Source organism: Arthrobacter sp. Y3224198, from assembly GCF_059090025.1.
Genome location: NZ_JBNHFG010000010.1, coordinates 1 through 56,197, shown reverse-complemented (window position 1 = coordinate 56,197; position 56,197 = coordinate 1). Strand labels below are relative to the sequence as shown.

Sequence of the window (56,197 nt, the reverse complement as noted above, 5' to 3'; positions counted from 1 at the left end):
GCGTTGCTCCGCCACCGTTCCCACCAGATAGATCACCGCCAGCGCGGAAGCGACCGTGCAGGCCGTGAAGAAGCGCGGTAATCCGGGACGGTCAAAGGCCAGCTGCACCACGGCCAGGCCCAGCAGGCCGGCGAAGGCAACGTGCAGGCACACCCGGAGGACCCGCAGCACCGTGTCACCCGCGGCCGTGCCGGTGCCCTCGAAACCCACCTGGTCTGCATCCGGCGCACTCATCTTTCCAGCCTAGGTCGGTCCTGCCGCTGCAGCATCCACCAAACGGTTGACCGCCGCACCAACCGCACGGCCCGTCGGGACCATCCGGGCATCCGATGGATTCCCTGCGGCACTGCCGGAGGGTTGAAGGGTAAGCAGATCCGACCCGCTGCGGCGGTCCGACCGAAAGGAAGCTGTCCGTGTATCTGGCACTTCGTGACATCCGTTTCGCCAAAGGACGGTTTGCCCTGATGGGCACTGTTGTCGCCCTTATTACCCTGCTGCTGGTCCTTTTGTCCGGCCTGACTGCGGGACTGGGAAACCAGAACACCGCGGCCATCAAGGGGTTTTCCGAGGCCGGCATCACCACGATTGCCTTTGGCGCTCCTCCCGGCACCGATGCAAAGGTTTCCTACACCGAATCCACCGTGACGCAGGAGCAGCTCTCCAACTGGCGGGAGACACCCGGGGTCGATAAGGCCGAAGCCGTCGGGATCACTCAAACCCGGATCATGGGCAGCGCGAGTGCGAATGCTGCCGTGTTCGGCGTCGAACCGGGCAGCGCCCTGCCACCGCAACCGGTGCCCGACGGCCAGATCCTTATCGGCACCGAAACGGCAGAGTCGCTGGGGGTTTCCGCCGGCGATACTGCCTCTCTGGCCGGCCGGTCCCTGAAGGTCGCGGCCGTGGTCGAGGAGACCTTCTACAGCCACACCCCCGTGGTCTGGACCTCCCTGGCAACCTGGCAGCAGGCCGCCCACACCGCTGACGCCGGTCCCGGCCAGGTACCCGTCGCCACCGTGATCGCCGCCTCCGTATCCGATGACGCCGCAGGCCGTGCCGATGACGCTGCCGGCACCGTGTCGGCCGGCGTCCGCAGCTCCTTCAGCGGGCTGGGCGCATACACCTCGGAAAACGGCTCCCTGCTCCTGATGCAGGCATTCCTCTACGGGATCTCTGCCCTGGTCATCGTGGCTTTCCTGGCGGTGTGGACCATTCAGCGCACCCGCGACATTGCCGTCCTGAAGGCATTGGGATCCAGTTCCGGCTACCTGTTGCGTGACGCCCTTGCGCAGGCGGGCATCATCGTGGCGGCCGGGGCCGCCGTCGGCGGCGTACTTGCCGTGCTGGCCGGCTGGGCGGCGGGCCAGGCAGCCCCGTTCGTCCTGTCGGCTGCCACGGCTGTATTTCCGGTCCTGGGCATCATCCTGCTGGGCCTGGCCGGCGCTGCCGCCGCAGTCCGCCGGGTCATCAAGGTCGATCCCCTGGCCGCCCTCGGCGGCAACTAGGCCATTCTCCGAACACCGGATCCACGGAAGGAACACCATATGCACAACCTGACCGACACCACCCCGTCCGGCAATCGCCCCGCTGCGGGCTGCGCGCTGGAGCTGGACGGCGTCACGCTGGAGTACCCGGACGGCGCCGGCACCTTGAAAGCGCTCGACAATGTCAGTGTGGCTATCCCGCGCGGGCGCATTGTCTCCCTGACCGGCCCCTCGGGTTCCGGGAAGTCCTCCCTGCTGGCTGTCGCGGCCACGCTGATCCGTCCGGGGTCGGGAACCGTGAGGGTAGCCGGGATACGGACCAATGACCTGGACGACGCCGGCTGCACCGCCCTCCGGCGCACCAACCTGGGGATCGTCTTCCAGCAGCCGAATCTGCTCCCGTCGCTCACAGCCGTGGAACAACTGGTGATTACGGACCGGATGCGGGGCAGGACCAAGCAATCCGAAGTCCGTGCACGCGGACTCCTGGAACTCGTGGGACTGCAGGACGCCGCCGGCAAACGCCCGCACCAGCTCTCCGGCGGGCAGCGCCAGCGCGTCAACATTGCCCGCGCCCTGATGGGCGATCCCTCGCTGCTGCTGGTGGATGAGCCGACTGCGGCCCTGGACCACGGGCGTTCCGGGCAAATTGTCCGCCTGCTTGTGGACGTGACCCGGGAATTCAACCTCGGCACGCTGATGGTCACCCACGATACGGACTTCGTGCCGCTGACCGACGCCGTGGCCACCATGCAGGACGGCCGGCTCAAGGCTCCGGTGTCCTAGTCCTTCCGCCGGGCACGGCTGGGCTGGACGCGGGGCGGTTCCCCCGGCATCTTGGGGTAGTCCGGGGGGAAAGGCAGCTCCCCCAGGCCGTTGGAGAGGTCCCGCTCCCACCAGCCCAGCAGGACGTCGATGCTGCCGGGATTCCGGTACATGTCCGCCCACGGATCGCCCACGGTGCGCAGCCGCTCGGGGACGGTGGCAATCGTGAAGTCGGCCGGCTGCACCTTGTCCAGTTCCTCCCAGGTGACCGGGGTGGAAACGGGTGCATCCGGCAGTGCCCGGGGGCTGTAGGCCCCCGCCATGGTCCGGTCCCGGTTGGCCTGGTTGAAGTCGACGAAAACGCGGGAGCCGCGCTCTTCCTTCCACCACGCGGTGGTCACCTGTTCCGGCATCCGGCGCTCCACCTCACGTGCGGCGGCTATGACGGCATGGCGCACGTCCAGGAACTCATGTTCGGGGCGGATGGGAGCGAACAGGTGGATGCCGCGGTTGCCTGAAGTCTTGATGAACGCCTCCAGTCCGGCCTCCGCGAGGATGGAGCGCAGTTCGCGGGCCGGCCGCACGGCGTCGGCAAACCCGGTTCCCGGCTGCGGATCCAGGTCGATGCGCAACTGGTCAGGGTTGTCCGTGTTGTCCGCCCGCGAGGGCCAGGGATGGAATACCAGGGTGTTCATCTGTACGGCCCAGACGGCGGCGGCCGGTTCATCCAGCACCACTTGCGGGTGGGAGCGGGCACTGGGGTACTTCACCGTGACGCCGCGCATCCAGTCCGGCATGCCGCGCGGCGGGTTTTTCGAGAAGAAGACCTCTCCGTCGATGCCCTCGGGAAACCGTTCCAATGAGACCGGACGGCCGCCGTTGGCGTGGATGAAGGCCTGGCCCACCTCTGAGAGGTAGCGGGCCAGATCCAGTTTCGTGATGCCCGGTTTTGGCCAGAGCACCCTTCCGGGGCTCGAGATGCGGACCTGGCGGTCCCCATGCGGGCCGGGAACGGTCAGGGTGGTTTCCTCACGTGCCATGGTGCTTCCCCTCTTTAGTGGAGACCTGTGATCCACGAGGTTACCTGCTGCCCGGGAGGGATTGGAGCAACCCGCCCCCGGCTCAGGCGGCCGGAACGCCCAGCTTCGGATCCACGGGGGTGCCGGGCCGGATCTGCTTGCGTCCGTGGACAAAGTAGTACAGCACGGTGGATGCCAGCAGCACGGCGGCCAACACCCAGTACATGCCGTGGAATCCGGCTGCCGGCAGGAGCATGCCGAGCAGCAGCGGGCCCAGGCCCACGCCCGCGTCCATCAGGATGAAGAAGGTGGAGGTTGCCAGGCCGATCCGGTGGGGCGGTGCCATGGTCACGGCAATGGCCTGCGCACAGGGCATCAGGGCGCCGAACCCGAAGCCCACGAACACCCCGGCCAGGGCCAGCACCGTGTCATTGGGGGCGTAGGCCAGCAGGGCAAGGCCCGCCGCGAAGGACACCAGAGTCGGGTAGACCACGGCGTTGTCTCCGTGCCGGTCCTGAATGCGGCCCACAAAGAGCCGGGAGACCAGGACGACCACGGCGTAGACCATAAAGAAGAAGCTGGCTCCGAGCACGAGGTCTTCGGACTGGGCGTAGGAATTCAGGAAGGACAGGATGCCGGCATAGGCGGCTCCGGCAATGAACATCACCGAGGCAATCGGCAGCGCACTCGGGTCAATGATGTCCGTCAGGTGCATCCGCCATTTGTTCTGCTGCTCTTCGGGTGTCGGTGTCCGCTCGGGCAGGCGCAGCACGAGGGACAGGAGGAGCGCGACGGCGGCGCAGCCGGCGGTGACCAGGAACAGGGCGCGGTAGCTCACCGAGTCCACCAGCAGCACGGCAAGGAACGGGCCGGCGGCCGTGGCGAGGGTGGTCGAGATACCGAAATAGCCGGTGCCTTCGCCGCGCCGGTTAACCGGGATCAGCCCCATAACGGAGGCGGAAAGGCTGGTGCTGGCCGCGCCGAAAGCAGCTCCGTGGACTATCCGCACGGTCAGCAGGAGGGCCAGGTTTCCGGCCGGGATGTACAGCACGGCGGCCACCACAAACACTGCAAGGCTGATGATCAGCAGCCGCCGCCGGCCTACGAAATCCAGGAACTTCCCGGCAAAGACGCGGGCCACCAGGGCACCGATCACAAAGGAACCGGAGGCAAACCCGCCGGCACTGTCCGACGCGTTGAACCGCTCGACGGCATAAAGCGCCATTGTGGTCATCAACAGGTAGAACACCATTGAAAGGAAAAGATTAGTGACTATCGCCAGCACAAATCCCTTGGTCCATAATTTCTGACCGCTGCCAGCCATTCTTTCTCCTGTCTCCGTATTGACCCCCGAGGAATCCGCCGCCAGATTGAAAGGCAGCCTAACTACCTTACGCCCGGACAAAGCGGACATCGGACAGTGCGGGGGAAGTGGGACGAAGGCCACATTTGCGCAGCGCAGTCAGTCGAGACAGTCCAGCACCAGCAGTCACGGCAGTATCACAGGCTCGCGCAGGCGGCGGCGCGGCAAGGAGCAAATGCCGGGCCAGGACGGGTTAAAGGTGGGACTGATGGGCATCAAGGGGGCTGGAATCAACCGATGTTGTTAGCACATTGCGGCGCCACTCACACGCCGAAGAGAACCCGATCACAGAATGGTTATCCAACCGTAACCATCTTGTAGCGTAGTGGGCATGCCGCTTTCCTTGATGCGGCGCCCCGGGCTTGTTACCTAGCTCTGCCGCTGGTCCGGGGTCCACAGAACGCAACACCACGGCAGGGGCGGGGGAACCAATTACGGGTTCCACGAATCCTTGGGGTTAAGCCATCCGGATTCAGTCCGGTGGCCGGGTGACTCCCATCCGCATCCGACAGCTCACCTCGCAGGTATCGGGAGAGGTTATATACACATGTCATTCAACAAGACCCGTGCACGTCACCGCGCCGAGACCACCGGCGTTTGGTCCACCATCTCACAGACCGCCGCAGGCCGCGGCCGCACCATCGGCAGCACCGCCGCCGTTGTAGCTGCCGGTTCCGGCCTGATGCTCGGCATGGCCGGCCCGGCCTCCGCCGGTGTAGTTGCCAACGACAACTACACCCCCGCCCAGACCGCTGCTCCGGCTCCTGCCCCTGCTGCCGCCCCGGCGGCTGTGGCTCCCGTTGCTGCACCCGCAGCTGCTGCGTCCACCCACACAGTCCAGTCCGGCGACACCCTGGGCCAGATTGCCGCTGCCTACGGCGTCGGCCTGGACAGCGTCCTGGCGCTGAACGGACTGTCCCTGGCCTCGGTCATCTACCCCGGTGACGTCATCACCGTCTCCGGCGAAGCTGCTCCGGCCGCCATCGACTACACCGCTGTTTCCTACGCCACCGAAAGCTACGCCGCTCCGGCTGCCGCAGCCAACACCGGCGTCATCAGCACCCAGGCCACCTCGGTGACCCCGGCTCCCGCTGCCGCCGTGGGCGGCACCAATGCCATCATGCTGGCCTCGGCTTACGCCCAGCTGGGCGCAGCCCAGGACTGCACCGTCCTGGTGGAGCAGGCACTGCGCGCCGCCGGCCACTCTGTCGGCGATCTCGCTCCGGCCCAGCTGGCTGCCTACGGCACCCAGGTCTCCACTCCGGAGCCCGGCGACATGGTCTACTACGCCGACGGCGGCATGGGCCTGGCCCACATTGCCATCTACGTCGGCAACGGCGAAGCCATCCACAGCGGTTGGAACGGCAACCAGACCGTTGTCCAGTCCGTGAACGTCGGCTCCGGCCCCGTGTTCTACCGCGCATAAGGCTCCCGGGCCCAACGCACGGCCGGCACCGCCGGCTGACCCGCAATGCATCCGTTCCTCAAAGAGGGCGGATGCATTGCGGTTTAAGCATCAGGGCACAAACCGGTAGCCCATCCCGTGTTCGGTCAGCAGATGGGCAGGACTGGCCGGATCGGTTTCCAGCTTGCGGCGCAGCTGCCCGATGTACAGGCGAAGATAGCCGGCGTCCGTGGTACCCGGCCCCCAGACATTGTTCAGCAGCGTCTGCTGCGTGACGAGCATTCCGGGATGGGCCAGCAGCTCGGAGAGGAAACGCCATTCGGTGGGTGTCAGCCGGATGTCCGTTCCGTCATCGGTCCGGGCGATGCGGCGTGCAGCCAGGTCCACGCGGACGGCACCGAAGCTGATCTCACTGGGTCCGGCGGCCGCCGGCGACCGCCGGGACAGGGCACGGATCCGTGCCAGCAACTCCTCGGTGGAGAAGGGCTTGGTGACGTAGTCGTCCGCCCCCAGGTCCAAGGCCCGCACCTTGTCCGCCGGGTCCGCCCGGCCTGAAACCACCAGGATGGGCACGCTGCTCCAGCCCCGCACCGCTTCGATGACATCCATGCCGCTCAGTCCCGGCATGCCCAGGTCCAGGACCAGGAGATCGGGGTGGGTGTCCACTGCCTTGCGGATGGCCGTGCTGCCGCTTTCGGCGGTGACCACGTCATAGCCGTAGGCGCCCAGGGTGATGCGCAGGGCACGGAGGATCTGGACGTCGTCGTCCGCAATCAGGATCCTCATCCCGCCACCGCCGCCGTATCCGGCACCGAGCTTCGGGCCGCTGCCGGCAGCGAGAGGACCATGGTCAGTCCGCCGCCGGGTGTGTCTTCGGTTTCCAGTGTTCCGCCCATGCCTTCCGTAAATCCCTTGGCCAGCGCCAGGCCAAGGCCCAGCCCGGTTGCATTATCCGTATCCCCCAGCCGCTGGAACGGGACGAAGATCTCGCCCCGCCGTTGTTCGGGCACTCCGGGGCCTGAGTCTATGACCCGGACCTCCACCCGGCCGGCAAATTCGCTCACCGCCAGCACCGCCCGGCTGCCGGCGGGGCTGAACCGCACCGCGTTGGCCAGCAGATTGACCAGGACCCGCTGCAGCAGCACCGGGTCAGCCATCACGGTGCGCTGGACGGAGGGAATCTCCAACTCCACTTCGGCCGGCCCCAGCTCCAGCTCCTCCAGTGCGGGGAGCACTGCATCGGCCACATCCAGCGGCTCCAACGCGACCCCCACTACTCCCGCCTGGAGCCGGCTGACATCCAGCAGGCTCGTTACCAGGGACGAGAGCGAGGCCAGGGATTCCTCCGCGGTGGCCAGCAGTTCGCTGCGGTCCTGTTCGGACCATTGCACATCGGTGGCCCGCAGCCCCGTGACGGCCGCGGTGGCGGCCGTCAGCGGACGGCGCAGGTCATGCCCCACGGCGGCCAGCAACGCGGTACGCACCTTGTCCGCTTCGGCCAGGGACCCGAGACCCCGTGCCGTTTCCGTCAGCTCGCGGTGTTCAAGGGCGGCTTCCAGCTGGGCGGTGATCACCGCCAGCAACCGCCGGTCCGAGGCCGCCAGCTCGCGGCCCCACAACTCCAGGAAGCCGCGCTCCCCCAGCTGCAGACGGGTGAATGCCGGCGACTCGCCTACCGCCCCGGCCGGCCAGTCGCCGTCGCTGTACAGGGTGCCGCCGTCGGCCCGCAGCCGCGCTGCGCCGAGGTTGAACGCCTCGCGGGTCCGGCCGACGAGGGCGGCCAGGGCATCCTCGCCGCGCAGCACGCTGCCGGCGACGGAAGCCAGCAGCTCCGACTCGGATGCCGAGCGGCGGGCAGTACGGGCACGCCGTGCTGCCGCATCCACCACGTAGCTGACCAGCAGGGCGTTGACCACGTACAGTGCCAGCGCCAGGATGTGCGACGGCGTGGCCACCGTGACGGTGTACAGCGGTGAGATGAAAAAGTAGTCCAGGGTCAGTCCCGAGAGCAGCGCCGCAAACAGGGCCGGCCAGATGCCGCCGACCAGCGCCACCAGGATCACCAGCAGCTGGTAGCTCAGCACATCCCCGGTGATGGTTTCGCTGCTTCGGGCCGCCACGAGGGCCGCCGTCAGCAGCGGACCGCCCACCAGGGCAAAGGCGAACCCCAGCGCGCGCCGCCGCACCGAGAGGGCACTGCCGAACTGCGGCAGCACCAGGGTCCGGGCCGCGGCCGAGTGCGACACAATGTGCACGTCAATGTCCCCGGACTCACGGATCACGGTGGCGCCGATTCCGGGCCCGGACAGCAGGGCCGCCAGCCGGGGCCGGCGGCTGACACCGATCACCAGCTGGGTGGCATTGACGCCGCGGGCGAAGTCCACCAAGGCCTGCGGAATGTCGTTGCCCACCACTTGGTGGAAGCTGCCGCCCAGTTTCTCGACCAGGGCCCGCTGGGCGGCCAGCTCCCCCGGATTCGGTCCGCGCAGTCCGTCGTTTCCGGACACATGCACTGCCAGCAGCTTCCCGCCGGCGGACCGGGCGGCAATCCGGGCACCGCGGCGCAGCAGGGTGTGCCCCTCGGGCCCGCCGGTCAGGGCAACCACCACCCGTTCCCTGGCCTCCCATTTGCGGCTGATGCCCTGCTCGGCGCGGTACCGGTTCAGGGCGGAATCCACCTCGTCGGCCAGCCACAGCAGGGCCAGTTCGCGCAGTGCCGTGAGGTTGCCAAGCCGGAAGTAGTTGGACAGCGCGGCATCCACCCGCTCGGACGGGTAAATGCACCCTTCCGCCAGCCGCCCGCGCAGGGACTGCGGCGCCAGGTCCACCAGCTCCACCTGGTCCGCGCCGCGCAGCACCTCATCCGGCACGGTTTCCGCCTGCAGGGTCCCGGTGATCTGTTCAATGACGTCATTAAGGGAATCGATGTGCTGGATGTTCACCGTGGACAGGACGTTGATCCCGGCCTCGAGCAGTGCCCGAACGTCCTGCCAGCGCTTCTGGTGCCGCAGCCCCGGGGCGTTGGTGTGCGCCAGTTCATCCACCAGCGCGTACTCCGGCCGGCGCTCCAACAGGGCGCCGAGGTCCATTTCCTGCAGCATCAGGCCGCGGTGCGGCATGCTGATCCGCGGTACGGTTTCCAGCCCCTCGGCCATCGCCGCGGTGCCGGCCCGCCCGTGGGTTTCCACCAGTCCGACCACCACGTCGCGGCCCTCCCCGCGGAGGCGGCGCCCCTCCTCGAGCATCGCGTAGGTCTTGCCCACGCCGGGCGCCGCCCCCAGAAATACCCTCAGTTGTCCCCGCGTCATGGACTAAGTGTCCAGCTCCGCCAGTGAAATGTTCAAAAGCAACACGTTCACTGCGGGCCGGAACCCTGTGGACTCGGTGGCCCGGCCGACCAGGTCCCGCACCTCCTCCTCCGCCAGCCCCCGCGCCTGCGCCACCCGCGGCACCTGCAGCTGCGCGTATTCGGGGCTGATATGCGGATCCAGTCCGGACCCGGAGGCGGTAACGGCATCCGCGGGAACATCCCCGGGAGCCGCCCCTTCCAGCGCGGCCACCGCGGCACGGCGTTCGGCGACGGCGTCGGCCAGGTCCTCGCTCAGCGGGCCCAGGTTGGAGCCGCCGGAGGAACCGCCGTCGTACCCGTCCCCCGCCGCAGACGGTCGGGACTGGAACCATTCGGGCAGGGCCGCGCCGTCGGCGTCCGTGAAGGACTGCCCAATGAGGCGGGACCCGGCAACCTCGCCGCCGGCCTCCACCGGCGAGCCGTTGCTGCGGCCGGGAAGGGCCACGGCACCTGCGGCCGCCAGGGCGAACGGGTAGGCCAGGCCCAGGACAAGGGTGAGCACGGCCAGGGCACGCACGGCGGTGCCGAGCTGGCGCATGCTGCTGCGGACGGGATTCATTCAGAACTCCTCAAACAGTGATGGATGGTGATCATGGGACCGGGGCCGCTCAGAAACCGGGCAGCAGGCTGACCAGCAGGTCAATGAGCTTGATGCCGATAAACGGCGCCACCACCCCGCCCACGCCGTAGATCAGCAGGTTGCGGGTCAGGACGGCGGAGGATCCGGCGGCCCGGTACTTCACGCCGCGCAGCGCCAGCGGAATCAGCGCCACAATCACCAGGGCGTTGAAGATTACCGCGGACAGGATGGCCGAGGCCGGCGAATGCAGCTGCATCACGTTCAGCGCGGCCAGTCCGGGGAACACTCCCACAAACATGGCCGGGATGATCGCGAAATACTTGGCAATGTCGTTGGCAATCGAGAATGTGGTCAGCGCCCCGCGGGTAATGAGCAGCTGCTTGCCGATGCCCACAATGTCGATCAGCTTGGTGGGATCGGAGTCCAGGTCCACCATGTTCCCGGCTTCCTTGGCCGCCGAGGTTCCGGTGTTCATGGCCACCCCGACGTCGGCCTGGGCCAGCGCGGGAGCGTCATTGGTGCCGTCGCCCGTCATCGCCACCAGGTGCCCGCCCTCCTGTTCCCGGCGGATCAGGGCCATCTTGTCCTCCGGCGTGGCTTCGGCCAGGAAGTCATCCACACCCGCTTCCGCCGCTATGGCCTTAGCCGTGTGCGGGTTGTCGCCGGTGATCATCACGGTGCGGATGCCCATCGCGCGCAGTTGGGCGAAGCGCTCCTTCAACCCGTCCTTGACCACGTCCTTGAGGTGGACGACGCCGAGGACCCGGGTGCCGCCGTCGGCGTCCCGGACCGCCACCAGCAGCGGGGTGCCGCCGCCGGTGGAAATCCGCTTCACCTGGTCCTCCACGGCGATCAGCACGTCGACGTCGATCCCGCCGGATGTGGCGGTCCAGTCCAGGATGGCGGACGCCGCCCCCTTGCGGATCTGCGCGCCGTCGGGGAAGTCCATGCCGCTCATCCGCGTCTGGGCGGTGAAGGGCACACTGATGGAGCCGGCCGGCGGCTCGGGCCGGCAGCCTTCCCGGGCGGCCAGCTCCACAATCGACTTGCCCTCCGGCGTTGGATCACCGAAGGAGGACAGCACGGCGGCGTCAATCAGGTCGGAGGCCTGGGCTCCGTTGATGGGGATGAATCCGGCCGCCTGCCGGTTGCCGTAGGTGATGGTGCCGGTCTTATCCAGCAGCAGGGTGGTCACGTCGCCGGCAGCCTCCACGGCGCGGCCGGACATGGCCAGCACGTTGCGCTGTACCAGCCGGTCCATGCCGGCAATGCCAATGGCCGAAAGCAGGGCGCCGATGGTGGTGGGGATCAGGCACACCAGCAGGGCTACCAGGACCGGGATGCTCACTGCGGCGTTGGAATAGGCCGCCAGCGGGTTCAGCGTCAGCACCACCACGATGAACACCAGGGACAGGGTGGCCAGCAGGATGTCCAGTGCTATTTCATTGGGCGTTTTCTGCCGGGCGGCACCTTCCACCAGGCGGATCATCCGGTCCACGAAGGTCTCTCCGGGCCGGCTGGTAATCCGGACCACAATACGGTCCGAGAGCACACGGGTACCGCCGGTGACCGCTGACCGGTCCCCGCCGGATTCGCGGATGACCGGCGCCGATTCGCCCGTGATGGCGGATTCATCCACCGAGGCGATCCCGTCGATCACATCGCCGTCGCCGGGGATGACATTGCCGGCTTCCACCACCACCACGTCGCCGAGGGCAAGGTCTGCCGATGCCACTTCCTCAACCTGCGCGGACAGCGCCGCCCGGTCCCGTTCGGCGTCGTAGCCGGTGACCCGGAAAGCTGCAGTGGTGGCCCGGCTGGCCCGCAGCGTGGCGGCCTGGGCCTTGCCGCGGCCTTCGGCTACGGATTCGGCCAGGTTGGCAAACAGCACGGTGGCCCACAGCCACGCCGCAATCAGCCAGGCGAAGGCGGCCGGCACCGGGGTTCCGCCGGAGTTGAGCGGACCGCCCGTGAAGGGCTCGGCGACGGCGATCAGTGTAATCAGCGCCGCGCCGACCTCCACGATGAACATCACGGGGGTCCGGACCATCACCCGGGGATCGAGTTTCCGGAAGGCTCCGGGCAGGGCGGCGGCCAGCGAACCGGCCGTGATGCCGCGCCCCGGAGCTGCCGGTTCGGAGAGGTCGGGTGTCGAAGGTTTGGTAAGTGTGGACATGGTCAGAGCAGTCCTTCCGCCAGGGGTCCCAGCGCGAGTACGGGAAAGAAGGTCAGTGCGGTAACGATCACCGTGACGCCGCACAGGAGCGTGACGGATTGGAGCCGGTGCGTCGGCAGGGTTCCGGCCGAGACGGGCACCTTGCCCTGCTGTGCGAACGAACCGGCCAGGGCGAGCACAAACACCATGGGCAGGAACCTTCCCACGAGCATGGCCACGCCCAGGGCCGTGTTCAGCCACGGGGTGTTGGCGGTGAGGCCGGCAAACGCGGAGCCGTTGTTGTTGGCCGCGGAGGTGAAGGCATACAGCACTTCGCTGAAGCCGTGCAGCCCCGTGTTGAGGATGGAGGTTCCCTCAATGTCGGCGCGGACGGCCGGGATGGCGAAGCTCAGCGCCGTCCCCGCCAGGACCAGGGTTGGCATGGTCAGGATGTACAGGCTGGCCAGCTTGATTTCCCGCGGACCGATTTTCTTGCCTAGGTATTCCGGGGTGCGTCCGACGAGCAGGCCGGCCACAAAGCAGGTGATGACGGCCAGGACCAGCATGCCGTACAGGCCGGAGCCGACGCCGCCGGGAGCCACCTCGCCCAGCATCATGTTCAGCATGGCCATCATGCCGCCGAAGGCACTGTAGCTGTCGTGCATGGAGTTCACGGCACCGGTGGACGTCAGGGTGCTGGTGGATCCGAAGAGCGTGGACCCGGCAATGCCGAACCTTTGCTCCTTTCCTTCCATGGACCCTGCGACCGACCCGGCAGCGTTGAACTCGAACGCGGTCATGGCGGTCAGCGAGACGGCGAAGATGGCGGCCATGGCGGCAAGGATGGCGTATCCCTGCCGGCGGTCGCCCACCATGGTCCCGAACGTGCGGGGCAGGCTGAACGGGATGGCAAGCATCAGGAAGACTTCCACCAGGTTGGTCCACCCGGTGGGGTTCTCGAAGGGATGCGCGGAGTTGGCATTGAAGAACCCGCCTCCGTTGGTGCCCAGCAGCTTGATGGCTTCCTGCGAAGCCACCGGCCCGCCGGGAATCACCTGCTCGCCGCCAACCAGGGTGGTGACCGTGGAGAACCCGTTGAAGTTCTGGATCACTCCCCCGATCATCAGCACCAGTGCGGCCAGGACAGCCCCCGGCAGCAGCAGGCGCAGCAGCCCGCGGGTGAGGTCCACCCAGAAATTGCCGATGGTATCCAGGTGCCGGCCCGCCAGTCCGCGCACCAGGGCAACCGCCACGGCCAGCCCGACGGCGGCGGAGAGGAAGTTCTGCACGGCCAGGCCAAGCATCTGCACGGCGTAGCCCATGGTCACTTCCGGCGAATATGACTGCCAGTTGGTGTTGGCCAGGAAGGACGCAGCGGTGTTGAACGCCAGTGCCTCCGGCACGGCGGGCAGCCCAAGCGAGCCGGGCAGTATCGGTTGGATGCGCTGGAGCACGTACAGCAGCGCCATGCCGGCAGCTGAGAACACCAGCACCCCGCGCAGATAGTTCTGCCAGGACTGGCCCGCCCCGGCATCCACCCCGACGAGCCGGTAAAAACCGCGTTCCACCCGCAGGTGCTTTTCGGAGGTGTACAGGCGGGCCATGAAGTCACCCAGCGGCCGGTAGGCCAGGACCAGAAGCACCACCAGCGTGAGGACCTGCACGGCCTCAAACCAAGCGCCCATCAGAACCGCTCCGGTCTGACAAGGGCTGCCAGCAGATAAACGGCAGCCGCAGCGCCGAGGCAGAGGGCCAGGATGTCGAAGAACGTCACAGCTTCTCCACCGCCCCTGCCATCAGGACAAACGCAGCAAACAGGGCCGCGAAGCCGGTAATAAAAAGAACATCGAGCACGGAAGTTGCCCCCAGGCTGGATCGGCGTGCCGCCGGTCGGCGGCACGGGCACGTTGTGTGCCGCCTTCGATTAGATGCCCGCCGCGGAGCCCGGATGACCATCCTTATGTTTTCCTCACGGCTCCCGGACAAACCCTTACGGAATGCCTATGCCCGCACGCCTCGGAGCGACGTCCCGCCGGGGCCCAACCGCTGGGTATACACTGTAAACATCCACTCACCGCCCGGCCCTGCCGGCCTGGTCCCAAGGAACCGTCTAATGCCCCATCAGCCGCTGAGACCCGGCCCGATTGCCGCAGCAGCCGTGCACATTGCCGACGCCGAAGGGCTCGACGCCGTTTCCATGCGGCGGGTGGCCCGCGAGCTGGATGTATCAGCCATGGCCCTGTACCGCCATGTGGCCGACCGGCAGGCACTGCTGCTGCTGATGGCCGAAACTGTGTCCGGGGACTACGCCCTGCTGCCGCCGGGAAAACACACCTGGCAGCAGATGCTCATGCATATGGCCGACGCCCAGTGGAACGTCTTTACCGCCCACCCCTGGCTGTTGAGCATCGTCCTCACGCCGCGCCGGCTGGTGAATGCAGCCAGCCCCGACGAGGTCGAACTCCTGCTGGCCACGCTGGAAGCGGCCGGATTCAGCCGGGAGCAGTGCTTTGACTGCCTGCTGGGAGTCTCGGCGGCCGTGATCGGCACAGCCACCATCACCATCGCCGCCCACACCGGACCGGAGCTTTCCGAGCCGGAGGCACCCCCACGCTGGGATGCCGAAACGGTGGCCCGCAATCCCCGTGCCGCCGGCTTCCAGGACCAGGGGATCAGCTACCCGGCCTCGCGCCGCTCGCTGGATTTCTTCGTCGCCAACTTCATCCGCGGCGTCGGGCGCACCCTCAATAACTGACCGGGCTACCGCCCGGGCTTACGGAAGGAAAAGCATGTTGCTTCAGAACAAGACCGCGATCATCACCGGCGGTGCAGGAGGTATCGGCCAGGGCATCGTTCGCCGGTTCCTGTCCGAGGGCGCCAATGTTGCCGTGGTGGATATTGACCAGGCCCAGGGAGAGGAACTGCTGGCCGGCCTGACGGGCCCGGGGGAAGCGATTTTCATCGCCAAGGACATTTCCAAGCCGGAGAATGCTGCAGCGATTGTGGCCGAAACAGTGGCACGCTTCGGCGCCCTGGACATCCTGGTCAACAACGCCCACGCCTCCAAGCAGGCACCGATCATGGAGACCACTCCGGAAATCTGGGACCTGTCCTTTAACACCGGGACCATGGCTACGTTCCACCTGATGCGCGCCGCCTACCCGGAGCTGAAGAAGACGCGCGGCAGCATTGTGAATTTCGCTTCCGGCGCCGGTATGAAGGGCCTGCCGAACCAGGTTGCCTATGCAGCGGCCAAGGAGGCCATCCGCGCCATTTCCCGCACCGCCGCCAATGAGTGGGCAGCCGACGGCATCCGGGTCAACGTGGTCTCCCCCGTGGCACTGACTCCGGGAATCGTGCAGTGGAGCAAGGCCTACCCGGACGCATACCAGGAAGTAGTGGACGGCGTACCGCTGGGCCGGCTGGGTGATCCGGAAACGGACATCGCCCCGGTGGTGGTGTTCCTGGCCAGCGAGCAGGCACAGTACGTTACCGGTCAGACACTGATGGCCGACGGCGGCTCCATCAAGCTGTACTGATCCGGCACAGGCAAAGCTCCGGCGGTCTAGCCCAGCACCGCCCAGCCCAGGGCCGGCAGCGCCAGCCGCTGTCCGGGAACGTCCAGTCCGCCCTCACCGGCCAGGACATCCCGGACAGCGGCCGGAACCTCCACCGTGGCCGCCGTGTCCGCCAGGTTCAGGGCGACAACCAGCGAGTGGGCGTCCTGGTGCACTTCGTAGACCAGCTGCTCATTGGCCAGCACATGCACGCGTGTGCGGGCGGAATGCACCCATGCGTGGCGGCGGCGCAGCCCGATCAGTTCCCGGTGCAGCAGGTACAGCGGCTGCCCCGCCGCAGAAAGCCTGTCCGGCGCCTCGGGAAACAGCGGACGGATGTCATCGTCTCCCCCGGCGCGGTCTTCCTTGATGCCCCGGTAGCCCTGCTCGTCGCCGTAGTAGATGGCCGGGGTCCCCGGCAGGGTCAGCAGCAGCACCACCGCGTGCGGCAGCCGGCCCGACGCTGCCAGGCGGCTGGCAATGCGGGTTACGTCGTGGTTCCCCACGAAGGTGAAGGGGACAAAAGTATCCAGGAACTCATTGTGGCGTTCGAGGGTCCAGCTGAGTTCGTAGAAGTTGCCTTCGGAGAGCGAGCTCCACACCGCCTTCCAGAGCTCGTACTGGGTCACGGAGTCCAGCGTTCCGTTCCGCACTTCGGCCGGATAGTCGCCGTGGATGTACTCCCCCACAAAGTACGCGTCCGGAAATTCGCTGCGGACATCGGCCAGCACGCCGGCCCAGAACGACGACGGGACGGCGTAGGCAGCGTCCAGCCGCCAGCCGTCGGCACCCCGGCGAAGCCAGTGCTTCATCACGCCGGCGACGAAGGCTGCCACCTCCGGCTCCCCGTGGTTCAGCGCCACCAGGTGGCTGTGGCCTTCAAAGTCCCGGTACTCCGGCTCCGTTCCGGGAGCGGCACCCTCCGGCCAGGTGAGATGGAACCAGCCGGCCTCCGGGGCATCCGGCCCCTGTTCCAGCACCCTTCGGAAGGGGGCAAAGGAGCGGGCAGTGTGGTTGAACACGCCGTCCAGCAGCACGCGGATGCCCCGGGCATGCGCCTGGCGGATCAGCTCATCGAAGTCGGCGTCGTCGCCCAGCCGCGGATCGATCCGGTAGTAGTCGGTGGTGTCATAGCCGTGCGTTTCGGAGGCGAACACCGGACCCAGGGCCAGCCCGGAGGCACCCATCTCCACCACGTAGTCCAGCCAGTTGGCAAGGTGCGGCAAACGGTGCCGGACGGGACCCTGGTCCTGTGCCGCCGGGACGGCCGGCACAGCCTCCCGTTCGGCTCCGGTGAACCCCAACGGATAGACGTGCCACCAAATGGCGTGCTGTACCCAGTCCGGCGTCGTTATCAAGAAAAGTGCCCTCCCCGTAGTCCATCAGTCAGGTACCAGTCTGCCATCATCAGCACCCTTACCGCCCACCGGCCTCCGCAGGGAATTACTGCACCCCGGCCGGCGCTGTAGGAGGTGGAAGCAACCACGAAAGTGAAGGACCCCCATGGCTTTGGAACAGATCGGCAACCAGCGGACCGGCATCGACGAGCGGCAGCAGAAAGTCTTCGACTATGTGCGCCGTTACGGGCGGGTCCAGCCGCAGGACGTCGCGGAAGAGTTTGACCTCGGCGGCGTTCAGACCCTGAACGTGCTCACCTCGCTCGAAGAGCTGGGCGCCCTCCGGCTGGTTTCCGGCGGGGACGGCGTTTTCGCAGTCCCCACCGGCCAGTCGCTGTGCGACCCCTACACGGGCACCTGCAGCATCTAGGGACCGGCCGGAACTACAGCATGCTGCGGGGCACGGCAGGGAACGCCCCGCCGTCGTACAGTCCGGCCACCGCACGCATGTACCCGGTCCACTGCGCACCGGCCAGCGCGGAACCGTCCACGTAGGAGCGGGAAACCCCGTTGATCTCCAGGTTGTTCAGTGACGTGTAGGAGTTCCAGTTGCCTACCCAGGACGCAGTGGCAATGCCGGTGGTGTAACCGACGGTCCAGGTCTGCTCGGACTGGTCGGTGGTGCCGGTCTTGGCCGCCGCGGGCACGCCGATGGGGGCGATGCTGCCAGGTGAACTGTTCACCAGGTTCTGCAGCGGAGACGTCACGGCTGCGGCGACATCAGCGGAAACGGCCTGCCGGCACTCCTGCTCCGGGATGTCATACGCCCTGCCCTGCCGGTCGGTGACCTCGGTGAGAGCCGTCGGCTTGCAGTATTCCCCGCCCGAGGCGAAGGTAGCGTAGGCCGAGGCCATGGTCAGCGGAGAAACCTCCTGGCCGCCCAGGACGAAGGAAGGGCTGGTGACTTCCAGCGGTTCCCCGTCCACGGCGCGGTGCACGCCCATATCGGTGGCAATGTCCCGGATGTCGCACAGGTCCAGCTGCGCCGCTTCGGCCACGGTGGCGGTGTTCACGGACCAGGTCAGCCCCTGGCCGACGGTCATGGAACGTTCGTAGCCCTCGGAGGCGTTCTTGAATTTCCATTCGTCGAACTCGGCGTTGCCGCCCAGACAGCTCGCCTTCCACTTGAACCCGGCCGGATAGGACGTGCGGGTGGCGTCGATGGTGTCATTGAGTCCGCGGCCGGACTCCAGCCACGCGGCCGTAGTGAAGGGCTTCATGGTGGAACCGGGCTGGAAGCCGTAGGGCGTGCCGCCCATATCCGCATCCACGTTGAAGTTCAGCTGCGTCCTGCCCTTCCCCGGTTCGGGGGTGTACTCGGTGTTCTGTGCCATCGCCAGGATCCTGCCGGTCCCGGGTTCCACGGAAACCAGCGCGGAGCCGGCTCCCGAGGCATCACCCACGGGCACCTGGGCCTCGATCTGCTTTTGGGCTTCCGCCTGCAGCCGGGAATCCAGGGTAGTCCGGATGGTCAGCCCGCCGCGGGCCAGCAGCCGGGAGCGTTCCTTCACATCGGCGCCGAAGGCATCGGACTGCAGGATGGCCTGCTCCACGTAACTGCAGAAGTACTGGGCGGTCTCCGCCCCGGTGCACCCCGAAGAGATGGTCTGCGGGTTCAGGTTCAGGCCGGTGGCCACCGCTTCGTCATACTCCGCCTGGGTGATCTTGCCGTTCTTCAACATGGCGCCCAGCACCGTGTCACGGCGGGCCTGGGTCCCTTCGGGGTTGGTGAAGGGATTGTAGACGCTGGGCGACTGCACCATGCCGGCCAGCATGGCGGACTGCGCCGGGTTCAGCTCGGCGGCGGAGATGCCGAAGAAGCTCCGGGCCGCTGCCTCCACGCCGTAGGTCTGCCCGCTGAAGAGCACTATGTTGAGGTACCCCTCCAGGATCTCTTCCTTGGAGTACTGGTGCTCGACGGCGACGGCCAGCTTGGCTTCGCGCAGCTTGTCGCCCATGTCCTTGGTGCCGCTGAGCGTCAGGTCGCTGCCGCCCTTGCCCTCGGCAATCGCATTGGTGATGAGGACGTTGTTGACGTATTGCATTGTCAGGGTGGAGGCGCCCTGGGTGTCGCTGCCGCCGGCGTTGGACGCGAAGGCTCGGGCCACGCCTTTGAAGTCGATGCCGTTGTGCTCAAAGAAGCGGGCGTCCTCGATGGCCACGATGGCGTCCTGCATGTTCGGGGAGATTTGATCCAGGCTGACCGGTACCCGGTTCTCCGCGTAGAACGTGGCCAGCAGTACCCCGTCGGCACTGTAGATCTTCGACCCCTCGTCCAGCGGGCCGGTTTCCAGCTCATCCGGGAGCTGGTCGAGCACCTCCACTCCCATGTCGCTGCCGGTGGCGGCGACGGCGGCCACCGGAATGAGGCTGGCTGCGGCCAGCACGCCGGCAAGCAGGCTGACCACGAAGAAGGCAACGAGTTTGCCGGGCAGACTCAGTCGTTCCAGGAAAGTGGATGTGGGGGGACGCATCCGGCCAATTTATCGGCTGTTCCTGAGAGGCTTCCTTGACCGCCCGTGCGGCGGCCGGTATAAGAGCCGACATGTGCATCGGGTGCCGTTTCCCGGGGATTCCGCGCAACGGCGCGGTTTTTGCACTGACTTCCGGGGCTGCTGCGGCCGCCCCGCCGGTACCGTCTGCGGAGACGGACCGAGAACAAAATCACACGGCAGGGCTGCGTCACTCCCCGGTTAAGCGGCACCGGCCCGCAGCGCAGCGCTGCGGGCCGGAGCACGGGGCCGTCGGAGTGGTTAGGCGTCCACGACGATGGCGGTGATGGCGGGCGTCCGGTTGTAGAACCGGCGCATCCAGTTGGCCACGGCGCGCTCGATGACATCTTCGAGATCCTCGCCCTTGGGGCCGCGGCGGCTGCCGGAGGCCGCGTTGGCCACGGCCTTCTCCACGGCTTCTTCGGCCTTCTTCAGGTCCTCGGACTTGACGGTGAAGCCCTTGGTGAAGAATTCGGCCGGCTCGGCGATGGTGCCGGTATCGGCGTCGACCAGGGCCAGCACCGTGACGGCGCCCTCTTCGGCCAGCTGCATGCGCTCCTTCAGGGTTTCCTCGGTGGTGTGGCCGACGCTGTCGCCGTCCACGAACACGAGGTCCACCTGGTGCTTGCCGGAGATCGTGGCCCGGCCGCGGCGCAGGTCAACGGTCATGCCGTTCTCGGCGATGACGACGTCACGGGGATCCATGCCGGTCGCCTCTGCGATGGCTCCGTTGGCCTTGAGGTGGCGCCATTCGCCGTGCACCGGCATCACGTTGCGCGGCTTGACGATGTTGTAGCAGTAGGCGAGTTCGCCGGCGCTGGCGTGCCCGGAGACGTGCACCTTGGCGTTGCCCTTGTGTACCACGTTGGCGCCGATCTTGGTCAGGTTGTTGATGATGCCGTAGATGGCGTTCTCGTTACCCGGGATCAGCGAGCTGGCCATCAGCACGGTGTCGCCCTCGTGGATGCGGATCTGGTGGTCCTTGTTGGCCATCCGGGACAGCGCGGCCATCGGCTCGCCCTGCGATCCGGTGCAGATCAGTACCACCTTGTGGTCATCGGTGCGCTGCAGCGCCTTGAAGTCCACCAGGATGCCCTTGGGGATGTTCAGGTAGCCCAGTTCCTCGGCGATGGTCATGTTGCGGATCATCGACCGGCCCACGAAGGAGACCTTGCGGTTGTAGCGCGATGCCGCGTCGATGACCTGCTGGATGCGGTGGATGTGGCTGGCGAAGCTGGAAACGATGATGCGGCGCGGCGCGGTGCGGAACACCGTGTCGATGGCCGGGGCCAGTTCCTTTTCCGAAGCCATAAAGCCGGGAACCTCGGCGTTGGTGGAGTCGGTGAGGAAGAGATCCACGCCTTCCACGCCGAGCCGGGCGAAACCGGTGAGGTCGGTGATGCGGCGGTCCAGCGGGAACTGGTCCATCTTGAAGTCGCCCGTGTGCAGGGCCATGCCGGCGGCGGTGCGGATGGCGATGGCCAGGCCGTCGGGGATGGAGTGGTTCACGGCCAGGAATTCCAGGTCGAAACCGCCGATGGTGCGGCGGTCGCCTTCCTTCACCTGGATCAGCTTGGGCTTGATCCGGTGCTCCTTGAGCTTGGCTTCGATGAAGGCCAGGGTCAGTTTGGAGCCCACGATGGGGATGTCCGAACGCTCGCGCAGCAGGTACGGCACGCCGCCGATGTGGTCTTCGTGGCCGTGGGTCAGCACAACGGCCACCACGTCCTGCAGGCGGTCACGGATGGCGGTGAAATCGGGCAGGATCAGGTTGACGCCCGGGTGTTCTTCCTCGGGGAAAAGCACGCCGCAGTCAACAATCAGGAGCTTGCCGTCGAATTCGAAAACGGTCATGTTCCTGCCGATTTCGCCGAGACCGCCCAGGTTCATAACGCGCATGGTTCCCTTGGCGAGTTCCCGGGGGGCTTTAAGGACGGCAGGTGTTCTATTCACGGATGAGGTTTCTTTCGTTGGGGATCGGATTGCAGGGTGGAACGGCAGCCGTACGGCGGCATTCCGGAAGTCTGTGGTGCGGCCAGAACAGGGCCGGCAGCTGTTGTACTAAGTTCATTCTATTGACTTTTCCGGCGCGCCGGGGACAACGGCCCCTTCGGGAGAGTCCCGCCATGTAGTCCTGCAGTGTCCTACGCCCGTTCGAGCGCCGTTTTCTGTGTGCGGCTGATCCCTGTACCCTGCCCGCAGTTTGAGCAGGTAAAGGCATAGCGGCGGCTGGTAGTCAGCACCGGAATGAAGAACAGGGTGAGCCGGTTGGCGCGTTCCTGCACGTTCTGCGGCGCGTAGGCTCCGCAGTACTGGCAGGTGGCGGGCCGCGAAAACAGCTCACGGACAACGGTCTTGAATCCGATGATGAATAGCATGGTCCTCCTGGCGGCGTCGGGTCTGCCCGCTCCACTCTACGTGTTTACTAAGGTTGCTTACCACCTCGTCCTCCGGCTATCTTCTCTGCCATGGCATCCCGCCCCAAGCCGGACACCGAATACATTCTGCCGTTGAAGTGGTCAACGGACCTCGGCCTCGACGAGCTGTGTGACTACCTGGCGATGCTGTCCGGCCATCTGCCGGTACTGGTGGTGGACGGCTCCGCGGAGGAACTCTTCGCTGCACACTCGCGTGTCTTTCCCCCGCCGGTCCGGCACTGCCGCCCCAAGCACCCGGAATGCCGCAACGGCAAAGTGGGCGGGGTCCTCACAGCGCTGGACCTGACGCAGGCCGGGCGCCTCATCATTGCCGACGACGACGTCCGCTACACCCCGGACGGATTAGCCCGGATCCTCGCACTGTTGGACGGCGCCGACGTCGTGCGCCCGCAGAACTACTTCCCCGCTCCGCTGCCGTGGCATGCGAAGTGGGACACCGCCCGGACCCTGGTGAACCGGGCCCTCGGCACCGACTACCCGGGGACCCTGGCGGTGCGGACCGAGGTGCTTCGACGCTCGGGCGGCTACAGCGGCGACGTCCTCTTCGAGAACCTCGAACTGCTGAGGACGGTGCGCGCGGCAGGCGGGACTGAGCTGAAGGCCAATGACCTCTTCGTGGCCCGGCTCCCCTGCACCACCGCCCATTTCTTCCGGCAGCGGGTCCGCCAGGCCTATGACGATTTCGCGCAGCCGCTGCGGCTGGCAGCCGAACTGGCGCTCCTGCCGGTGCTGCTGTGGTCCCTGCGCCGCCCCGTCCGGCTGCCGCTCATCGCCGGAGCCGCGGCCGCAGTCGCCGAATACGGCAGGCGCCGGCACGGCGGCACGCGGGTGTTCGGCCCGGCGGTGGCGCTGTGGGCACCCGTCTGGGTGGCCGAACGTGCGGCCTGCGTCTGGCTGGCGCTGGGGTGGCGGCTGCGCGGCGGAATCCCCTACTCCGGTTCACGGCTGGCGACGGCGGCACACTCGGTCGGTGCCCTCCGCCGCCGCCTGCGGCGCTGAACTGCCGTACCCTACTGCGGATGGGGAATACAGCTCACACCAGCGGCTACGTCGACGTGCCGCGGGCCCGGATCTACTGGGAAGCAACCGGCAACCCCGACGGTGTTCCCGTCCTGTACCTGCATGGCGGACCGGGCAGCTCCCTGGGTTCCGGCGGTTACCGTTCCCTGTATGACCCGGCCCGGTTCCGCATCATCGGCCTGGACCAACGCGGGTGCGGACGCAGCACCCCGGCGGCTCAAAACGACCTGGCGCACCTGCACCTGAACACCACGCAGCAGCTGATTTCCGACATTGATGCCCTCCGGAGCGAACTGGGGATCTCCCGCTGGATAGTCAGCGGAATTTCCTGGGGCAGCACGCTGGCCCTGGCCTACGCCCTGGCCCATCCGGACCGGGTGGCCGGACTTGCCCTGGCGGCAGTGACCACCACCAGCCGCGACGAGGTTGACTGGATCACCGGCGGCGTCGGGCGATTCTGCCCAGGGGCACTGGCGGAATTCACCGGTGAGGCCCGCGCATTGCCGGGAGAACGTGTTGTCACCGCCTATGCCCGGCGGCTGGCGGGGGCGGACCGGGCGGACGCACGTGCGGCGGCCCGGGCATGGGGCCGGTGGGAAGCCGCCGTCGCCGGCCTGGAACCTGGCACGCACGCCCGTAACCGCCTCGATGCTGGGGAGTTGATGTCCTTTGCCCTGCTGGTGACGCACTACTGGGCGCATGACGGTTTCCTGCCCGGCGGTAAAGCAATCCTCGCCCGCGTCAGGGAGCTGGACGGGATACCTGCGCATCTGATCCACGGGCGGAAAGACATGGGCAGCCCGGTGGCGACGGCCGAGACACTGCACAGCCGCTGGCCGTCCAGCCGGCTGACCGTGCTGGATGGTGAAGGCCATGTGGGCCCCCGCGCCTGGGGCGCCCTCTCGACCGCAGTGGCGGAGCTGGCGGGCAAACGGCAAGGCTAGCGACGCAGGACGGACCTGGCGGCACGGTTGCCCAATAACTGCGCCAGCTGCACCAGCACAATGATCACCGCCACCGCAGCCCAGGTAACCACCGGGTTGAACTGACGGTAGCCGTATTGGATGGCGAAGTTGCCCAGGCCTCCCCCGCCGACGTACCCGGCGACCGCCGACATGTCCACCAGTGCCACAAAAATGTACGTGTACCCCAGGATCAGCGGCCCCAGTGCTTCCGGAATGAGGATGGTGCCGATGATCCGCAGCCGGCCGGCACCCACAGACCGTGCAGCCTCCAGCACCCCGGGCTGGACCGTGAGCAGGTTCTGTTCCACAATCCGGCTGATCCCAAAGGCCGCGGCAAGCGAGAGGGTGAAAATGATGGCACTGTTGCCGATACCCGTGCCCGTCACCTGCCGCGCCAGCGGCTGCGCCGCGGCCAGGAAGATGATGAACGGGATCGGCCGGAACACGTTGACGAGGAAATTCAGCGTCCCGAAGACGGGTCGGTTGGCCAGGATGTTCCCGGTACGCGTGGTGTACAGGCCCAGGCCCAGCACGAGGCCGCCCAGCCCGCCGAAGAACAGGCTGAAGCCGACAATGTAGAGGGTTTCGTACGCCGCTTTCCACAGTTGCGGCGAGAGCGGAATAAGGTCATCCATGGTGTGCCGGCTCCGTTGCTTTGAGGCCGCCGACGGCGGCAAGTGCGGTATCGATTGCGTCGTCCGGGCCCTTGAGCGCCAGGGTGAGATGGCCGAAGGTGCGCCCGCCGACGTCGTTGATCCCGCCGTACACCAACTCGAAGCCCACCCCCGCGCGGGCCAGCTCCAGAAAGAGGGCATCTTGGGAGGTGTCGCCGTCCCGGAAGGAGAACGTGGCCAGGCGGCCTTCATGCCGGCTGCGCAGGGCGTCCAGTTCCTCTCCGGACGGCACACCGCGCACCACCGTGGACACGAACCGACGCGAGGACTCCTGCCGCGGTGCCGAAAAGACGTCGAAGACCGGCCCCTGTTCCACAATCCGCCCGCTGTCCATGACCGCCACCCGGTCCGCGAGCTTCCAAATCACATCCATCTCGTGCGTGATCACCACGATGGTGATGCCCAGTTCCCGGTTGACCCGGCGGAGCAGGGCCAGTACCTCCCGTGTGGTTTCCGGGTCCAATGCGGAGGTCGCCTCGTCCGCGAGCAGGATCTTTGGTGAGGCTGCAAGGGCCCGGGCAATGCCCACACGCTGCTTTTGCCCGCCGGACAGCTGTTCGGGATAGTTGTCCGCCTTGCCGGCCAGGCCCACGAACTCCAGCAGTTCATCCACCCGGGCGCTGATTGCGCTGCGGCTGTACCCGGCGACCCGCAGCGGATACGCCACGTTGCTCCTGACCGTCTTGGCGTTGAACAGGTTGAACTGCTGGAAGACCATGCCGATGTCCCGGCGCAGCTCCCGCAGCCGTCGCTCGGGCACCCCGGAGACGGTCCTGCCGTCCACGGTGATCTCTCCGGCGGTGCAGGCTTCCAGGCCGTTAATCAGCCGGACGAGTGTGCTCTTGCCGGCGCCCGAGTACCCGATGATGCCGAAGATCTCACCGGCCTCGATGTCCAGGCTGATGTCCGAGAGCGCAGTAAGCGGCGGCTCCCCCTTCCGGGCGGGCGCATAGGACTTGGTGACGTTGTGCAGCGAAATCAGCGGCATGGCCTAGCCCAGTGCACGGACGTCGGCTTCGACGTCCTTGAGTGAGGCCACCAGGTCCTCCGCAGGTACCTTGAGCAGCCGGGCGGTATTGCCGGAGGCCTTCTGCACGCCGTCATGCACGGCGGGAGTGTCCTGGTAAATCTCCACCAGGCGGCGGTAGGTCTCGTTGTCCTGTTCACCTGCCCTGGCGGCGAACACGTTGACGTAGGGAATTGCCCGGGGATCGGATGGGTCGTCCTGCGCGATGGCGTCCGCCGCTTTCAGCCCGGCATCCTCCACAAAGTCATTGTTGATGATGGCCGCCGCCACGTCCGGCAGGGAGGTGGGCGTCAGCGAGGCCTCCAGGGTAGTCACCTTGACCCGCGACCCGGACTCGTCAATATCGTCCAGGGTGGCGAAGGGACCACCCCCGTCCTTCAGGCTCAGCAGTCCGGCCGACTGCAGCACCAGGAGACCGCGTGCGAGGTTGCTTTCGTCATTGGGCACGGCCACGGTTGCCCCGTCCGGAATGTCCGCCACCGAGTCGTACTGGGTCGAATACAGCCCGAGCGGGTAGATGGCCGTGGAGCCCACCGGCACCAGGTCCTCGCCGCTGGAGACGTTGTAACGGGCGAGGTAGACCAGGTGCTGGAACTGGTTCAGGTCCAACTCGCCTTCGGTCAGTGCCGGATTGGGCTGGGTGTACTCGGCGAAGTCCACAATTTCCACGTCGATGCCGGCGTCCTCTGCTGCATCCGCGTAGGTGGTCCAATACGGGTCACTGGCACCAACCACACCGATGCGTACGGTCTCTTCGTCGCTTCCGGCAGCCTGGCCGCCGCAGCCGGCCGCAAAGGCAAGGAATGGAACAAGGGACAGGGAAAGAAGTTTTTGCGTGCGATTCACGGGCATTCCTTAAAGAATTGTTTATGGGCATGACAATTAGGCGCAGCAATACTGCGCGGAAAAGGCGGGCCGGAACCCGGTCGGTTGCCTAGGTTCTGCGGGGGTTGGGCATGCGCGTTTCCCTTGTCGATCGGGACGCAGCCGGCTGCGGGGCAGCCATGAGCGCCGTACTTGCCGGCGGACTGTTGTCCGACGGCCGAATCATCACCTGGAGCACCCCGCTACGACGAGAGGGTTGCTGTCCAGCCGGCCAGGGCCGATGGCTGGAACTCTTGATTGCTGACCCCAGATTATTGGGACGCATTTCTTTCCGTCAATGGCAAAACCGGAAAAGGTGAAATGTTTCCTTTTAATACGGATAACCGGCAACACCATTCCTGCTGCCTCCCGGGAGGGCCGGCGGTAGGCTTTGGGTATGGCCAGATACTTTGACGTCCACCCCGACAACCCGCAGCCGCGGTCCATCAACCAGATCGTGGACCTGGTCCGCTCCGGGGGCCTCATCGCCTACCCCACCGATTCCAGCTACGCCCTGGGCGTGCAGTTGGGAAACCGTGACGGGCTGGAGCGGATCCGGCAGATCCGGAAACTGGACGAGAAGCACCACTTCACCTTGGTCTGCCGGGACTTCGCCCAGCTGGGACAGTTCGTGCAGCTGGACAATTCGGTGTTCCGCAGCGTGAAGGCCGCCACCCCCGGCCGCTACACATTCATCCTGCCGGCCGTGAAGGAAGTCCCGCGCTGGCTGTCGCACCCCAAAAAGCGCACCGTGGGCGTACGGATTCCGGACAATGCGGTGGTGCAGGCCCTTCTGGACGGCCTGGGCGAACCGCTGCTCTCCAGCACATTGCTGCTGCCCGGTGATGAGGATCCGATGACCCAGGGCTGGGAAATCAAGGAACGGCTGGACCACCAGGTGGACGCCGTCATCGATTCCGGCTTCTGCGGACCGGATCTCACCACCGTGGTCGATTTTTCCGACGGTACCCCGGAAGTTGTCCGCCGGGGCACGGGAGATCCTTCGCCCTTTGAATAACCCGCCGGTGCGATAAGCCGCCGATGCTCCTGCCGCGCTTTGGATAGCCCGGTCCTCTGTTGACACCCTGCCTGCCGGTGCGGAGTGTGGCCCCGTCAAGGGGGACCACCAGCACCATCACTCGCAGGGGAATCCAACATGAAGAAGACGGCTTCGGCATTATCCACGGCGGTACTGAGCATCTGCGTCCTGGCAGGGTGCGGCATGACAGGCCTGCCCGCCACCGGCGGAACACCGCAACCCACCGGTTCGACCGGTCCCAGCGGGAGCCCGACCGGCTCCCCGAGCCCCACCTCCAGTCCGACATCCAGCTCAACCTCCAGCCCGACCTCCAGTCCCACGCCAAGCCCCACGGACGGCGGGGACAACAGCGACGACGAGTCCGTGAACGTCATCCTGATGGTGGGTGACGGAATGGGCACCGCCCAGCGCGACGCCATCCGCCTGGCCTCCGTGGGCCTGCAGGGGGAACTGGCCATGGACACCCTGCCCGAAGTGGGCCGGGTACACACCAATTCGGCCGATGAGGAAACCTTCGTCACCGATTCCGCGGCGGCGGCCACCGCCATGGCCACCGGGGTGAAGACCTACAACGGAGCCATCGGCACCAACCTGGACCGCGAACCCGTCACCACCGCTTTGGAAATTGCTGAAGGCCTGGGCAAATCAACCGGGCTGGTCACCACGAGCCAGGTCACCGACGCCACGCCCGCCGCATTCGGCTCGCACGTACTGGACCGCGACGAGCAGAGCGCAATCGCCGCGCAGTTCCTGCGCAGCTCCCACCCCGAAGTCATCCTGGGTGGCGGCGAGGATTACTGGTACCCGGAGGGCGACCCGGGCCGGTACCCGGACAACCCGGCCGAGGACGAGTCCGAGCAGAGCGCCGGCACCGAAGGGAACCTGGTGGAAGAGGCCCAGGACCAGGGCTACGAATACGTCTGGGACCTCCCCGGCCTGCAGGCCGCGCAGGGAGAACGGCTGCTGGGCCTGTTCGCCAACGAGGAAATGTTCCAGTACGGCGACGACGTCGAGGAAACCTACAATCCCGCCGTTCCGCTGACGGAAATGACGCAGAAGGCCCTGGACGTGCTGGACGGCAACCAGTCGGACAACGGCTTTTTCCTGATGGTGGAAGAAGAAGGCATTGACGCTTTCAGCCACGTCAACAACGGTGCCCTCACCATCGAGTCCGGCATCGAATTTGACCGGTCCGTTGCCCTGGCCAGGGAGTACGCCGAACAGGACGGCAACACGCTGCTCATCACGGTGGGCGACCACCAAACCGGCGGGATGACCATCGAACCGCTGGGGGGCGCAGATCCCACCAATCCGGACAGCCCGGTGCAGGAAGAGCCCTTCGACGTCGCCGGTTCGGACCAGCAGTTCCGGATTGACTGGACCACCAACGGCCACACCGGTGACGACGTGCCGCTGACCGCCATGGGGCCTGGCGCCGAGATGCTGACCGGCGTGTATGAGAACACCCGCATTTTCGACGTAATGGTCGACGTCATGCGTTCGGGAACGGAACGGGATTTTGACCTGCAGTCCCACCGCGGCGGACGCGGGGAAAACACAGAGGAATCCCTCACTGCGTTCGCGCATTCCCTGGAGCTGGGTGTAACCACGCTGGAACTGGATACGCATCTGACCGAGGACGGACGCGTCATCGTCTGGCATGACGACACGATCCAGCCGGAAAAGTGCGCTGACACCGCCGCGGCAAGCCCCGGAGATTCGGAGTTCCCTTACGTGGGTGACCGGGTCTCGGAGTTGAGTCTGGCGCAGGTGCAGACCCTGGACTGCGGGTACGCCCAGTTGCCGGGTTTCCCGGAGCAGGACGTGGCCGAGGGGAACCGCATTGTTGAACTGAGCGAGGTCTACGCACTGGCTGACCGGTACGGCGCTGAAACCGTCTGGTTCAATGTGGAAACCAAGGTCGAAGAGGGACTGGCCGGCGGGCCGGGCAGCGTCGCGTTGACCCAGGCCGTGGTGGACGTGGTCCGTGAGTCGGGCCGGGCCAACCGGACCACCATCCAGTCCTTCGACTGGTCCACGCTGAACCTGGTCGCGGACATCTCGCCGGACCTGACGTTGGTGGCCCTGGCCGGGACACCCGCCGAGTTGGGCGTGGGCCAGCCCGGTGCAGCACCCGAACTGGGCGGGATCGACATTGACGACTTCGCCGGCTCCGTACCGCGGGCAGCCGCAGCACAGGGCTATGACGTCGTCTCTCCCATCGCCACCAGCGTCACCCCCGAGATGGTGGCCGAGGCGCACCAACTCGGGCTGCCCGTCATTCCGTGGACAGTCAACGAACCTGCGGACATGAACGCACTGATGGACCTGGGCGTGGACGGGCTCATTACCGACTACCCCACGCGGCTGCGCGCGGTCATGGCAGACCGCGGACTGGATCTGCCTGAGGCCTACCGCAGCTGATCCGCCCGGAAGCGGCGCAGCTGTCCGGGAACACCGGCAGCTGTGCCGCTTCCCGCTTGGGACCGCGCAGAGGGCCGGTTTCCGGCCCGGCGGGTCCCAATGCGATGCTGTCTTAATGCCCGGTCTCTATATCCTTCCGTCCTGCTGGCTGCTGGACGCCGCCCCGGAAGACATCTGGGCGGTCGTGGCGGCCAGTGACATGAGCTGGCCGCGCTGGTGGCCCGGCTGCACCCTCGAGGAGCTATCCGTTCCGGACGATGCCGATACCGGGAGCCCGGATGCCCTCCTGCTGGCCAGCACCGCGCGCCTGCAGTTCCGCGCAGCCCTGGGCTACCGGCTATCCATTACGATCCGCCCCACGGCTGCCGACCACCCGCACGTTATTGAGTTCGACGCCGGCGGCGACCTGGCGGGCACCGGCCGGATCCGCCTCTCCCCCGACGCCGCGGCACCGCACCGCACGCGGATGTCCATCGATTGGCGGGTCACCCCCACCCGCCGCTGGATGCGCCTGCTCACTCCGGTGGCGCGGCCAGTCTTCACCGCCGCCCACAGCCTGCTGATGCGCCGCGGCGAACGGGGACTGCAGCGCGAGCTGCTGCGCGCTCAGGCCACCGGCCGGGGCCGGCCGAACAGTGTGTGCACTCCGGTGGAGTAATGCACGGTGTCCGGCGGTCCGGAGACAAGCAGGCCGGCAGCGGGCACGAGGCTGTCGGAGAAATGCGTCAGCACGGCCGGCCGCAAGGGCCAGGGCCGGTGCGAATTGGGAATGAACACGGTCCGGCCGAACAGGGCCGCATGCAGGCCGAACCGGGCCGTCAGCCAGAGGGAAAGCTCGTCATCCGCCGATTCGCCCTCCAGCGGCACCGCCGCAAAGGAGGTGCCCGCCTGTGCCCCGAACCGTTCGACGTCGTACCCCCGCTCCAGCCCGGAGCGGACAGCGCGGCAGCGGGACCAGACATACGGGATCTGCAGTGCCCTGGCCACCAGCACGGGTCCCAATCTGGAAGCGTCAAGCGTCAGGAAGAGTACCCCGCGGCTGCCGTCCCGGCCGCGTGAATAGAGCCGGACGTTGATTTCGGTGAACGAGCCGAACCAGGGCACCGGAAACCGGCCGAACAGCCGCGTTTCGCGGGCACGGAAGCCGATCAGCCCCACATAGGTGGAACCGCGGAAAGCGTCCGGCTCAACGCCTGCCGGCATGTACGGCGCCGCCACGGACAGCGGTATCCGCCAATGCAGGAACACGGCATCCGCCCAGGTCTGGGCCATCAGCACCGGCGGCGTTGCCCTTGGCCCGGCCGGCCAGGGGTCTTCCGCGCCGTGCCCGTGCGCATCCATCCGGCCAAGGTAGCAATGCGCCGCGGGCCCTGCCAGAGTTGTGCAGCTTTTTCTCCGCTCAGCCGGCGGCAGGCCCCGCCCCGATCTCGCGCAGGCAGTCCGCCAGTCGGTCCATGCCCGCAGGCACCAGGGAGTAGTAGGCCCAGACGCCGCGCTTTTCGCGTGTCAGGAGGCCGGCATCCATCAGGATCTTCAGGTGGTGGCTCACCGTGGGCTGGCCGAGTCCCAGAGGTTCCGTCAGGTCGCAGACACACGCGGTGGCATCGGCACTGGCCGCAATCAGGGAGAGCAGCCGCACGCGGTTCGGATCAGCCAGCGCCTTGAAGGCCCGGGCTATCCCCTCGGAACGCGACGGCGAGAGCGAGAGGCCGACGACGGCGCCCGGAGAGGAAAGGGCCTGCCCGGTTCCTGCACTGCCTGCTGCTGCTGCTGCACTCATGCGATCCATTATGCAGCACAGATTGACAATCATCGATGAATGTTTCCATACTCGACATTGATGTTTATCGATATCCCGGTTGCTCCGGGTGGAGGAGTACCCGTGAAAACTGCCGTACCGCCGGCGCCGGCAGCCCGCCTTTCCGGCCCGGACCGGTGGCTGCCGCTGTGGATCCTGCTCGCGATGGCCGCCGGACTGCTGCTGGGACGGCAGGTGCCGGGCCTGTCCGCAGCACTGGACAGCCTGCAGGTGGCCGGGGTATCCCTGCCGATCGCCGTTGGCCTGCTGGTGATGATGTACCCCGTGCTTGCCAAGGTCCGCTACGCACAAACCGGGGCCGTGCTGCGGGACCGGACGCTGATGGTTACCTCCCTGATCCTGAACTGGGTCCTCTCCCCCGCCCTGATGTTCGCCCTGGCCTGGATCTTCCTGCCCGATCTGCCGGACTACCGTACCGGCCTGATCATTGTCGGACTGGCGCGCTGCATCGCCATGGTGATGATCTGGAATGACCTGGCCTGCGGGGACCGGGAAGCGGCCACCGTCCTGGTGGCACTGAATTCGGTGTTCCAGGTAGTGGCCTTCGGCGCCCTGGGCTGGTTCTACCTGCAGGTGCTGCCCGGGTGGCTGGGCCTGTCCGTCACCAGTGCGGAATTCTCCCTGACGGCCATTACGGTCTCCGTGCTGGTCTTCCTCGGAGTCCCGCTGCTGGCGGGCGCCCTGTCCCGGGTTGCGGGTGAAAGGATCCGAGGACGGGACTGGTATGAAGGGACGTTCCTGCCCCGGATCGGACCCTGGGCACTCTACGGCCTGCTGTTTACCATTGCCGTGCTGTTTGCCCTTCAAGGCGCGCAGGTTATCGCCCACCCGTTGGATGTTGCCCGGATCGCGGTTCCACTGGTGGTCTATTTTCTGGTGGTCTTTGCTGCCGGGATGCTGCTGGGCCGGATCCTGGGCCTGGGGTATGCCCGGACCGCAACGCTCGCTTTTACCGCTGCGGGCAACAACTTTGAACTCGCCATAGCCGTGGCGGTGGGCACCTTTGGCATCACCTCCGGGCAGGCCCTGGCCGGCGTCGTCGGACCGCTGATCGAGGTGCCCGTACTGGTTGCCCTGGTGTATGCGGCCCTCTGGGCCCGCCGGTTTTTCCCCACCCTGCACTCCCCCGCTTCCCCCACCGCTTCCCCCACCGCAAAGGACCGCCCATGAAACCCTCCGTCCTGTTTGTCTGCGTCCACAACGCGGGCCGCTCCCAGATGGCCGCGGCCTTCCTGGCTAACCTCTCCGCCGGACAGATCGAGGTACGCTCCGCCGGTTCCGCCCCGGCTGCATCCGTGAACCCCGCAGCCGTGGAAGCCATGGCCGAGGTCGGCATCGACATTTCCGCCGAGACCCCCAAACTCCTCTCCGCCGACACCGTGCGGGCCTCCGACGTAGTGGTCACCATGGGCTGCGGTGACAGCTGCCCCGTTTTCCCCGGCGTCCGCTATGAGGACTGGCAGCTGGACGATCCCGCCGGACAGGGTCTGGAGGCAGTCCGCCCGATCCGCGACGAGATCCGCCACCGGGTCGAAGACCTCATCAACTCACTGCTGCCCATCTCCCCGGCAGAGGAAGGCTGACCCCATGACAACGAATCACGCACTGCCGGTCGCCGTCATCGGTGCCGGTCCGGTGGGCCTGGCCGCCGCCGCACACCTGCTCGAACGCGGCATCACTCCCTTGGTGCTGGAAGCAGGCCCGACGCCGGCGCATGCCGTCCGGGCCTGGGGGCACGTGCGGCTGTTCTCACCGTGGCGGTACAACATCGACTCCGCGGCCCGCCGCCTGCTCAGCACCGCCGGCTGGACGGAACCGGACCCGGAGGTCCTGCCCACCGGGGCCGAACTGGTCCGCGACTACCTTGACCCGCTGGCGCACGTGCCGGCGCTGGCCGCAGCCATCCGCACCGGGACGCGCGTGGTGGCCGTGAGCCGGAGCGGCCTGGACAAAACCCGCACGGCAAACCGTGCACAGACGCCGTTCCTGGTCCGGACACAGTCAGCCATGGGCCTGCAGGACCACCTGGTCCGTGGCGTCGTTGATGCTTCCGGTACCTGGGACCGCCCCAATCCGCTCGGCACGGCAGGCCTGGCCGCACCGGGTGAAGCCGAGGCCCGCGCCGCCGGCCTGATCACGGCCCCGCTGCCCGACGCCGCCGGACGGGACCGGGCGACGTTCGCCGGACAACGGGTACTCGTGGTCGGGGCCGGCCATTCCGCCGCCAACACCTTGCTGGACCTTGCCTCGGCGGGAACTTCGGAGATCCTCTGGGCGGTCCGCAGCCCGTCAGCTGAGCACGTGTACGGCGGCGGAGACCTGGACGGCCTGCCCGCCCGGGGTGCCCTGGGTACCCGGCTGCGCGAACTGGTCCGGTCCGGAACCGTCCAGCTGCACACCTCATTCACCATCACCGGATTCGAAGTGGTGTCCGGACCCGGGACGGGCCGGCTGAAGGTAAGCGCCGCCGGCGGTACAGCCCTCACCGTGGACCGTGTGGTGCCTGCCACCGGCTTCCGTCCCAACCTGGACATGCTCGCGGAGGTGCGGCTGGACCTGGATCCGGCCGTGGACGCTCCACGGCAGCTCGGACCGCTGATCGACCCCGAGTTCCACAGCTGCGGCACCGTTGCCCCGCATGGAGCCCGGATGCTGGCGCATCCGGATCCCGATTTCTACATTGCCGGCATGAAATCCTACGGCCGGGCACCCACGTTCCTGATGGCCACCGGGTATGAACAGGTCCGTTCCATTGCTGCGGCGCTGGCGGGTGACCAGGCGGCGGCCGACGCCGTTGAACTGGTACTGCCGGAGACCGGAGTCTGCTCGAGCGACATCGGAACCAGCTGTGAGGTGCCCGCACCAGGCGGAGCGTCGTCCTGCTGCGACCCGGAACCTGCCCCCGCCGAAAGCGGCGCCTCGTCCTGCTGTGCCCCCGCCCCGGCACCAGCGGCTCCGTCGTCGTCCTGCTGTGCTCCGGAACCGGCGCTGCAACCGGTGACGCTCGGCTTCCCTACAGGTCTGGAACACGGCCGCGCCGGCCGGGACTAGGCGGCCCGCCGGGAGCGGGCTGACGGCCGGGGCGCCGGCTCCCGCTAGACGGGCGTATCCGGGGCCTGGCGCCCGTCCCCGAACCGCTCCTTTGCGGCCTGTTCCCGGATCCGGTCCAGCCGGTTCATGACCGGGGCGGCGGTCACGCCGTGCAGCACAATGGAGGACGCCACCACCAGGCCGATCAGGGCCCACAGGCCCTCCCCGCCGGGGAAGTTTCCCTTTCCCAGCGCATAGCCGACGTAATACAGGGATCCGATGCCGCGGACACCGAAGAACGCCAGGGCCACGCGTTCGCGGCGTCCAGGCCGTCCGCCGAGCAGGCTGAGCCATCCCGCCAGCGGACGGACCAGCAGCAGGAAGGCAGCGGTGACCACCAGTTCCTGCCAGCCGATACCGGCCAGGAGTCCGCGGGCTATCGCCCCGCCCAGCAGCACCAGGACCACCACGGTGAGCAGGCGTTCCAACTGTTCAACGTAGCTGTGCAACACCCGGTGGTAACCATGCGTACGTTCCGCGGCACGGATGGTCACGGCACAGACAAACACGGCCACGAATCCGTAGCCGTCCAGCATCTCGGTGATGCCGTAGGCCAGGAAAGTGGCGGCCAGGGCCACGAAGCCCTCGGAGTGGTTGGATAGGCGGATGCTTTCGTAGCGGGCGGAGAAGAACACCGTGCTCAGCAGCTTGCCGGTCCCGAAGCCCAGGGCAACACCCATGCTGACCCGCCAAAGGACGTCAACGGCAATCCAGTGCGGGAACCATGCCGACGGCGCGGTGCCGACCAGGCTCAGGGCAATGGCGAGGTAGACAAAGGGGAAAGCCAGGCCGTCATTGAGACCGGCCTCCGACGTCAGGCCGAACCGGACCTCATCCTCGGCTTCGCCCTCGGCGTCCTCCTCCTCATCGTCGGCCGGCTCCCCCACCTGCACTTCCGAGGCGAGTACCGGGTCGGTGGGCGCCAGTGCGGCGGCCAGCAGCACAGCGGCGGCAAGCCCGACGCCGAGCAGCCAGAGGTTCAGCAGGGTCAGGCCCAGCAGGGTCAGCGGCATCGCGATGCCCAGCAGGCGCCAGGTGGTGGACCAGCGCCGCCAGCCCACCGGACGGTCCAGCGCCAGTCCGGCACCCATCAGCGAAATGATGACGCAGACTTCGGTCAGGTGTGTGCTGAGGTCGCCGTATCGGAGGGGATCCGGGTCCGGGAGATCCTGCAGCACGGTGAACGCGAGGATGCCTGCGCCCAGGAAGACCATGGGCATGGAAACGGGGACGTCGCGCAGCACTTTGGGCAACACGGCAGCCAGGAACACCGCCAGGCCGGCGGCAAGGAAAACGAGGCTGGGTCCGTCAAACACCCCCTGACATTAGCGGGGCATCCGGCACCGGCGACAGATGGCGCGCCTAATCGTCGGCGACGGCGGTACTACGCCTCGCGGAGCTCCACCTGTCCGGGGGCCGCGCCGTCGGCGCCGAACACGAGCCGGCGGGTGGCGATTTTTTCGGTGAAGAAGCGGTCGTGGCTGACCACGATCACGGCGCCGGGGAAATGCAGCAGTGCCCGCTCCATCACTTGGGTGCTGGACATGTCCAGGTGGTTGGTGGGTTCGTCGAGCAGCAGGACAGGGGCGCCGGAGAGCAGGCACTGGGCCATGGCCACGCGGGCGCGCTGGCCGCCGGAGAGGTTGCCGATCTTCTGTGTCAGGTCCGCTTCCGAGAACTGGAACATGGTCAGGAACCGGTTGACGGACTTACGGGTGGCGCTGAAGGCCAGGGACCCGGGAAGCGAGTTCACGGCATGGGTGACGGTGTCGGCGTCGTCGAGCCCGGCGAGCATCTGGTTGTAGGACACCATGGAAGGTCCCTTGGGCCAGTTCACATCGCCGGTGTCCGGCGATTCCTCGCCCGTCAGCACCCGCAGGAGGGTGGTTTTGCCGCTGCCGTTGGTACCGGTGACCGCAATGCGGTCGCCTTTGTTTACCTCGAAGCTCAGGTCGCTGAAAAGCACCTTGTCGCCGTAGGACTTGGACAGGGAGCGGAAGCGGCCCAGCACGTCCTTGACGTGCAGGCCGTCGTAGATGCCGGTGATGATCTCGTCCACCGGGCGCGGTGCGCGGGATTTCTTGATCCGGGCCAGCTGGGTGCTGAGGCGCCCGCCGGCCTTGGCGGCCTCGCGGCGGTCCGCGATGCCTTCGGCTTCAAAGGCCAGCAGTTCGGCCTCATGCACAAACTGCGCCTGCAGGGTTTTGAGGCGGAACTGCTTCTGCACCACGTACTCGGCAAAGTTCCCGGCATATTCGTGCAGGTGGTAGTTCTCCACCTCCACAATGCGGGTGACCACGGCGTCCAGGAATTTCCGGTCGTGCGAGACGATCACGGCCGCACCGCGGAAATCGCGGAACCAGCCTTCAAGCCATTCCACGCCGGCCACGTCCAGGAAGTTGGTGGGTTCGTCCAGCAGCAGCACATCGGGCTGTTCAAGCAGGATTTTCGCCAGCGCGGCACGGTTCCGCCAGCCGCCGGAGAGGGCATCAATGGGACAGGTCCGGTGGGCGTCGGTGAATCCGAGGGTGGTCAGCACGGTGTCGATGCGCCGCGGATAATCCCAGCCGTCCAGGCGGTCCATCGTCTCAAACAGCTCCGACTGGCGGCGGATGAGTTTATCGAGTTCCCTGCCGTCCGGATCGGCGGCAATGGCGGTATCGATGGCCGCCAGCTGCGCTTCCACATCCTTGATCGGCCCGAAGACCGAGTCCAGGACCTCGCTGATGCTGGCGGTGCCGTCCAGTTCGGAGAACTGGGAGAAGTAGCCGATCTTCAGGCCCGGCTCCACGGTCACGGTGCCGGAGTCAGGTTCTATCCGGCCCATCACCAGTTTCAGGATGGTGGATTTGCCAGAACCGTTCCGCCCGATCAGGCCGATCCGGTCCTTGGGCTCCAGCCGCAGGAAGGCTTCACGCAGTACCTGCTTGTGATCAAAGGAAGTCGATACGTCCTGCAGCCGGATCAGGCTCATGGTGTCCTCTCAAGGGGTTTTGCCTACTCGCCCCCGCGGGACAACGCGTCCCCATCCTATCGGGTTGCGGCCGGGACGCGCCCTGAGGGGCTCAGCCGCGCAGGGTGTAGCGGCCCTCGGGACGGCTGCGGGGGGCGGCACCGTCGATGCAGGTGTAGCTGCCGCGGGCGCGGGTGTCCTGGCTTGCAGCTGAAACGTAGCTGCCCTCGGGGCGGGCGGCAGCCTGCGGGCGGTCATACCGCAGGGTGTAGCTCCCCTTCGGACGGCGTACCGCCGGGCGGGCTTCACGGGGGGCGGCGGTTTCGCGGGTTGTTTCGGCGGTGGTGGGTCGGTTGAGCAAAATGGTCATGTTCTCTCCTCGTATAACGCGTTGCGGTGAGACTCGGGCCTGTTTCCTGCCGCCGGTTTGCACGTGGGCAGGCCGGGACAAGGCGCCTTCAGGGCAGCGTTGAGCCCGGAAAGGTAAATCGCCATTGAAAGGCCCGCCGGTGGTGACGGGTGGTGCTGCCTAGGGGGCGGAGGTTTCCGCCTGCCGCCGGCAGCTGCTGCAGATACCGCTGAAGGTGACTTCGGCGGCAATCACGGTGAAGCCGGCGTCGTCCGACGGGGACAGGCAGGGTGCCTGTCCGATCACGCAATCCACATCCCGGATTGCTCCGCAGCTGATGCAGACCAGGTGGTGGTGGTTGTCCCCCACGCGGGCCTCGTACAGTGCCGGGGATCCGGCGGGTTCGATGCGCCGGGCCACTGAGGCCTCGGTAAAGGCGGACAGGATGCCGTAGACCGCCTGCGCCGATATGGCCGGCAGTTCGTTCCGGACAACCGCCAGGACGTGCTCCGCACTTGAGTGCGGTGCATGCTGCAGCGCCCGCAAAACGGCCAGGCGCTGTGCGGTGACTTTCAGCCCTGCCGACCGGATATGTCCGGCCAGCCGATCCGTGTCAACGTCCGTCTGCATGCCCTCAACGTTACCAGTTGTCTTGAGTCGCTAAAGACAACTTGGCGGGTTTGGGGCTGTGATTCGCACCGCTGTGCGCCGGGCCACTGCGGTGGCCCGGACCTCGGCCCGGCCGCCCTCCGGACCGCCGTGATGCGTGCGGGTGGGACGATAGGAGGGGGGCATTACACCAACGAAAGAGGAACGGATTATGGGCACGCTCAAAGAGCAGCTGCAGACGGATATGAAGGCCCACATGAAAGCGGGCAACCGGACCGCCCTGACCACCGTGCGGAACGTTCTCGGCGAAATCACCACGCGGGAGAAGTCCGGCAAGACGCCGGTGGAGCTCGATGACGTGCAGATCGTGGCGCTGCTCCAGAAGGAAGCGGCGAAACGGCGGGACACGGCCCGCATCTACACCGATGCCGGCGAAGAGGGCCGCGCGGCCGCGGAAATAGCGGAGGCAGAGGTCATTGAGGCCTACCTGCCGGCACCCCTGGCCCGGGCCGATGTGGAGGCCATTGTGGACAAGGTGATTGCCGATCTGCGGGCCGGCGGCACGGAACCGACCATGCGCCAGATGGGCTCCGTGATGAAACCGGTGACGGCGGAGGTGGCCGGCCGGTTCGACGGCAAGGCCGTCAGCGAAGTGGTTCGTTCGCGCCTGGCCTAGCGCGGGAGCGCGGGGCGCCCGGGCCGCTGTTACTCTGGTTGCTGATCGCTCATTCACGCCACAACCGGAGGTCCAGGTGCCTGCAGTCGAGACGGGCCAGCGCCTGCTGGAATCGGCCACCGCGGCGTTTGCCGCCAAGGGGTTCCACGGGACGACCACCCGCGACATCGCCACCGCCGCAGGCGTAACCCCCGGAGCCGTCTACGTGCACCACCGCTCCAAGGAAGAACTGCTGTACAGCATTTCCCGGGTGGGCCACGAACGCACCCTGGAACTGGTACAGGCCGCCGCCGCTTCCAGCACCGACCCGGTGGAACAGATCCGCACCATGGTCCGCGAGTTCGTGGAATGGCAGAGCATCAACCGGACCAAATCCGCCGTTGTGAACTTTGAACTTGCCGCCCTGACCGAGGGGCACCGGGATGAGGTGCTGGCCATCCGCCGTGCCGTGGACGCCGAGTTCCGCACCGTCGTCGACCGCGGCCGGAAACAGGGCCTGTTCACCGTTGCCGACACTCCCCTGGCCGTCCTGGCGCTGCTCTCCCTGTGCATCGACGTGGCCCGCTGGTACCGGACCGACGGCCGGCTCACCGCGGCCGCCGTCGGCGAGCACCACAGCACCATGGCCCTGCGCATGCTGGGTGCCCCAGGCGCCTGAGCCGCCTGAGCCGCCATCCTGCCAGCCGCCGCATCTGTTGACGGCACGGGCACCGCGACATACTGGAACCGGCAACCCCTTCCGGGAACGAGGTGCAGCATGGTGGAACCGACAACGCTGGCGTCCGGGATCGGCATGGGCGAATCGGCACGCTGGCACAACAACGAATTCTGGTATGCCGACTGGACGGCGGGCACCATTTCCGCGCTCGACGCCGCAGGCAATGTCCGCCGGGTGGCGGCCGTCCCGTCCTTTCCCATCAGTTTCGACTGGCTGCCGGACGGCCGAATGGCCGTGGTGTCCGGCAGCGACGGGAAGGTACTGGTGGAAGTGCCGCATGCCGGCCTGGTTCCGCTGGCCGATCTGGGCGGCCTCTCGGAGTATCCGTGGAATGAAATAGCCGTCCACCCGAACGGCAACATTTACGTCAACGGGATCGGCTACGACTATTCCGGGCAGCCGCAGGAGAACGGGACCATTGCCCTGGTCCGCCCCGACGGCTCCGTGGAGCAGGTGGCCGGCGGCCTGGCCTTCCCCAACGGCATGCTCGTCTCGGGCGACGGCGCCACGCTTGTGGTCGCCGAATCAAATGCCGGCCGCATTGCCTCCTTCAGCATCAACGGGGACGGGTCCCTGACGCCGTCCGCGGCGTGGGCGGTGCTCGATGGCAGTGCCCCGGACGGCATCTGCTGGGACGGTTCCGGCGGCATCTGGTTTGCGGAAGTGCCCGGTGCACGCTGCGTGCGGATCCGCGAGGGCGGTGCCGTGGCCGAAACGGTCCAGTTGGAGCAGGGCTGCTTTTCCTGCGCCACCGGCGGCCTCGACGGCGGGCTGCTTTTTATGCTGACGGCCCGCTGGCCGGAAGCCATGGACCCGGCGGGCCCGGCGACCGGACAGGTGATGGGGCTGCGTGTCCGATAGGCGGGCTTCCCGGGGCACCCTATGATGGCTGTGCACCGGCAAGGGTGCCCCGCTTCAAAAGAAAGCAGTCCATGTCCCCCTCACGCCGCAGGCCGTCCGGCTCACCGCCGACCATGGAGGATGTCGCCAGAGTGGCCGGGGTGTCACACCAGACGGTTTCGCGGGTGCTCAATGACCACCCCAATGTCAGCCCGAAGACCAAGGACAGGGTGTCCGCGGCCATCCGCGAGCTCAGCTACCGCCGCAACCCGGCCGCGCGCTCCCTTGTGACCCGCTCCTCCCGGGTTATCGGCGTGATCATCAGCGAACTCGAGCAATACGGTCCCGCCAGCACGCTGCTGGGACTGCAGGAAGCCGCCTTCCGGAACGGATACTTTGTCAGCGTGGCCGGGTTGAGCAAAATGACCCGGGAAGCCGTGCTGGAGTCCGTCAACCACCTGCTGGACCAGGCTCCGGACGGGATTGTGCTGGTGGCCCCACTGGATTCGGGTGCGGACCTGGTGGGCGGCCTGGAGTCCGGGGTTCCCCTCGAAGTCCTGGCCCAGGGGCTCGCTCCCGAGGGCGGCCGCGCGGCCCGCCAAGCCGTGGCCCATCTGGCCGAACTGGGGCACACACACATCGCCCACCTTGCCGGGCCGGACCGGTGGACGGACGCGCAGCAGCGGACAGCCGGCTGGCGCGCGGAGCTGGCGGCACGGGGTCTGGAAGCCGCCGAATCGATGACCGGCGACTGGGGCGCCGAGTCAGGCTATCGCAACGGCCTGGCCTTCGACGCCGGCCGGTTCAGCGCCGTGTTTGTGGCCAATGACCAGATGGCGCTGGGTTTCATGCGGGCCCTGCACGAACGCGGGATCCGGGTACCCGGGGATGTCAGCGTGGTGGGCTTTGACGACCAGCCCGAAGCAGCGTTCTTCCTGCCGCCGCTCACCACCGTCCGGCAGGACTACCGCAGCCAGGGCGCCTACTGCATTGCCCGGCTGCTGCAGCAGATCCCCGACGCTGCGGACACGCCGCTCCCCGAGCCCGCCGCGCCGCAGCTGGTGATCCGCAGCAGCACTGCCGCGGCCCCCGCTCTCGGCTGATTCCCGCACCGCCACGCCGGTTCCGGCCTTGACAATGAGATGCGGCTCACATCTACTTGTTAGCGCTAACAGAATCACTGACGATTTCCGCCGGCCCTTCCGGAACCGGCACCAGGAGGCTTCTTTGCGCGACCCCGGCCAGCACTATGTCATCGGCGTGGATTTCGGCACTCTCTCCGGGCGGGCGGTGGTGGTCCGGGTTTCCGACGGCGCCGAGCTGGGTTCCGCGGTGTATGAATACCCCCATGCGGTCCTCACCGACCACCTCCCGGGCAGCACGGACCGGCTCCCGCCGGACTGGGCGCTGCAGGTGCCGCAGGACTACGTTGAGGTGCTGATGCATGCCGTACCGCAGGCCCTGGCCGCCGCCGGCGTCGACCCCGCAGCAGTGATCGGCCTGGCCACCGATTTCACCGCGTGCACCATGGTCCCCGCCACCGCTGACGGCACTCCCCTGAATGAGCTGCCGGAATTCTCCGGCCGCCCGCATGCGTATGTGAAGCTCTGGCGCCACCATGCCGCCCAGGCGCAGGCCGTCCGGATCAACGAACTGGCAGCTGAACGCGGCGAAACCTGGCTGGCACGGTACGGCGGACTGATCTCCTCGGAGTGGGAGTTTGCCAAGGCCCTGCAGATCCTCGAGGAGGATCCGGAAATCTACGCGGCCATGGACCGCTGGGTGGAAGCGGCCGACTGGATTGTCTGGCAGCTCACCGGCTCCTACGTGCGCAACGCCTGCACCGCCGGCTACAAGGGCATCTACCAGGACGGTTCCTACCCGTCTGCTGACTACCTGGCCGCACTGAACCCCGACTTCGCCGGGTTTGTCTCCGACAAGCTCGAGCAGACCATCGGCGCGCTCGGTTCAGCCGCCGGAACCCTCACGGCGCAGGCCGCGGAATGGACCGGCCTGCCCGCGGGCATCGCCGTCGCCGTGGGCAATGTGGACGCGCACGTTACGGCACCGGCGGCCAACGCCGTCCAGCCGGGCCAGATGGTGGCCATCATGGGTACGTCCACCTGCCACGTGATGAGCGCCCCGGAACTCCGCGAGGTTCCGGGCATGTGCGGCGCGGTGGACGGCGGCATCGTTGACGGCCTGTGGGGCTACGAGGCCGGGCAGAGCGGTGTGGGCGATATCTTCGGCTGGTTTGTGAGCACCTGCGTCCCCAAGCGTTACGGCGACGCCGCGGCGGAAGCCGGCGTCGGCGTGCATGAGTACCTGACCGAACTGGCCGCGCGGCAGGCGATCGGTGAACACGGGCTGCTGGCGCTGGACTGGCACAGCGGAAACCGTTCGGTCCTGGTGGACCACGAACTCTCCGGCGTGTTCGTAGGCCAGACCCTGGCCACCCGGCCGGAGGACATGTACCGGGCACTGCTGGAGGCCACCGCCTTCGGCACCCGCACCATCATCGAAGCCTTCGCCGCCAGCGGCGTGCCGGTAACCGAATTCGTGGTGGCCGGCGGCCTGTTGAAGAACCCTCTGCTGATGCAGATCTACGCCGATGTCCTCAACCTTCCCCTCTCGGTGATCGGATCCGACCAGGGGCCCGCCCTCGGCTCGGCCATCCATGCCGCCGTCGCGGCCGGCGCCTACCCCGACGTGCGGACCGCGGCTGCGGCCATGGGCCGTGTCCGGCCCGGGGCGTATCAGCCCGTCCCGGAGAACGTGGACGCCTACAACGCGCTTTACGCCGAATACCGGACCCTGCACGACTACTTCGGCCGCGGCGCCAACCAGGTGATGCACCGCCTGAAGCGGATGCAGCGGGAGGCCGCCGGCCGGCCGCCTGCGGCAGCTCTGACAGCCCAGGCAGCGGAGAAGGAACCGGCGCTGTGACGCTCACCCAGGACGCCCTGGACACCGTGGCCCGGCTGCGCCGCCAGGTCAGCGACCTGCATGCTGAACTGACGGCCAACGAGCTGGTCGTGTGGACCGCCGGCAACATTTCCGCCCGGGTTCCCGGCCGGGAACTGATGGTCATCAAGCCTTCCGGCGTTCCGTATGCAGACCTGGCCCCGGAGAACATGGTCCTCACTGATCTCTACGGCACGCCGCTCGACGGCGGCGGCTCACCCTCCAGCGACACCGCGGCACACGCGTACGTCTACCGGCACATGCCCGCCGTCCACGGAGTGGTGCACACCCATTCCACCTACGCCACCGCTTGGGCTGCCCGGGCCGAACCCATTCCCTGCGTCCTGACCATGATGGCGGACGAGTTCGGCGGCGAAATCCCCGTGGGGCCGTTCGCGCTGATCGGCGACGATTCGATCGGCCGCGGCATTGTGGACGTCTTGTCCGCACACCGCTCCACCGCCGTCCTGATGCAGAACCACGGGGTCTTCACCATCGGTACCGACGCCCGCGCCGCTGTGAAATCAGCCGTGCTCTGCGAGGAAGTGGCACGCACCGTGCACATCAGCGCACAGCTGGGCGACCTGGTGCCGATCCCGCAGCAGCACATCGACAGCCTGTACGAGCGGTACCACCACGCCTACGGCCAGAAATAGCCCGCCCCCCAGAACCCTCTCCCGACACCGCCCCGAAGGACCTTTCCATGTACTCCAGCACAACCACCGTCCGCGAAATCTGGTTCCTCACCGGCAGCCAGGGCCTCTACGGGGAAGACACCCTGGCCCAGGTCCGGGAGCAGGCCTCCGACATCGCCCGGCAGCTCGACGGCGCCGACGAAATTCCCTTCCGCATCGTCTTCAAGCCGGTCCTCACGGACTCCGATGCCATCCAGGCCACAGTCCTGGCCGCCAATGCGTCGCAGACCTGCATCGGCGTGATCACCTGGATGCACACCTTCTCCCCCGCCAAGATGTGGATCCGCGGCCTCACCCGGCTCCAGCGCCCGTTGCTGCACCTGCACACGCAGCACAACGTGGAGCTGCCGTGGGCGGACATCGACATGGATTTCATGAACCTCAACCAGGCAGCCCACGGCGACCGCGAGTTTGCCTACATGGCCTCCCGCCTGGGCATCTCCCGGAAGACCGTTGTGGGACATGTGTCGAGCCCGCGCGTCCGGGCGAAGATCGGGTCCTGGGCGCGTGCCGCCGCGGGCTGGGACGAGGTCCAGAACCTGCGCCTGGCCCGCTTCGGTGACAACATGCGCAATGTGGCCGTCACCGAAGGCGACAAGACCGAGGCGGAGGTGAAGTTCGGCGTCTCCGTGAACACCTGGTCCGTCAACGAACTGTCCGACGCCGTGGATGCCGTCAGCGAGGATGCCGTGGACACCCTCGTGGCCGAGTACGAAGAGCTGTACAACGTAGCGCCCGAGCTGCGGCGCGACGGCGGACGGCACAAGTCCCTGCGCTACGGCGCCCGGCAGGAACTGGGCCTGCGGTCCTTCCTGGAACCGGGGAACTTCGGCGCCTTCACCACCAACTTCGAAGACCTGGGCAACCTGCGCCAGCTTCCGGGCCTCGCCGTACAGCGGCTGATGGCCGACGGCTACGGCTTCGGTGCCGAGGGCGACTGGAAAACGGCCGTCCTGGTCCGGGCTGCCAAGGTCATGGGCGAAGGGCTTCCGGGCGGAGCGTCGCTGATGGAGGACTACACCTACAACCTGGTTCCAGGCAGCGAGGTCATCCTGGGCGCGCACATGCTCGAGATCTGTCCTTCCCTGACCACGTCCAGGCCGTCACTGGAAATCCATCCGCTGGGCATCGGCGGCCGGGAGGACCCGGTGCGCCTGGTCTTCACCGCCGACCCCGGCCCCGCCGTCGTGGTTGCCCTGTCCGACATGCGTGAACGCTTCCGCCTGACGGCCAATGTGGTCCGCAACGTGGTCCCCGAACAGGACCTGCCCCGCCTGCCGGTGGCCCGCGCCGTGTGGCAGCCGGCCCCGGACCTGGAAACCTCGGCGGAATGCTGGCTCTCCGCCGGCGGCGCCCACCACACCGTGATGTCCACGGCGCTGGACCGTGAGGTCTGGGAAGACTTCGCCCAGATCGCAGACGTGGAACTGGCCCTGATCGACGAGGACACCACCACCCGGTCCTTCGTCAACGAGCTCAAGCTGAACCAGGCCTATCACCGGCTGGCGCAGGGATTCTGACGGGCTGCGGAATGGCGTTTTCACTGGATCCGGGGCTGGCAGCCGGGCGCAACTGGGCGGGCAACCTGCGCTACTCCGCGGCGGAACTGGCCTGCCCCGGCTCGGTGGAGGAACTGCAGGAAACCGTTGCCGGTGCGTGGAAAGTGAAGGCCCTGGGCACCCGGCATTCGTTCAACACGGTGGCGGATTCCTCCGGCGTCCTGGTGAACCTGGCGAAGCTTGCGGGGAACCCCGAACTGGATCCGGCGGCCCGCACGGTGACCGTTACAGCCGGGACCCGCTACGGCGAGCTGGCCGGTTTCCTGGCCGGCCACGGTTTCGCCCTGCACAATCTGGCGTCCCTGCCGCATATATCCGTGGGCGGCGCCGTTGCCACCGCCACGCACGGCTCGGGCACCGGCAACCTCGCCGCGGCGGTGGTTGCCGTGGAAATGGTGACTGCGGACGGAGGCCTGCTCCGGGCGGACCGGACCAGTCCGGACTTCAACGGAATGGTGGTGTCCCTGGGCGCACTGGGCGTGTTTACCCGGCTCACGCTCACGGTGGAGCCGGCCTACGAAGTGCGGCAGCAGGTCTACACCGCCCTACCGTGGGCCGCAGTGGAGGAACACTTCGAGGAGATCACTTCCGCGGCGTACAGCGTGAGCATCTTCGGCAGTCTTGCGGGACCGGAAGCGGCCCAGGTATGGCTCAAGGGTCGGACTGACGACGGGCCTCGCACCGGCGGTGCCGCGGAGTTTTTCGGTGCACGTGCCGCTGACGGGCCCCGGCATCCCGTACCGGGAATGGACCCGGTCAACTGTTCGGAACAGCTGGGCGTCCCGGGCCCCTGGTCGGAGCGGCTCCCGCATTTCCGGCTCGGGTTCACCCCCAGCAACGGGGACGAGCTGCAAAGCGAGTACCTCGTGGCCAAGGCGGACGCGCCCGCAGCACTGCAGGCCCTGCGGGAGTTGTCAGCCCGCATCGCTCCCCTGCTGCAGGTCTGCGAGATCCGGACGGTTACAGCCGATGAACAATGGCTGAGTACCGCCGCCGGACGGGACTCCGCCGCCTTCCACTTTACGTGGCAGCCACGCCAGGCGGAGCTGGAACGCCTCCTGCCGCTCCTGGAGTCCGCCCTGGCTCCGCTGCAGGCTCGGCCGCACTGGGGCAAGCTCTTCACCGCGGACCCACAGCGGCTGCGGGAGCTGTACCCGCAGCTCGGGCGGTTCCGGGAGCTCGCGGGCAGGCTCGACCCGGAGGGCAAGTTCGCCAATCCGTTCCTGGCCCGGACGGTGCTGCCCGGCTAGGTGGACCCGGCTAGGCGAACGCGGAGATGCCGGTGATGTGCCGGCCCAGGATCAGTGACTGCATGGTGTCCGTGCCCTCATAGGTGAAGACCACTTCCATATCCGTGAGGTGCCGGGCCACGTGGTTTTCCAGCAACAGCCCGTTGCCACCCATGATGTCCCGGGCCTCCTGGCAGATCCAGCGGGCCTGCCGGGCGGCGAACATCTTGGCCATGGACGCCATGGGGCTGGTCATCTGCCCGGCGTCGCCCAGCTCGTTGAGCCGGAAGCAGGTCATCTTGATCGCGGTCAGCTGCGCAAGCATGTTTGCCAGCTTGTTCTGGACCAGCTGGAATCCGGCAATGGGCCGGCCGAACTGCACCCGGTCCTTGGCATAGGCCACGGCAATCTCGTACGCCGCCACCGCGTGTCCGAGCGCTTCCCAGGCCACCCCGCCGCGGGTGGCGGCCAGTACCTTGTTCACGTCCTTGAAGGAGTTGCAGTTTTCCAGCCGGTTCTCCGCCGGAATGTGAAGCTCCTCTATGGTGATGTTCGGCTGCAGCACAGCGCGCTTGCCCATCTTCCCGGTGATGACCTCGGCGTGGTACCCGTCCGGATGGTTACCGTCGGCGTCCTTTTCCATCACGAACGCCTTGACCGCGCCGTCGGCCTCGTCGCGGGCGTAGATGATCACGATGTCGGCGAAGCTGGCGTTGCCGATCCAGCGCTTGCTGCCATTAAGGACATACGTACCGCCCTCGCGCCGTGCGCTGGTTTCCAGGGACACCGAGTCCGAACCGTGAGCGGGCTCGGTGAGGGCAAACGCACCGATTTTCTCGAACCTCGCCATGGCCGGCAACCAGCGCTGTTTCTGCTCCTCGCTGCCCAGCATATCGATGCTGCCCATGGCCAGTCCGGAGTGCACCCCGAAGAACGTGTTGATGGACCCGTCGCCCCGGGCGAGTTCGGCCGCCGCGGTGGAGGCGGCCATCCGGCTCAGCCCGGGACAGCCGTATCCGCTGATGGTGCCGCCGGCGATGTTCAGCGCCGCCAGCTTGGGCACCAGCTCGTACGGAACCTCGGCCCGCTCCCAGTAGTCGTTGATCACCGGCAGCAGGTCATTGTCGACAAAGGCCCGGACCCGGTCCCGCACGTCGCGGGTCTGCTCGTCCAGCTGCTCGTCGAGCAGGTACAGGTCGGAGTCCACATCGCCCACGGCGGTTGGGTCGAAGGGGGCACGGTCGGTCCGGGTGACAGTCATGGGGTCTCCACTTCACTAAATGATCGTTTACTTAGTGGAGAGTATGACCTGCGTCACCCGGAACGGTCAACCGTTTTCAGTGCACGGGTTTCAGTGCACAACCACGCCCTCGGGCAGCTCGTTGGTGGGACGGCGGACCAGGAAGGACGCGGCAACGGCTGCCAGCGAAATCACCGCACCCCAGAAGAACGCCGTATGGACGCCGGCCGCGGCGGCCGTTTCCGCCGCGGCGCCGTCGGTGAGCGCCGCCGTCGTTCCGGTGGTCATCAGGGTGATGAACACCGCCGTGCCCGCCGCTCCGGCCAGCTGCTGCAGGGTATTGATGATGGCACTGCCGTGGGAGTACAGCGACTTGTCCAGCGAGCCCAGGGCCGAGGTGAACAGCGGGGTGAAAATGAAGCCCAGCCCGGCATTGAGCAGGCAGTGCAGCACAATCACCAGGGGCACGGGCGAGTCGGCACCCAGCAGGGTCATCCCCCACAGGGCGCCGCTGAGCACCACGGCGCCGGGGATCACCAGCGGCCGCGGGCCGAACCGGTCAAAGAGCCCGCCCACAATGGGCGAAAGGATGGCCATCACCACGCCGCCGGGCAGCAGGAGCAGTCCGGTTTCAAGCGTGGTCAGGCCCAGCACGTTCTGCAGGTACAGCGGCAGCACGATCAGGCAGCCGAAGAGCGCCATCATGGCCACCAGCACCAGGACAACAGCCACCACGAAGGGCTTGCTGGTGAAAGTGCGCAGGTCCATCAGGGCCCGGTCGGTACGCTGGAGCACCAGCTGCCGCACGATGAATCCGGCCATGGCGGCCGCACCCACGGCAAGCGGAATCCACAGCGGCATCAGCGCCTTGCCCTGTGCCGCTTCCCCGATGCTGCTCAGGCCGAAGATCAAGCCGCCGAACGCGAAGGTGGACAGCACAATGGAGAGGACGTCGAACGGCACCCGGGTGGTTTCGGTGAGGTTGCGGACGAACGCGGCGCCCAGCCCCAGGGCCACCAGGGCAATGGGCAGGACCAGCCAGAACATCCAGCGCCAGTCCAGTGCGTTCAGGATGATGCCGGAGACGGTGGGCCCGATGGCCGGTGCCACCGCGATCACGATGGAAATGGTTCCCATCATGCGCCCGCGCCGGTGGGCCGGCACGGCGTTGAGGACAGTGGTCATCAGCAGGGGCAGCATGATTGCCGTGCCGCCCGCCTGGATGATCCGGCCGCCGAGCAGTGCGCCGAAGCCCGGCGCCACTGCGGCCAGCAGCGTGCCGGCGCTGAACAGTGTCATGGCGGTGAGGAACAGGGCGCGCATGGAGAAGCGCTGCAGCAGGAAGCCGGTTGCCGGGATCACCACGGCCATGGTCAGCATAAAACCGGTGGTCAGCCACTGGGCGGTGCCCGCGGTGATCTGAAGGTCCGCCATCAGCCGCGGCAGCGCCACGCTCATGATGGTTTCGTTCAGGATGACCACAAAGGAGGAGACGAGCAGCAGCCCGATGGCGGTTTTGGTGCGGGTATCCATGGCACCGGGCACCGGGGTGCGGGCGGGCTTGGCCGAGGGGAGGTCAGGGGAAACGTCAGTGCGGGGGTCAAGACTCAAGAGGGAGGATTCCTAGGGTTCAGTACGGGTGCCGCAGTCGCGGACCCGGCCTGCCATCCTATCCGTGCATACCCTGCCCGGAGGAATCGGTCAGCCAAAGCCGACCACCAGCAGTCCGAAACCCAGCACAAACGTGATGACCACCAGCCAGCCGCAGACCAGGGCGGCGGCGGCCATCAGCAGGACCACTGCCCAGGTGCGCTCAACCCGGGCGCGGATCCAGCCGAAAATCAGCGGAACGGCCAGGAACAGCATCAGCAGGGCAGCCAGGATCAATGCCAGCAGGAGCGTGACCAGGACCGGCTCCGGCAGGAACCACAGCCGCAGGACAACAACGGCAACTGCCAGTGCCAGCGCTGCCGCGGCCTGGACCAGCCACGCAACGCCGACATGCGGCCAGGCTTCTTCAGAGGTACCCATGGTCCCGCAGTCTAGTCCTGCACCGGGGCACCTCCGGGACGAAAGCCCTAGTGTTGGTCCCGGTGGTCTAGGGTGACGGTGCGCAGGTCCAGCCGGCGCAGTACCCGGTCCACCGCTTCGGGATCCATGCCGGGCTGGCGGCGTGCCTGAAGCACCTCGCGCCGGGCGGCGTCCAGCGCCTCGCGCTGGACCTCGTCCATGACCTCCAGGGTTGCCTTACGGTCCAGCATCTTCTGCGGGTCGTGGTCATCATCCCCCTGCAGCATGGCGTGCAGGGTCGACATCCGCTTGGCCAGGATGGCCCGCCGCTCCGGCGGCAGCTGGGCGATGGACGGGGAACGCTTCATGGTTTCGATCGCCACCCGCTCCGCGCGCAGGGCCAGTTCGTGTTCCTTGCGGTCGGCGTCCTTGTGGTCGTTGGGCAGCTTCAGGACCCGCATCAGCCATGGGAGTGTCAGGCCGGGAATAACCAAGGTCACCAAGAGGACGGCGCAGGCACTGACCACCACGAAATTGCGCCCCGGCAGCGGCTCCCCCGCCATGGTGGTGCCGGGCAGGGCAAGCGCCAACGCCAACGTAGCGAGACCGCGCATGCCGCACCAGGTGAGGACCAGCACTTCCTTGAGCGAACCGGGGACGTGGTTCTTCTCCGTGCCGCCGATCCGGTAGATCCCCATCATCCACAGGAAGCGGACCACCAGCACGGCCGCACAGACCGCGATGATGCCGGGCACAAAACCCAAGAGCTCCGAGCCCTCATCCTCGATGATGTACCGCATTTCGATCCCGACCAGGCCAAACGCGGCACCCGTGGTCAACAGCTCCACTACGTCCCAGAAGGCGGTGCGGGTCAGGCGCTCCTCGGAGTCCTGCGGACGGGCGCGCCGGCCCAGTTCCAGGGCGGTGACCACCACGGCCACGACGCCGGAGAAGTGGGCTTCTTCGGCCAGCAGGTACACCGCGTAGGGCGCCACCAGCGTCGCTGCGGACCGGGCCACCATGTTGGGCACAAACCGGTTGAGGCTGCCCACCACCCAGGCCATGGCTAGGCCAAGTGCCACCGCACCGGCAGCACCGAACAGGAATCGGGGCACCACGTCCCAGCCGACTTCGCCGCCGGAGGTGCTGGCGGCCACCGCCGCCTGGAAGATCACAATGGCGATGGCGTCATTAAAGAGGCCTTCGGTCTGCAGCACCGTGATCAGCCGCCGGGGCATCTTCACCTTGCCGGCCACCGCTTCCACGGCCACGGGATCCGGCGGGGCAACAATGGCGCCCAGGGCGATGGCCGCCGGCAGGCCCAGGGCAGGGATCATGGCCCAGGAGACGCCGGCTACCACCGCCACGGTCACGGCCACCAGGGCAACTGCCAGGAGCACCAGGGAGCGCCAGCGCAGCCGGAAGACCGACCAGGAGCTCCGCTGGGCCGCCGCATAAAGCAGCGGCGGAAGGAAGAGGGGCAGGATCAGCTCCGGATTGATATGCACTTCGGGGATGATCGGCAGGAAGGCGATCAGCGCCGAAAAGATCAGCATCAGTACGGGGTATGGCAACCGGATGCGCTCACCGACGCCCGCCGCGAGGACGGTGCCGAACAGCAGGCAGACCAGCAGCATCAGGAATTCCATGGTCTTAGCCGTCCCTTAGCGCTTCGAATCGGGCCGCCGGGTCTCCAGTATGCGTTAGTCCCATATATGCCTGTGCCTCTTCCCCATGACGTTGCCCGCAAGTGTTCAAGGCAATTATTGCATTGAGTGCACCGGCGTTGGGAATCGTGCTCCGGAGGGGGCCGGCCCTTTCGGGCGGCATCCCGGCGCAGCTCTCGAGTGGCGCCCCGCAGGCCCCGGGACTACCATTAAATGGTTGACTTACAGGGGCTCAGGATCAGACGGAGAGCGGCACGGGTACCCCCGACGGAGGGTAACGGCACGGGGATCCGGAGGCTGCGCGGCCGGCGGCACCGCCCCGGTCAACAGGAAAGAATTTCCCCTACAGCACAATCAATGGTGATGTGAGTTGAAACCGATCTCCCGCGCTTTCGTGTCGGGAAGCGCTCCGGCCTGCCCGTTCAACGGAACGGAGCGATTGAACCCATGACAGCGCTCTTTCGCCCGCTGGGGCAGCCCAGCAGTACGTGTCAGTCGGAGCCCCTCCCCGATGGGACGGAGGGACGGCCCCCGCCTGCCCGGGACGGCCGGCAGGCCGCTGCACCCGGGATCCTGATTGAGTGGGATCCTGCCGACATCCCCGAAGCCCTGGACCGGTTGATCTCGGCCCACCCGGAGAGCTTCACCGGACCGGATGCCCTCCCGCAACGTCCGGTCCCCTTCCGAATGAGCGTCCGAAGTGCCGATGTTCCGCCGCCAATCCTTTTCCACCCGTCCCTGCAGCAGGCCCAGGCCGGTTTCATCCGCGAACAGGCACGTGGTGTGCCGGTGGGGGCGGGAAACCGGAACTACAAGGACTGCTACGCCAAGCTGGAAGTAGCTGTTGCCATTACCCACCTCCGCGTCCTGGCCGGGGAGCGCAGCCCCGCAACTCTGAAGGCAGTGGCCGAGGGACTGGATCTGCCCTGGCTGCGGTCCTTTGTTTCCTTCCGACATGAGTGCCCCGGCCACGCCGTGCTGCGGATGACTCCGGATGAGACGGTGCGTGCGTTGCGGGAAACCAATGAAGCCGTGGACCGTGCCGTCGATCCCACCGGCCCGGTGGCCGATACCGTGGCCGTGGTCCGGCGCCTCCGTGAGCTGTTCCCCGGGGACCGGGGAATCCTGTTGGCCGTGTGCATGGAGCTGATCGAGCTGGAGCCGGGCCAGGCCATGGTGACTCCCGCCGGATGCCTGCACACCTACCTCTCGGGTCAGGCCCTGGTGCTGATGAGCATCTCGGAGAATTCGCTCAAGGTGGGGCTGACCAAGGACTATGTGGACGTCGGAGAACTCCAGCAGCTGCTGAGCGAGGTGCAACCTGCACCTGCGCCCCTTCCCGTGGTGGCGGTGGACGATTTCCAGAAACGGATTCCGCTGTGGAGCGAGGATCTGCAACTGGGGCATGCCGTACTGGGGAACACCCCGAGGAGCATCGAGCTGGGACGTTTCTCCGTTGTCCTGGCAGCACTGGGAGACGCAGAAATTACCGTAGGCGACGCCACCACACCAATTGCCCAAGGCTCCCGCGTCCTCTATCTGGGGGACCCGACGTCTGCCGTGGTCCGCGGACCGGCGCAGCTCTTCATCGCGTCGCGGACCTAGCGCTCCCGCGCTCCCTGCACTCTATGGCGCTGCGTGGTCGCGGCGATCACCGCCAGGGCCACCAGCGCACCGATGGTGGTTTCCACGGCGCGGTCCATGGTCAGTGCCCAGGCATCGGAGCGGTGCGTGAAGCCGGTCATCAGCAGCGCCACCGGGGTCAGGAAGACCATGGCCGCGGCGTAATGCCGGATCACGTAGATTTCGCCGCTTAACTGCAGCACCGCCAGCAGGACTGCCAGCTGCACGGGCGTCCACGGCACCTGCAGCAGCAGGAAGGACAGCAGTACGCCGGCATAGGTGCCCAGGATGAAATGCGCTGCCCGCCGGGGTCCGGAGGCGGTGTTTGCGGCGGCCAGCGGGGCGCATGCGGCGAGCATGGCCCAGTATCCGTGTCCGAGTCCGAGCGCTGCGGAGACTGACCCGGCGGCGGCTACTGCCACGGCGTATCTGCCCGAATGCACCAGGATCCGCGGCCAGTCCGGCGGTACCCGGGCCGGCCGCCACGCCGGGGTGTGCCTGCGGGCGTGCAAGCGGCCGGCCACGCCCAGGAGCACGGCAAGCAGCGCACCCGAGGCGGCGGCCGCGAAAGCTTCCGTGAGGGATCCCGCGAAGGGGGCCGCCGACGTCGCGGTGAAAGCGAATATATAGGTGAACGGGCCCGCGGGCCGCACCCGCAGGTAGTCTGCGGCCACGGAAATGCCGCCGGCTATCACCGTACCGATGACCACCACGGCCCACGGCCCGCGCTCCGCCTGGGACAGGGCGACGCCGGCCAGGACGGTCAGGACCATCAGGGCACCCGACGCGGACTGGTGGTGCAGGCGGCGCCAATGCGGCTCGCTGCGCCCGAAGACGCCGGTCAGCGAGCCGAAGATCGCACACATGGTCAGGTCGGTACGCCCCAGCAGGACCAGGACCAGCAGCGGCAGGAGCAGCCCGGCGGCAACGCGGACGGCGGGAAAGCGGTGTCCGCGGCCGGAGGGGATGCTCAGGAATTCACGGACGAGGTGCTTCACAGGTGCCAGACAGCCTTTCGGTGCGGCGTAAGGAAACATCGCCGCCCCTCCAGCCTATGAGCCGCGGCTCCGGCAGCCGGGCAGCGACCGGTGTGAGGCTGCTCGCACTGCCTACATCCGGGCCTTGGTGCGGGCCGTGGCCTTGGCGGTCCGGGGATCCTCCGGCCACGGGTGCTTGGGATACCTGCCGCGCATCTCGGCACGCACCTGGGCATACGGTCCGGACCAGAAGGAAGCCAGGTCATCGGTGACGGCCAGGGGCCGGCCGGCCGGCGAGAGCAGGTGGAACAGCACCGGCACCCGGCCTTGGACCAGGCGCGGAGTCTCCGCCCAGCCGAAGCATTCCTGCAGTTTCACCGCCACCACCGGGCGGGCGTCGCCGTCGTCGGCGTAATCGATGCGCACCCGCGAGCCGCTGGGCACTGCCAGCCGCTCCGGAACCAGCTCATCCAGCCGGGCAGCCTCCGGCCACGGCAGCAGCCGGCGCAGCGGTTCGGTCAGATTGATCCCGGACGTGGAGGCACCGCGGGCCAGCGCTTCAAGTTCGGGGCCCAGCCAGTCCTGGAGCCGGGCCAGCAGGGCCGGCTCGGACATGTCCGGCCAGGGATCGCCCAGCTCGCGATGCAGCAGGGCCAGCCGCCGGCGCAGCGCGGTTGCGGCATCGGAAAACCCGATAGCCTCCAGACCTTCCCGGGCGAGGGCAGCGGCCACAGCCCGGCGGCCGTCCTCCGCGCCCGGACGTACCGGAGTCGTGGACAGCACAATGGCCCCCAGCCGGCGCTCACGCCGGGCAGCAACGCGTCCATTATGCAGGTCCGCCGTCAGCGTTTCGGCCAGCAGGGCGCCGGCCGCCGCTTCGGCGCTATCCCGGCTGAGCGGCGCAGCCGACCGGATGACGGCGCCGGTCCCGGCAGCGTCACGGCCCTCGGCACGGGCAACGTCGGCCACCGCAATCCACTCCTGCCCGGTCAGGGCGCTGCCGGCCGGCAGTCCGGCCCGGGTCCCCGACGCCAGCAGGTACCGCTCTGCCCCCTGTCCGGGCACCCGGCGGGCAATGCGGTCCGGAAACGCCAGGGCCACGGTGAAGCCCACGGCGTCGGCCGCGGGAACGGGCTCCCCCGTGCCGGTCCCTTCGCGGCGGGCC

Annotated in this window: 51 protein-coding genes and 2 riboswitches (1 of these 53 cut by a window edge); of the genes, 23 read left to right on the top strand and 28 right to left on the bottom strand. The window is 67.3% G+C overall.

The genetic code is table 11. The annotated features are described in order from the left end of the window. Positions 1-234: the beginning of a sensor histidine kinase gene (locus AC5RUF_RS07730; protein WP_493996683.1), read on the bottom strand. Its footprint begins 1,080 nt before the window's first position; only the first 234 of its 1,314 coding nucleotides appear in the window; the start codon lies at positions 232-234; the stop codon falls past the left edge of the window. Positions 235-413: 179 nt separating this feature from the next. On the opposite strand from AC5RUF_RS07730, the gene AC5RUF_RS07725 reads away from it, so the two are divergent. Next, a complete protein-coding gene (locus tag AC5RUF_RS07725; RefSeq protein ID WP_494130190.1) occupies positions 414-1,502 on the top strand; it encodes an FtsX-like permease family protein in 1,089 nt (362 codons plus the stop codon). 39 nt (positions 1,503-1,541) lie between these two features. Continuing rightward, positions 1,542-2,267 (top strand): ABC transporter ATP-binding protein, encoded by a 726-nt coding sequence (locus AC5RUF_RS07720; protein ID WP_494130189.1) that lies wholly within the window; start codon positions 1,542-1,544, stop codon positions 2,265-2,267. Here the strand turns inward: AC5RUF_RS07720 and ligD are convergent. Then, positions 2,264-3,286, bottom strand: coding sequence for a non-homologous end-joining DNA ligase (ligD, locus tag AC5RUF_RS07715; RefSeq protein ID WP_494130188.1), 1,023 nt, complete (start codon positions 3,284-3,286; stop codon positions 2,264-2,266). The genes AC5RUF_RS07720 and ligD overlap by 4 nt on opposite strands. Before the next feature lie 82 nt (positions 3,287-3,368). Beyond that, positions 3,369-4,589 carry an MFS transporter gene (locus AC5RUF_RS07710; protein WP_493996679.1) on the bottom strand — a complete coding sequence of 407 codons (1,221 nt, stop codon included), beginning with the start codon at positions 4,587-4,589 and terminating at the stop codon, positions 3,369-3,371. A 430-nt stretch (positions 4,590-5,019) separates the two neighbouring features. After that, positions 5,020-5,169: riboswitch (cyclic di-AMP (ydaO/yuaA leader) on the top strand. 6 nt (positions 5,170-5,175) lie between these two features. Between AC5RUF_RS07710 and AC5RUF_RS07705 the strand changes: the two genes are divergently transcribed. Then, positions 5,176-6,054, top strand: a complete 879-nt coding sequence (locus tag AC5RUF_RS07705) for a LysM peptidoglycan-binding domain-containing protein (protein WP_494130187.1) — start codon at positions 5,176-5,178, stop codon at positions 6,052-6,054. A gap of 90 nt (positions 6,055-6,144) precedes the next feature. Here the strand turns inward: AC5RUF_RS07705 and AC5RUF_RS07700 are convergent, their stop codons facing one another. Genes AC5RUF_RS07700 through AC5RUF_RS07675 form a run of 6 tightly spaced genes read right to left on the bottom strand, consistent with a single transcriptional unit; the run spans position 6,145 to position 13,891 of the window. After that, the gene (locus AC5RUF_RS07700; RefSeq protein ID WP_494130186.1) at positions 6,145-6,819 is read right to left on the bottom strand and encodes a response regulator; all 675 of its coding nucleotides are present in this window, start codon (positions 6,817-6,819) and stop codon (positions 6,145-6,147) included. After that, the gene (locus AC5RUF_RS07695; protein ID WP_494130185.1) at positions 6,816-9,341 is read right to left on the bottom strand and encodes a DUF4118 domain-containing protein; all 2,526 of its coding nucleotides are present in this window, start codon (positions 9,339-9,341) and stop codon (positions 6,816-6,818) included. The genes AC5RUF_RS07700 and AC5RUF_RS07695 overlap by 4 nt, the downstream gene beginning before the upstream one ends. Positions 9,342-9,344: 3 nt before the next feature. Then, positions 9,345-9,941: a K(+)-transporting ATPase subunit C gene (kdpC, locus tag AC5RUF_RS07690; protein WP_494130184.1), complete on the bottom strand. Its 597-nt coding sequence runs from the start codon at positions 9,939-9,941 to the stop codon at positions 9,345-9,347. A gap of 49 nt (positions 9,942-9,990) precedes the next feature. Continuing rightward, on the bottom strand, positions 9,991-12,138 hold the full coding sequence (gene kdpB / locus AC5RUF_RS07685; protein ID WP_494130183.1) for a potassium-transporting ATPase subunit KdpB: 2,148 nt from the start codon (positions 12,136-12,138) through the stop codon (positions 9,991-9,993). Between the two features lie 2 nt (positions 12,139-12,140). Then, positions 12,141-13,802 (bottom strand): potassium-transporting ATPase subunit KdpA, encoded by a 1,662-nt coding sequence (gene kdpA / locus AC5RUF_RS07680; protein ID WP_493996547.1) that lies wholly within the window; start codon positions 13,800-13,802, stop codon positions 12,141-12,143. Continuing rightward, positions 13,802-13,891, bottom strand: coding sequence for a potassium-transporting ATPase subunit F (locus tag AC5RUF_RS07675; RefSeq protein ID WP_493996546.1), 90 nt, complete (start codon positions 13,889-13,891; stop codon positions 13,802-13,804). Before AC5RUF_RS07675 ends, kdpA begins: the two co-directional genes overlap by 1 nt. Before the next feature lie 339 nt (positions 13,892-14,230). Here AC5RUF_RS07675 and AC5RUF_RS07670 point away from each other — a divergent pair, with 339 nt between their 5' ends. Together AC5RUF_RS07670 and AC5RUF_RS07665 are read left to right on the top strand one after the other, a co-directional pair. Beyond that, a complete protein-coding gene (locus AC5RUF_RS07670) occupies positions 14,231-14,872 on the top strand; it encodes a TetR/AcrR family transcriptional regulator (RefSeq protein ID WP_493996545.1) in 642 nt (213 codons plus the stop codon). A 34-nt stretch (positions 14,873-14,906) separates the two neighbouring features. Then, positions 14,907-15,656 (top strand): SDR family NAD(P)-dependent oxidoreductase, encoded by a 750-nt coding sequence (locus tag AC5RUF_RS07665; protein WP_493996544.1) that lies wholly within the window; start codon positions 14,907-14,909, stop codon positions 15,654-15,656. Between the two features lie 26 nt (positions 15,657-15,682). On the opposite strand, the gene AC5RUF_RS07660 is transcribed toward AC5RUF_RS07665, so the two are convergent. Further along, positions 15,683-17,032, bottom strand: a complete 1,350-nt coding sequence (locus tag AC5RUF_RS07660; protein ID WP_494130182.1) for an alpha-amylase family glycosyl hydrolase — start codon at positions 17,030-17,032, stop codon at positions 15,683-15,685. 145 nt (positions 17,033-17,177) lie between these two features. Here AC5RUF_RS07660 and AC5RUF_RS07655 point away from each other — a divergent pair, with 145 nt between their 5' ends. After that, positions 17,178-17,441 (top strand): hypothetical protein, encoded by a 264-nt coding sequence (locus AC5RUF_RS07655; protein WP_493996542.1) that lies wholly within the window; start codon positions 17,178-17,180, stop codon positions 17,439-17,441. A gap of 13 nt (positions 17,442-17,454) precedes the next feature. Here the strand turns inward: AC5RUF_RS07655 and AC5RUF_RS07650 are convergent, their stop codons facing one another. From AC5RUF_RS07650 to AC5RUF_RS07640, 3 genes are all read right to left on the bottom strand, one after another. After that, positions 17,455-19,545 (bottom strand): transglycosylase domain-containing protein, encoded by a 2,091-nt coding sequence (locus AC5RUF_RS07650; protein WP_494130181.1) that lies wholly within the window; start codon positions 19,543-19,545, stop codon positions 17,455-17,457. Positions 19,546-19,824: 279 nt separating this feature from the next. Further along, complete coding sequence (locus tag AC5RUF_RS07645) at positions 19,825-21,462, bottom strand: ribonuclease J (RefSeq protein WP_493998229.1); 1,638 nt, start codon at positions 21,460-21,462, stop codon at positions 19,825-19,827. 245 nt (positions 21,463-21,707) lie between these two features. Then, on the bottom strand, positions 21,708-21,941 hold the full coding sequence (locus tag AC5RUF_RS07640) for a zinc-ribbon domain-containing protein (RefSeq protein ID WP_493998227.1): 234 nt from the start codon (positions 21,939-21,941) through the stop codon (positions 21,708-21,710). A gap of 90 nt (positions 21,942-22,031) precedes the next feature. Here AC5RUF_RS07640 and AC5RUF_RS07635 point away from each other — a divergent pair, with 90 nt between their 5' ends. Together AC5RUF_RS07635 and AC5RUF_RS07630 are read left to right on the top strand one after the other, a co-directional pair. Further along, on the top strand, positions 22,032-23,000 hold the full coding sequence (locus AC5RUF_RS07635; protein WP_494130180.1) for a glycosyltransferase family 2 protein: 969 nt from the start codon (positions 22,032-22,034) through the stop codon (positions 22,998-23,000). A gap of 20 nt (positions 23,001-23,020) precedes the next feature. Next, on the top strand, positions 23,021-23,965 hold the full coding sequence (locus tag AC5RUF_RS07630; protein ID WP_494130179.1) for an alpha/beta fold hydrolase: 945 nt from the start codon (positions 23,021-23,023) through the stop codon (positions 23,963-23,965). Here the strand turns inward: AC5RUF_RS07630 and AC5RUF_RS07625 are convergent. Genes AC5RUF_RS07625 through AC5RUF_RS07615 form a run of 3 tightly spaced genes read right to left on the bottom strand, consistent with a single transcriptional unit; the run spans position 23,962 to position 26,539 of the window. Beyond that, positions 23,962-24,621 (bottom strand): methionine ABC transporter permease, encoded by a 660-nt coding sequence (locus tag AC5RUF_RS07625; protein WP_493997233.1) that lies wholly within the window; start codon positions 24,619-24,621, stop codon positions 23,962-23,964. The genes AC5RUF_RS07630 and AC5RUF_RS07625 overlap by 4 nt on opposite strands. Beyond that, the gene (locus AC5RUF_RS07620; RefSeq protein WP_494130178.1) at positions 24,614-25,648 is read right to left on the bottom strand and encodes a methionine ABC transporter ATP-binding protein; all 1,035 of its coding nucleotides are present in this window, start codon (positions 25,646-25,648) and stop codon (positions 24,614-24,616) included. The genes AC5RUF_RS07625 and AC5RUF_RS07620 overlap by 8 nt, the downstream gene beginning before the upstream one ends. A 3-nt stretch (positions 25,649-25,651) precedes the next feature. Next, positions 25,652-26,539 carry a MetQ/NlpA family ABC transporter substrate-binding protein gene (locus AC5RUF_RS07615; protein WP_494130177.1) on the bottom strand — a complete coding sequence of 296 codons (888 nt, stop codon included), beginning with the start codon at positions 26,537-26,539 and terminating at the stop codon, positions 25,652-25,654. 156 nt (positions 26,540-26,695) lie between these two features. Beyond that, positions 26,696-26,811, bottom strand: a riboswitch (SAM riboswitch). Positions 26,812-26,948: 137 nt separating this feature from the next. Between AC5RUF_RS07615 and AC5RUF_RS07610 the strand changes: the two genes are divergently transcribed. The 3 genes from AC5RUF_RS07610 (at position 26,949) to AC5RUF_RS07600 (ending at position 30,672) form a co-directional block, all read left to right on the top strand. Beyond that, positions 26,949-27,569 carry an L-threonylcarbamoyladenylate synthase gene (locus AC5RUF_RS07610; protein WP_493997234.1) on the top strand — a complete coding sequence of 207 codons (621 nt, stop codon included), beginning with the start codon at positions 26,949-26,951 and terminating at the stop codon, positions 27,567-27,569. A 138-nt stretch (positions 27,570-27,707) separates the two neighbouring features. Next, positions 27,708-30,014 (top strand): alkaline phosphatase, encoded by a 2,307-nt coding sequence (locus tag AC5RUF_RS07605; protein WP_494130176.1) that lies wholly within the window; start codon positions 27,708-27,710, stop codon positions 30,012-30,014. 115 nt (positions 30,015-30,129) lie between these two features. Continuing rightward, positions 30,130-30,672, top strand: coding sequence for an SRPBCC family protein (locus tag AC5RUF_RS07600; protein WP_494130175.1), 543 nt, complete (start codon positions 30,130-30,132; stop codon positions 30,670-30,672). On the opposite strand, the gene AC5RUF_RS07595 is transcribed toward AC5RUF_RS07600, so the two are convergent. Both AC5RUF_RS07595 and AC5RUF_RS07590 read right to left on the bottom strand, forming a co-directional pair. Beyond that, positions 30,621-31,355 carry a YqjF family protein gene (locus AC5RUF_RS07595; RefSeq protein WP_494130174.1) on the bottom strand — a complete coding sequence of 245 codons (735 nt, stop codon included), beginning with the start codon at positions 31,353-31,355 and terminating at the stop codon, positions 30,621-30,623. The two genes, AC5RUF_RS07600 and AC5RUF_RS07595, sit on opposite strands and share 52 nt — an antisense overlap. 58 nt (positions 31,356-31,413) lie before the next feature. Beyond that, positions 31,414-31,794: an ArsR/SmtB family transcription factor gene (locus AC5RUF_RS07590; RefSeq protein WP_494130173.1), complete on the bottom strand. Its 381-nt coding sequence runs from the start codon at positions 31,792-31,794 to the stop codon at positions 31,414-31,416. A 60-nt stretch (positions 31,795-31,854) separates the two neighbouring features. Between AC5RUF_RS07590 and arsB the strand changes: the two genes are divergently transcribed. The 3 genes from arsB to AC5RUF_RS07575 are packed head-to-tail and all read left to right on the top strand — an operon-like array spanning position 31,855 to position 34,884. After that, positions 31,855-33,003, top strand: a complete 1,149-nt coding sequence (gene arsB, locus AC5RUF_RS07585; protein ID WP_494130172.1) for an ACR3 family arsenite efflux transporter — start codon at positions 31,855-31,857, stop codon at positions 33,001-33,003. Next, positions 33,000-33,416 carry an arsenate reductase ArsC gene (locus AC5RUF_RS07580; protein WP_494130171.1) on the top strand — a complete coding sequence of 139 codons (417 nt, stop codon included), beginning with the start codon at positions 33,000-33,002 and terminating at the stop codon, positions 33,414-33,416. Before arsB ends, AC5RUF_RS07580 begins: the two co-directional genes overlap by 4 nt. A 4-nt stretch (positions 33,417-33,420) precedes the next feature. Next, a complete protein-coding gene (locus AC5RUF_RS07575) occupies positions 33,421-34,884 on the top strand; it encodes an FAD-dependent oxidoreductase (RefSeq protein ID WP_494130170.1) in 1,464 nt (487 codons plus the stop codon). Positions 34,885-34,928: 44 nt separating this feature from the next. On the opposite strand, the gene AC5RUF_RS07570 is transcribed toward AC5RUF_RS07575, so the two are convergent. The 4 genes from AC5RUF_RS07570 to AC5RUF_RS07555 form a co-directional block, all read right to left on the bottom strand. Continuing rightward, positions 34,929-36,239 (bottom strand): cation:proton antiporter, encoded by a 1,311-nt coding sequence (locus tag AC5RUF_RS07570; RefSeq protein WP_494130169.1) that lies wholly within the window; start codon positions 36,237-36,239, stop codon positions 34,929-34,931. Between the two features lie 68 nt (positions 36,240-36,307). After that, a complete protein-coding gene (locus AC5RUF_RS07565) occupies positions 36,308-37,897 on the bottom strand; it encodes an ABC-F family ATP-binding cassette domain-containing protein (protein ID WP_494130168.1) in 1,590 nt (529 codons plus the stop codon). 91 nt (positions 37,898-37,988) lie between these two features. After that, positions 37,989-38,246, bottom strand: coding sequence for a hypothetical protein (locus tag AC5RUF_RS07560; RefSeq protein WP_494130167.1), 258 nt, complete (start codon positions 38,244-38,246; stop codon positions 37,989-37,991). A gap of 159 nt (positions 38,247-38,405) precedes the next feature. Then, entirely contained in the window at positions 38,406-38,855 is a 450-nt protein-coding gene (locus AC5RUF_RS07555; RefSeq protein WP_493997788.1) for a Fur family transcriptional regulator, read from the bottom strand. A 190-nt stretch (positions 38,856-39,045) separates the two neighbouring features. Here AC5RUF_RS07555 and AC5RUF_RS07550 point away from each other — a divergent pair, with 190 nt between their 5' ends. The 8 genes from AC5RUF_RS07550 to AC5RUF_RS07515 all read left to right on the top strand — a co-directional run bounded on the left by AC5RUF_RS07550 (position 39,046) and on the right by AC5RUF_RS07515 (position 47,536). Then, a complete protein-coding gene (locus AC5RUF_RS07550; RefSeq protein ID WP_493997787.1) occupies positions 39,046-39,510 on the top strand; it encodes a GatB/YqeY domain-containing protein in 465 nt (154 codons plus the stop codon). A gap of 76 nt (positions 39,511-39,586) precedes the next feature. Then, entirely contained in the window at positions 39,587-40,168 is a 582-nt protein-coding gene (locus AC5RUF_RS07545) for a TetR-type transcription factor C-terminal domain-containing protein (RefSeq protein ID WP_494130166.1), read from the top strand. A gap of 99 nt (positions 40,169-40,267) precedes the next feature. Further along, positions 40,268-41,089, top strand: coding sequence for an SMP-30/gluconolactonase/LRE family protein (locus tag AC5RUF_RS07540; protein ID WP_494130165.1), 822 nt, complete (start codon positions 40,268-40,270; stop codon positions 41,087-41,089). A gap of 71 nt (positions 41,090-41,160) precedes the next feature. Then, a complete protein-coding gene (locus tag AC5RUF_RS07535) occupies positions 41,161-42,171 on the top strand; it encodes a LacI family DNA-binding transcriptional regulator (protein WP_494130164.1) in 1,011 nt (336 codons plus the stop codon). Positions 42,172-42,295: 124 nt separating this feature from the next. Continuing rightward, positions 42,296-44,014 carry a ribulokinase gene (gene araB, locus AC5RUF_RS07530; protein ID WP_494130163.1) on the top strand — a complete coding sequence of 573 codons (1,719 nt, stop codon included), beginning with the start codon at positions 42,296-42,298 and terminating at the stop codon, positions 44,012-44,014. Continuing rightward, positions 44,011-44,688 (top strand): L-ribulose-5-phosphate 4-epimerase, encoded by a 678-nt coding sequence (locus AC5RUF_RS07525; RefSeq protein WP_493996387.1) that lies wholly within the window; start codon positions 44,011-44,013, stop codon positions 44,686-44,688. The genes araB and AC5RUF_RS07525 overlap by 4 nt, the downstream gene beginning before the upstream one ends. Positions 44,689-44,735: 47 nt before the next feature. Beyond that, positions 44,736-46,247: an L-arabinose isomerase gene (gene araA, locus AC5RUF_RS07520; RefSeq protein WP_494130162.1), complete on the top strand. Its 1,512-nt coding sequence runs from the start codon at positions 44,736-44,738 to the stop codon at positions 46,245-46,247. A gap of 11 nt (positions 46,248-46,258) precedes the next feature. Continuing rightward, the gene (locus AC5RUF_RS07515; protein WP_494130161.1) at positions 46,259-47,536 is read left to right on the top strand and encodes a D-arabinono-1,4-lactone oxidase; all 1,278 of its coding nucleotides are present in this window, start codon (positions 46,259-46,261) and stop codon (positions 47,534-47,536) included. 10 nt (positions 47,537-47,546) lie between these two features. Here AC5RUF_RS07515 and AC5RUF_RS07510 read toward each other — a convergent pair whose 3' ends face one another. The 4 genes from AC5RUF_RS07510 to AC5RUF_RS07495 form a co-directional block, all read right to left on the bottom strand. Next, a complete protein-coding gene (locus AC5RUF_RS07510; RefSeq protein ID WP_494130160.1) occupies positions 47,547-48,776 on the bottom strand; it encodes an acyl-CoA dehydrogenase family protein in 1,230 nt (409 codons plus the stop codon). Positions 48,777-48,866: 90 nt separating this feature from the next. After that, positions 48,867-50,288 (bottom strand): DHA2 family efflux MFS transporter permease subunit, encoded by a 1,422-nt coding sequence (locus AC5RUF_RS07505; RefSeq protein WP_494130225.1) that lies wholly within the window; start codon positions 50,286-50,288, stop codon positions 48,867-48,869. Positions 50,289-50,456: 168 nt separating this feature from the next. Next, the gene (locus AC5RUF_RS07500; protein WP_493996391.1) at positions 50,457-50,786 is read right to left on the bottom strand and encodes a hypothetical protein; all 330 of its coding nucleotides are present in this window, start codon (positions 50,784-50,786) and stop codon (positions 50,457-50,459) included. Between the two features lie 47 nt (positions 50,787-50,833). After that, positions 50,834-52,414, bottom strand: a complete 1,581-nt coding sequence (locus AC5RUF_RS07495) for a Na+/H+ antiporter (RefSeq protein ID WP_493996392.1) — start codon at positions 52,412-52,414, stop codon at positions 50,834-50,836. A gap of 705 nt (positions 52,415-53,119) precedes the next feature. Here AC5RUF_RS07495 and AC5RUF_RS07490 point away from each other — a divergent pair. Further along, positions 53,120-54,037 carry a cupin domain-containing protein gene (locus AC5RUF_RS07490; RefSeq protein WP_494130159.1) on the top strand — a complete coding sequence of 306 codons (918 nt, stop codon included), beginning with the start codon at positions 53,120-53,122 and terminating at the stop codon, positions 54,035-54,037. On the opposite strand, the gene AC5RUF_RS07485 is transcribed toward AC5RUF_RS07490, so the two are convergent. Then, positions 54,034-55,053 carry an FUSC family protein gene (locus AC5RUF_RS07485; RefSeq protein WP_494130158.1) on the bottom strand — a complete coding sequence of 340 codons (1,020 nt, stop codon included), beginning with the start codon at positions 55,051-55,053 and terminating at the stop codon, positions 54,034-54,036. The two genes, AC5RUF_RS07490 and AC5RUF_RS07485, sit on opposite strands and share 4 nt — an antisense overlap. A gap of 111 nt (positions 55,054-55,164) precedes the next feature. After that, positions 55,165-56,197: ATP-dependent helicase C-terminal domain-containing protein (locus tag AC5RUF_RS07480; protein WP_494130157.1), on the bottom strand; the 1,033-nt coding region annotated here is incomplete at its 5' end.

Bases quoted from the DNA above. Each gene is read 5' to 3' on its own strand.
- AC5RUF_RS07615 (WP_494130177.1), bottom strand. From the start codon at position 26,539: ATGCCCGTGAATCGCACGCAAAAACTTCTTTCCCTGTCCCTTGTTCCA.
- kdpC (WP_494130184.1), bottom strand. From the start codon at position 9,941: ATGAATCCCGTCCGCAGCAGCATGCGCCAGCTCGGCACCGCCGTGCGT.
- AC5RUF_RS07535 (WP_494130164.1), top strand. From the start codon at position 41,161: ATGTCCCCCTCACGCCGCAGGCCGTCCGGCTCACCGCCGACCATGGAG.
- AC5RUF_RS07540 (WP_494130165.1), top strand. From the start codon at position 40,268: ATGGTGGAACCGACAACGCTGGCGTCCGGGATCGGCATGGGCGAATCG.
- AC5RUF_RS07590 (WP_494130173.1), bottom strand. From the start codon at position 31,794: ATGAGTGCAGCAGCAGCAGCAGGCAGTGCAGGAACCGGGCAGGCCCTT.
- AC5RUF_RS07720 (WP_494130189.1), top strand. From the start codon at position 1,542: ATGCACAACCTGACCGACACCACCCCGTCCGGCAATCGCCCCGCTGCG.
- AC5RUF_RS07670 (WP_493996545.1), top strand. From the start codon at position 14,231: ATGCCCCATCAGCCGCTGAGACCCGGCCCGATTGCCGCAGCAGCCGTG.
- AC5RUF_RS07630 (WP_494130179.1), top strand. From the start codon at position 23,021: ATGGGGAATACAGCTCACACCAGCGGCTACGTCGACGTGCCGCGGGCC.
- AC5RUF_RS07565 (WP_494130168.1), bottom strand. From the start codon at position 37,897: ATGAGCCTGATCCGGCTGCAGGACGTATCGACTTCCTTTGATCACAAG.
- ligD (WP_494130188.1), bottom strand. From the start codon at position 3,286: ATGGCACGTGAGGAAACCACCCTGACCGTTCCCGGCCCGCATGGGGAC.
- AC5RUF_RS07500 (WP_493996391.1), bottom strand. From the start codon at position 50,786: ATGGGTACCTCTGAAGAAGCCTGGCCGCATGTCGGCGTTGCGTGGCTG.
- AC5RUF_RS07605 (WP_494130176.1), top strand. From the start codon at position 27,708: ATGAAGAAGACGGCTTCGGCATTATCCACGGCGGTACTGAGCATCTGC.
- AC5RUF_RS07495 (WP_493996392.1), bottom strand. From the start codon at position 52,414: ATGGAATTCCTGATGCTGCTGGTCTGCCTGCTGTTCGGCACCGTCCTC.
- AC5RUF_RS07620 (WP_494130178.1), bottom strand. From the start codon at position 25,648: ATGCCGCTGATTTCGCTGCACAACGTCACCAAGTCCTATGCGCCCGCC.
- AC5RUF_RS07550 (WP_493997787.1), top strand. From the start codon at position 39,046: ATGGGCACGCTCAAAGAGCAGCTGCAGACGGATATGAAGGCCCACATG.
- AC5RUF_RS07700 (WP_494130186.1), bottom strand. From the start codon at position 6,819: ATGAGGATCCTGATTGCGGACGACGACGTCCAGATCCTCCGTGCCCTG.
- AC5RUF_RS07640 (WP_493998227.1), bottom strand. From the start codon at position 21,941: ATGCTATTCATCATCGGATTCAAGACCGTTGTCCGTGAGCTGTTTTCG.
- arsB (WP_494130172.1), top strand. From the start codon at position 31,855: ATGTTTATCGATATCCCGGTTGCTCCGGGTGGAGGAGTACCCGTGAAA.
- kdpA (WP_493996547.1), bottom strand. From the start codon at position 13,802: ATGGGCGCTTGGTTTGAGGCCGTGCAGGTCCTCACGCTGGTGGTGCTT.
- AC5RUF_RS07555 (WP_493997788.1), bottom strand. From the start codon at position 38,855: ATGCAGACGGACGTTGACACGGATCGGCTGGCCGGACATATCCGGTCG.
- AC5RUF_RS07490 (WP_494130159.1), top strand. From the start codon at position 53,120: ATGAGCGTCCGAAGTGCCGATGTTCCGCCGCCAATCCTTTTCCACCCG.
- AC5RUF_RS07610 (WP_493997234.1), top strand. From the start codon at position 26,949: ATGGCCAGATACTTTGACGTCCACCCCGACAACCCGCAGCCGCGGTCC.
- AC5RUF_RS07595 (WP_494130174.1), bottom strand. From the start codon at position 31,355: ATGGATGCGCACGGGCACGGCGCGGAAGACCCCTGGCCGGCCGGGCCA.
- AC5RUF_RS07665 (WP_493996544.1), top strand. From the start codon at position 14,907: ATGTTGCTTCAGAACAAGACCGCGATCATCACCGGCGGTGCAGGAGGT.
- AC5RUF_RS07695 (WP_494130185.1), bottom strand. From the start codon at position 9,341: ATGACGCGGGGACAACTGAGGGTATTTCTGGGGGCGGCGCCCGGCGTG.
- AC5RUF_RS07580 (WP_494130171.1), top strand. From the start codon at position 33,000: ATGAAACCCTCCGTCCTGTTTGTCTGCGTCCACAACGCGGGCCGCTCC.
- kdpB (WP_494130183.1), bottom strand. From the start codon at position 12,138: ATGTCCACACTTACCAAACCTTCGACACCCGACCTCTCCGAACCGGCA.
- AC5RUF_RS07705 (WP_494130187.1), top strand. From the start codon at position 5,176: ATGTCATTCAACAAGACCCGTGCACGTCACCGCGCCGAGACCACCGGC.
- AC5RUF_RS07650 (WP_494130181.1), bottom strand. From the start codon at position 19,545: ATGCGTCCCCCCACATCCACTTTCCTGGAACGACTGAGTCTGCCCGGC.
- AC5RUF_RS07575 (WP_494130170.1), top strand. From the start codon at position 33,421: ATGACAACGAATCACGCACTGCCGGTCGCCGTCATCGGTGCCGGTCCG.
- AC5RUF_RS07560 (WP_494130167.1), bottom strand. From the start codon at position 38,246: ATGACCATTTTGCTCAACCGACCCACCACCGCCGAAACAACCCGCGAA.
- AC5RUF_RS07710 (WP_493996679.1), bottom strand. From the start codon at position 4,589: ATGGCTGGCAGCGGTCAGAAATTATGGACCAAGGGATTTGTGCTGGCG.
- AC5RUF_RS07625 (WP_493997233.1), bottom strand. From the start codon at position 24,621: ATGGATGACCTTATTCCGCTCTCGCCGCAACTGTGGAAAGCGGCGTAC.
- AC5RUF_RS07655 (WP_493996542.1), top strand. From the start codon at position 17,178: ATGGCTTTGGAACAGATCGGCAACCAGCGGACCGGCATCGACGAGCGG.
- AC5RUF_RS07505 (WP_494130225.1), bottom strand. From the start codon at position 50,288: ATGGATACCCGCACCAAAACCGCCATCGGGCTGCTGCTCGTCTCCTCC.
- AC5RUF_RS07515 (WP_494130161.1), top strand. From the start codon at position 46,259: ATGGCGTTTTCACTGGATCCGGGGCTGGCAGCCGGGCGCAACTGGGCG.
- araA (WP_494130162.1), top strand. From the start codon at position 44,736: ATGTACTCCAGCACAACCACCGTCCGCGAAATCTGGTTCCTCACCGGC.
- AC5RUF_RS07600 (WP_494130175.1), top strand. From the start codon at position 30,130: ATGCCCGGTCTCTATATCCTTCCGTCCTGCTGGCTGCTGGACGCCGCC.
- AC5RUF_RS07510 (WP_494130160.1), bottom strand. From the start codon at position 48,776: ATGACTGTCACCCGGACCGACCGTGCCCCCTTCGACCCAACCGCCGTG.
- AC5RUF_RS07635 (WP_494130180.1), top strand. From the start codon at position 22,032: ATGGCATCCCGCCCCAAGCCGGACACCGAATACATTCTGCCGTTGAAG.
- AC5RUF_RS07645 (WP_493998229.1), bottom strand. From the start codon at position 21,462: ATGCGCGTTATGAACCTGGGCGGTCTCGGCGAAATCGGCAGGAACATG.